This is a genomic window from Actinocorallia sp. A-T 12471 (assembly GCF_033875155.1).
Classification (GTDB): Bacteria; Actinomycetota; Actinomycetes; order Streptosporangiales; family Streptosporangiaceae; genus Actinocorallia.
This window is the reverse complement of sequence record NZ_JAWZTE010000004.1, coordinates 57,672-113,141: the sequence shown is the minus strand read 5'-3', so window position 1 is coordinate 113,141 and position 55,470 is coordinate 57,672. Positions and strand designations below refer to the sequence as shown.

General features: G+C 71.8%; 54 protein-coding genes (2 of these 54 running past the window's edge). 30 read left to right on the top strand and 24 right to left on the bottom strand.

What is annotated here, in order from left to right; genetic code table 11:
* On the bottom strand, nt 1-497 hold the start of the coding sequence (locus R9X44_RS12860) for a helix-turn-helix transcriptional regulator (RefSeq protein WP_319814330.1). The gene continues 628 nt to the left of window position 1, outside the view; only the first 497 of its 1,125 coding nucleotides appear in the window; it begins with the start codon at nt 495-497; its stop codon lies off the left edge, out of view.
* Between the two features lie 142 nt (nt 498-639).
* On the opposite strand from R9X44_RS12860, the gene R9X44_RS35750 reads away from it, so the two are divergent.
* From R9X44_RS35750 to R9X44_RS12830, 6 genes are all read left to right on the top strand, one after another.
* Nucleotides 640-1,149 carry an ATP-binding protein gene (locus tag R9X44_RS35750; RefSeq protein ID WP_413774942.1) on the top strand — a complete coding sequence of 170 codons (510 nt, stop codon included), beginning with the start codon at nt 640-642 and terminating at the stop codon, nt 1,147-1,149.
* A gap of 32 nt (nt 1,150-1,181) precedes the next feature.
* On the top strand, nt 1,182-1,646 hold the full coding sequence (locus tag R9X44_RS12850; protein ID WP_319814328.1) for a hypothetical protein: 465 nt from the start codon (nt 1,182-1,184) through the stop codon (nt 1,644-1,646).
* 30 nt (nt 1,647-1,676) lie between these two features.
* The gene (locus R9X44_RS12845; protein WP_319814327.1) at nt 1,677-2,309 is read left to right on the top strand and encodes a hypothetical protein; all 633 of its coding nucleotides are present in this window, start codon (nt 1,677-1,679) and stop codon (nt 2,307-2,309) included.
* 126 nt (nt 2,310-2,435) lie between these two features.
* Nucleotides 2,436-3,575 (top strand): hypothetical protein, encoded by a 1,140-nt coding sequence (locus R9X44_RS12840; RefSeq protein WP_319814326.1) that lies wholly within the window; start codon nt 2,436-2,438, stop codon nt 3,573-3,575.
* A gap of 47 nt (nt 3,576-3,622) precedes the next feature.
* Nucleotides 3,623-4,405: an MBL fold metallo-hydrolase gene (locus tag R9X44_RS12835; RefSeq protein WP_319814325.1), complete on the top strand. Its 783-nt coding sequence runs from the start codon at nt 3,623-3,625 to the stop codon at nt 4,403-4,405.
* A gap of 64 nt (nt 4,406-4,469) precedes the next feature.
* Nucleotides 4,470-5,477 (top strand): cation diffusion facilitator family transporter, encoded by a 1,008-nt coding sequence (locus R9X44_RS12830; protein WP_319814324.1) that lies wholly within the window; start codon nt 4,470-4,472, stop codon nt 5,475-5,477.
* Nucleotides 5,478-5,488: 11 nt separating this feature from the next.
* On the opposite strand, the gene R9X44_RS12825 is transcribed toward R9X44_RS12830, so the two are convergent.
* From R9X44_RS12825 to R9X44_RS12810, 4 genes are read right to left on the bottom strand one after another with little or no spacing between them, the layout of a single operon-like run.
* Complete coding sequence (locus R9X44_RS12825; RefSeq protein ID WP_319814323.1) at nt 5,489-6,319, bottom strand: PHB depolymerase family esterase; 831 nt, start codon at nt 6,317-6,319, stop codon at nt 5,489-5,491.
* Complete coding sequence (locus tag R9X44_RS12820; protein WP_319814322.1) at nt 6,316-6,636, bottom strand: DUF4387 domain-containing protein; 321 nt, start codon at nt 6,634-6,636, stop codon at nt 6,316-6,318. The genes R9X44_RS12825 and R9X44_RS12820 overlap by 4 nt, the downstream gene beginning before the upstream one ends.
* Nucleotides 6,637-6,646: 10 nt before the next feature.
* Nucleotides 6,647-8,008: an acyclic terpene utilization AtuA family protein gene (locus R9X44_RS12815; RefSeq protein ID WP_319814321.1), complete on the bottom strand. Its 1,362-nt coding sequence runs from the start codon at nt 8,006-8,008 to the stop codon at nt 6,647-6,649.
* Nucleotides 8,008-9,294 (bottom strand): MFS transporter, encoded by a 1,287-nt coding sequence (locus R9X44_RS12810; RefSeq protein ID WP_319814320.1) that lies wholly within the window; start codon nt 9,292-9,294, stop codon nt 8,008-8,010. Before R9X44_RS12810 ends, R9X44_RS12815 begins: the two co-directional genes overlap by 1 nt.
* A gap of 114 nt (nt 9,295-9,408) precedes the next feature.
* On the opposite strand from R9X44_RS12810, the gene R9X44_RS12805 reads away from it, so the two are divergent.
* Entirely contained in the window at nt 9,409-10,122 is a 714-nt protein-coding gene (locus R9X44_RS12805) for a GntR family transcriptional regulator (protein ID WP_319814319.1), read from the top strand.
* Between the two features lie 215 nt (nt 10,123-10,337).
* On the opposite strand, the gene R9X44_RS12800 is transcribed toward R9X44_RS12805, so the two are convergent.
* From R9X44_RS12800 to R9X44_RS12790, 3 genes are read right to left on the bottom strand one after another with little or no spacing between them, the layout of a single operon-like run.
* Nucleotides 10,338-11,450 (bottom strand): sensor histidine kinase, encoded by a 1,113-nt coding sequence (locus tag R9X44_RS12800; RefSeq protein WP_319814318.1) that lies wholly within the window; start codon nt 11,448-11,450, stop codon nt 10,338-10,340.
* 57 nt (nt 11,451-11,507) lie between these two features.
* Entirely contained in the window at nt 11,508-12,227 is a 720-nt protein-coding gene (locus R9X44_RS12795) for an ABC transporter permease (RefSeq protein WP_319814317.1), read from the bottom strand.
* A gap of 20 nt (nt 12,228-12,247) precedes the next feature.
* A complete protein-coding gene (locus tag R9X44_RS12790; protein WP_319814316.1) occupies nt 12,248-13,126 on the bottom strand; it encodes an ABC transporter ATP-binding protein in 879 nt (292 codons plus the stop codon).
* Nucleotides 13,127-13,281: 155 nt separating this feature from the next.
* Here R9X44_RS12790 and R9X44_RS12785 point away from each other — a divergent pair, with 155 nt between their 5' ends.
* Entirely contained in the window at nt 13,282-13,884 is a 603-nt protein-coding gene (locus R9X44_RS12785; protein ID WP_319814315.1) for a response regulator transcription factor, read from the top strand.
* 18 nt (nt 13,885-13,902) lie between these two features.
* Here R9X44_RS12785 and R9X44_RS12780 read toward each other — a convergent pair whose 3' ends face one another.
* Complete coding sequence (locus R9X44_RS12780; RefSeq protein ID WP_319814314.1) at nt 13,903-14,514, bottom strand: TetR/AcrR family transcriptional regulator; 612 nt, start codon at nt 14,512-14,514, stop codon at nt 13,903-13,905.
* Between the two features lie 111 nt (nt 14,515-14,625).
* Between R9X44_RS12780 and R9X44_RS12775 the strand changes: the two genes are divergently transcribed.
* The 6 genes from R9X44_RS12775 to R9X44_RS12750 are packed head-to-tail and all read left to right on the top strand — an operon-like array spanning nt 14,626 to nt 21,384.
* The gene (locus R9X44_RS12775) at nt 14,626-16,176 is read left to right on the top strand and encodes a bifunctional 3-(3-hydroxy-phenyl)propionate/3-hydroxycinnamic acid hydroxylase (protein WP_319814313.1); all 1,551 of its coding nucleotides are present in this window, start codon (nt 14,626-14,628) and stop codon (nt 16,174-16,176) included.
* Nucleotides 16,177-16,201: 25 nt separating this feature from the next.
* Entirely contained in the window at nt 16,202-17,098 is an 897-nt protein-coding gene (locus R9X44_RS12770) for a VOC family protein (protein WP_319814312.1), read from the top strand.
* Nucleotides 17,095-17,934: an alpha/beta fold hydrolase gene (locus R9X44_RS12765; protein WP_319814311.1), complete on the top strand. Its 840-nt coding sequence runs from the start codon at nt 17,095-17,097 to the stop codon at nt 17,932-17,934. Before R9X44_RS12770 ends, R9X44_RS12765 begins: the two co-directional genes overlap by 4 nt.
* Nucleotides 17,934-18,788 carry an alpha/beta hydrolase gene (locus R9X44_RS12760; protein ID WP_319814310.1) on the top strand — a complete coding sequence of 285 codons (855 nt, stop codon included), beginning with the start codon at nt 17,934-17,936 and terminating at the stop codon, nt 18,786-18,788. The genes R9X44_RS12765 and R9X44_RS12760 overlap by 1 nt, the downstream gene beginning before the upstream one ends.
* Nucleotides 18,788-20,446, top strand: a complete 1,659-nt coding sequence (locus R9X44_RS12755) for a bifunctional 3-(3-hydroxy-phenyl)propionate/3-hydroxycinnamic acid hydroxylase (protein ID WP_319814309.1) — start codon at nt 18,788-18,790, stop codon at nt 20,444-20,446. Before R9X44_RS12760 ends, R9X44_RS12755 begins: the two co-directional genes overlap by 1 nt.
* The gene (locus R9X44_RS12750) at nt 20,446-21,384 is read left to right on the top strand and encodes a 3-carboxyethylcatechol 2,3-dioxygenase (protein WP_319814308.1); all 939 of its coding nucleotides are present in this window, start codon (nt 20,446-20,448) and stop codon (nt 21,382-21,384) included. Before R9X44_RS12755 ends, R9X44_RS12750 begins: the two co-directional genes overlap by 1 nt.
* A 22-nt stretch (nt 21,385-21,406) precedes the next feature.
* Here R9X44_RS12750 and R9X44_RS12745 read toward each other — a convergent pair whose 3' ends face one another.
* Both R9X44_RS12745 and R9X44_RS12740 read right to left on the bottom strand, forming a co-directional pair.
* On the bottom strand, nt 21,407-22,786 hold the full coding sequence (locus R9X44_RS12745; protein ID WP_319814307.1) for a uracil-xanthine permease family protein: 1,380 nt from the start codon (nt 22,784-22,786) through the stop codon (nt 21,407-21,409).
* A 62-nt stretch (nt 22,787-22,848) separates the two neighbouring features.
* Nucleotides 22,849-24,423, bottom strand: coding sequence for a Coagulation factor 5/8 type domain-containing protein (locus tag R9X44_RS12740; protein ID WP_319814306.1), 1,575 nt, complete (start codon nt 24,421-24,423; stop codon nt 22,849-22,851).
* 144 nt (nt 24,424-24,567) lie between these two features.
* Between R9X44_RS12740 and R9X44_RS12735 the strand changes: the two genes are divergently transcribed.
* The 3 genes from R9X44_RS12735 to R9X44_RS12725 all read left to right on the top strand — a co-directional run bounded on the left by R9X44_RS12735 (nt 24,568) and on the right by R9X44_RS12725 (nt 28,094).
* Nucleotides 24,568-26,499, top strand: a complete 1,932-nt coding sequence (locus R9X44_RS12735; protein ID WP_319814305.1) for an FUSC family protein — start codon at nt 24,568-24,570, stop codon at nt 26,497-26,499.
* 64 nt (nt 26,500-26,563) lie between these two features.
* Nucleotides 26,564-27,190, top strand: coding sequence for a helix-turn-helix domain-containing protein (locus R9X44_RS12730; protein ID WP_319814304.1), 627 nt, complete (start codon nt 26,564-26,566; stop codon nt 27,188-27,190).
* Nucleotides 27,180-28,094: a DAPG hydrolase family protein gene (locus R9X44_RS12725; RefSeq protein ID WP_319814303.1), complete on the top strand. Its 915-nt coding sequence runs from the start codon at nt 27,180-27,182 to the stop codon at nt 28,092-28,094. Before R9X44_RS12730 ends, R9X44_RS12725 begins: the two co-directional genes overlap by 11 nt.
* Nucleotides 28,095-28,155: 61 nt before the next feature.
* On the opposite strand, the gene R9X44_RS12720 is transcribed toward R9X44_RS12725, so the two are convergent.
* Both R9X44_RS12720 and R9X44_RS12715 read right to left on the bottom strand, forming a co-directional pair.
* A complete protein-coding gene (locus tag R9X44_RS12720) occupies nt 28,156-29,055 on the bottom strand; it encodes a DMT family transporter (protein WP_319814302.1) in 900 nt (299 codons plus the stop codon).
* Nucleotides 29,052-29,864 (bottom strand): SDR family oxidoreductase, encoded by an 813-nt coding sequence (locus R9X44_RS12715; protein WP_319814301.1) that lies wholly within the window; start codon nt 29,862-29,864, stop codon nt 29,052-29,054. The genes R9X44_RS12720 and R9X44_RS12715 overlap by 4 nt, the downstream gene beginning before the upstream one ends.
* A 143-nt stretch (nt 29,865-30,007) precedes the next feature.
* Between R9X44_RS12715 and R9X44_RS12710 the strand changes: the two genes are divergently transcribed.
* On the top strand, nt 30,008-30,580 hold the full coding sequence (locus tag R9X44_RS12710) for a helix-turn-helix domain-containing protein (RefSeq protein ID WP_319814300.1): 573 nt from the start codon (nt 30,008-30,010) through the stop codon (nt 30,578-30,580).
* A gap of 12 nt (nt 30,581-30,592) precedes the next feature.
* On the opposite strand, the gene R9X44_RS12705 is transcribed toward R9X44_RS12710, so the two are convergent.
* On the bottom strand, nt 30,593-32,245 hold the full coding sequence (locus R9X44_RS12705; RefSeq protein ID WP_319814299.1) for a CocE/NonD family hydrolase: 1,653 nt from the start codon (nt 32,243-32,245) through the stop codon (nt 30,593-30,595).
* Nucleotides 32,246-32,339: 94 nt separating this feature from the next.
* Between R9X44_RS12705 and R9X44_RS12700 the strand changes: the two genes are divergently transcribed.
* On the top strand, nt 32,340-32,930 hold the full coding sequence (locus R9X44_RS12700; protein WP_319814298.1) for a TetR/AcrR family transcriptional regulator: 591 nt from the start codon (nt 32,340-32,342) through the stop codon (nt 32,928-32,930).
* Here the strand turns inward: R9X44_RS12700 and R9X44_RS12695 are convergent.
* The 8 genes from R9X44_RS12695 to R9X44_RS12660 all read right to left on the bottom strand — a co-directional run bounded on the left by R9X44_RS12695 (nt 32,927) and on the right by R9X44_RS12660 (nt 41,356).
* Nucleotides 32,927-33,568 carry a TetR/AcrR family transcriptional regulator gene (locus R9X44_RS12695; protein ID WP_319814297.1) on the bottom strand — a complete coding sequence of 214 codons (642 nt, stop codon included), beginning with the start codon at nt 33,566-33,568 and terminating at the stop codon, nt 32,927-32,929. The genes R9X44_RS12700 and R9X44_RS12695 overlap by 4 nt on opposite strands.
* Before the next feature lie 43 nt (nt 33,569-33,611).
* Nucleotides 33,612-34,085 carry a nuclear transport factor 2 family protein gene (locus R9X44_RS12690; protein ID WP_319814296.1) on the bottom strand — a complete coding sequence of 158 codons (474 nt, stop codon included), beginning with the start codon at nt 34,083-34,085 and terminating at the stop codon, nt 33,612-33,614.
* Nucleotides 34,086-34,165: 80 nt separating this feature from the next.
* Nucleotides 34,166-35,056, bottom strand: coding sequence for a fumarylacetoacetate hydrolase family protein (locus R9X44_RS12685; RefSeq protein ID WP_319814295.1), 891 nt, complete (start codon nt 35,054-35,056; stop codon nt 34,166-34,168).
* A gap of 63 nt (nt 35,057-35,119) precedes the next feature.
* Nucleotides 35,120-36,907: a hydantoinase B/oxoprolinase family protein gene (locus tag R9X44_RS12680; RefSeq protein ID WP_319814294.1), complete on the bottom strand. Its 1,788-nt coding sequence runs from the start codon at nt 36,905-36,907 to the stop codon at nt 35,120-35,122.
* A complete protein-coding gene (locus R9X44_RS12675) occupies nt 36,904-38,946 on the bottom strand; it encodes a hydantoinase/oxoprolinase family protein (RefSeq protein WP_319814293.1) in 2,043 nt (680 codons plus the stop codon). Before R9X44_RS12675 ends, R9X44_RS12680 begins: the two co-directional genes overlap by 4 nt.
* A 47-nt stretch (nt 38,947-38,993) precedes the next feature.
* A complete protein-coding gene (locus R9X44_RS12670) occupies nt 38,994-39,308 on the bottom strand; it encodes a hypothetical protein (protein WP_319814292.1) in 315 nt (104 codons plus the stop codon).
* A 339-nt stretch (nt 39,309-39,647) separates the two neighbouring features.
* Entirely contained in the window at nt 39,648-40,583 is a 936-nt protein-coding gene (locus R9X44_RS12665) for a LysR family transcriptional regulator (RefSeq protein ID WP_319814291.1), read from the bottom strand.
* 8 nt (nt 40,584-40,591) lie between these two features.
* Entirely contained in the window at nt 40,592-41,356 is a 765-nt protein-coding gene (locus R9X44_RS12660; protein ID WP_319814290.1) for a FadR/GntR family transcriptional regulator, read from the bottom strand.
* 352 nt (nt 41,357-41,708) lie between these two features.
* On the opposite strand from R9X44_RS12660, the gene R9X44_RS12655 reads away from it, so the two are divergent.
* The 10 genes from R9X44_RS12655 (at nt 41,709) to R9X44_RS12610 (ending at nt 52,979) form a co-directional block, all read left to right on the top strand.
* Nucleotides 41,709-42,911, top strand: a complete 1,203-nt coding sequence (locus R9X44_RS12655) for a Gfo/Idh/MocA family oxidoreductase (protein WP_319814289.1) — start codon at nt 41,709-41,711, stop codon at nt 42,909-42,911.
* A 5-nt stretch (nt 42,912-42,916) separates the two neighbouring features.
* Complete coding sequence (locus R9X44_RS12650; protein WP_319814288.1) at nt 42,917-44,203, top strand: Rieske 2Fe-2S domain-containing protein; 1,287 nt, start codon at nt 42,917-42,919, stop codon at nt 44,201-44,203.
* Between the two features lie 54 nt (nt 44,204-44,257).
* Nucleotides 44,258-45,268 carry an isocitrate lyase/PEP mutase family protein gene (locus tag R9X44_RS12645; RefSeq protein ID WP_319814287.1) on the top strand — a complete coding sequence of 337 codons (1,011 nt, stop codon included), beginning with the start codon at nt 44,258-44,260 and terminating at the stop codon, nt 45,266-45,268.
* Nucleotides 45,269-45,307: 39 nt separating this feature from the next.
* Nucleotides 45,308-46,717: an aldehyde dehydrogenase family protein gene (locus tag R9X44_RS12640; protein ID WP_319814286.1), complete on the top strand. Its 1,410-nt coding sequence runs from the start codon at nt 45,308-45,310 to the stop codon at nt 46,715-46,717.
* A 105-nt stretch (nt 46,718-46,822) separates the two neighbouring features.
* Complete coding sequence (locus R9X44_RS12635; RefSeq protein ID WP_319814285.1) at nt 46,823-48,124, top strand: Rieske 2Fe-2S domain-containing protein; 1,302 nt, start codon at nt 46,823-46,825, stop codon at nt 48,122-48,124.
* A gap of 158 nt (nt 48,125-48,282) precedes the next feature.
* The gene (locus tag R9X44_RS12630) at nt 48,283-49,602 is read left to right on the top strand and encodes an aromatic ring-hydroxylating oxygenase subunit alpha (RefSeq protein WP_319814284.1); all 1,320 of its coding nucleotides are present in this window, start codon (nt 48,283-48,285) and stop codon (nt 49,600-49,602) included.
* Nucleotides 49,599-50,129 (top strand): aromatic-ring-hydroxylating dioxygenase subunit beta, encoded by a 531-nt coding sequence (locus tag R9X44_RS12625; RefSeq protein WP_319814283.1) that lies wholly within the window; start codon nt 49,599-49,601, stop codon nt 50,127-50,129. The genes R9X44_RS12630 and R9X44_RS12625 overlap by 4 nt, the downstream gene beginning before the upstream one ends.
* A 14-nt stretch (nt 50,130-50,143) precedes the next feature.
* Nucleotides 50,144-51,106 (top strand): PDR/VanB family oxidoreductase, encoded by a 963-nt coding sequence (locus tag R9X44_RS12620; protein WP_319814282.1) that lies wholly within the window; start codon nt 50,144-50,146, stop codon nt 51,104-51,106.
* Nucleotides 51,107-51,128: 22 nt separating this feature from the next.
* Nucleotides 51,129-52,133, top strand: coding sequence for a hypothetical protein (locus R9X44_RS12615; RefSeq protein ID WP_319814281.1), 1,005 nt, complete (start codon nt 51,129-51,131; stop codon nt 52,131-52,133).
* Between the two features lie 84 nt (nt 52,134-52,217).
* Entirely contained in the window at nt 52,218-52,979 is a 762-nt protein-coding gene (locus R9X44_RS12610) for an SDR family NAD(P)-dependent oxidoreductase (protein ID WP_319814280.1), read from the top strand.
* A gap of 97 nt (nt 52,980-53,076) precedes the next feature.
* Here the strand turns inward: R9X44_RS12610 and R9X44_RS12605 are convergent, their stop codons facing one another.
* Together R9X44_RS12605 and R9X44_RS12600 are read right to left on the bottom strand one after the other, a co-directional pair.
* Complete coding sequence (locus tag R9X44_RS12605; RefSeq protein ID WP_319814279.1) at nt 53,077-53,997, bottom strand: amidohydrolase family protein; 921 nt, start codon at nt 53,995-53,997, stop codon at nt 53,077-53,079.
* A gap of 43 nt (nt 53,998-54,040) precedes the next feature.
* The gene (locus tag R9X44_RS12600; protein WP_413774941.1) at nt 54,041-54,802 is read right to left on the bottom strand and encodes a helix-turn-helix domain-containing protein; all 762 of its coding nucleotides are present in this window, start codon (nt 54,800-54,802) and stop codon (nt 54,041-54,043) included.
* A gap of 646 nt (nt 54,803-55,448) precedes the next feature.
* On the opposite strand from R9X44_RS12600, the gene R9X44_RS12595 reads away from it, so the two are divergent.
* Nucleotides 55,449-55,470, top strand: partial view of a carbohydrate-binding protein gene (locus R9X44_RS12595; protein ID WP_319814277.1) — the 5' end (the start) only. The gene runs 2,816 nt beyond the window's last position; the window shows 22 of its 2,838 coding nt (coding positions 1-22); its start codon is at nt 55,449-55,451; its stop codon lies off the right edge, out of view.

Here is a 55,470-nt window from a genome sequence, read left to right as displayed (position 1 = left end):
AGTGGGAAATTCCGGGCATCATAATGAACAAGCGCGACCTCTCGGGCGAGTGACGATGCGGCCGTGAGAAGCCGGGTGTCTTTGCTGTCGGTAACGATGCTTTGCACACGGCGCAGATGTTTGGCCGCATCCTGGAGAGCAGTGATGCCGCCTGACCCGTGCAAGGACCCCCGGACTCTCTCGGAGAGTAGGCCCACGTATTCGGAGTCGCGGTAAGGATTGCCGTTCGCGCTGGGCACAAGAGTCACGCTCGCCATGCCGGCGAGGAATCCGCGTCGCTTCACCTCAGCCCCTTCCGTTTTGCGTCTTATGGCCACTTCGTAGCCCACCCGTCCCAAGAGCGCGATGGCATTGCCGACTGAAGTGTCGCGCTGCCCCTTGACCACTCTGGACACCCACGTGGTCAGCACTCCCATCTCTCTCGCTAGGCGCGCCTGGCTCCATCCTTCTTCCTTCATGATCATTTTGAGCGCGTCGGGAAGGGTCTGAGCTTCCATGAGGCGAGACTAACCCCGGAGGATGCCCGATGCCTAGCGCCTATTTCCTCAGAGGAGACGCGCAGTTCCGTCCCCCTTGGTCGGCCATCAGGATCAGTCTCGATCGCCGCGCATCCCTCCAGAGATCACCAAGGCGGGCCCAATGGCACCCAAATACGCCCAGAGAGTACAAGAGCCGCAAAGAGCCGCAACCGGTAGTTGCGGTCTTCCGCTTACCCGTTCCGAGTGCGAGGTCACCCTCACGACCCTTGCCGCGCCCGACGTAGCCGCGACCGTGCGGAGCCTGTTGCGCTTGCGCACACCCCGGTGGCGTCTCAGCGCGGCCGTGGCCGACGACGCCATGCTTTGCGCAGTCGAATTGGTCGCGAATGCCTGTGCGGCCACTCCGGACCGGCATATCACTTTCCGTGCCTTCTTCAACCCCGCCGAAGGCACGCTTTGGGTGGGGGTATGGGACGCCGACCCGCACATGCCGGTCGCACAACCCTCAGAATTTTCCCTGGCGGACATCGACGCGCTTCCGCAAGATCACGAGTTCGGCGGCTGGGGATTGCCGCTGGTGATGTCCCTCGCGATGGACCACGGCGTGGAAAAGACAAAAACCGGCAAATGGGTCTACGCGGTTTTCAAGGGATCATCCCACTCCCGCTAGGCACAAATCTGCCCCCTGCAGAAAGGATTCGGATGAAAGATGACGTCGGCCCGGATTGGATGGATGACGGCTTCTACTTCATTCGTCCCGCCGCAAAGACTTTGGGCGTCGGCGCGCAGAGTCTTCGCGATTGGTGTCATCACGGGCTGATCCGGCACCACAAGGGGAGCACCAACAGGATCGTTGTGTGCGCCGCCGATATCGACGCTATACGCGCCGAAGTGATCCAATCCAATCAGTTGGTGAAGATCGAGATCGTCCGGCGTCTTCACGCCATGGGAAGGATCGGCTTTTCCCGGGGAACGGCTAGGGATCTTTTCCCGGGGAACCTGATTCCGCGCGATGTTGCTTTTGGGCTGATTCAGGAGGCCATGCGGGAGGCGCTCATTGGGCGCGGAATGCTCAAGGGGTCGGTCGACGTCATCGTCGGAAATGCGGTGTCGAAGCTCGAATTCCTTCTCGATACCCATCTTTCGTCGGACGATAACGGTACCTGAGGTCAGATCGAATAAGGAAGGTGTGTGTGTATGTCTGTTTCTGTGGTGAATTTGGCTCGGTGGGGGGTTGTGCCGTACATCACGGTGTGGTCGTCGGAGGAGACCTTGCCGGTCGCGGTGGTGGTGCGTGGTAAGGGGATTGGTTATGTCGATGAGAGGGCGGGGGATCGTGATGCGGCGGGGGTGTTGTGGACGCGGGTGGGGTTCAGTCCGGGGGTGGGGGTGCCGCAGTTCGCGAACGTGCACTTTCTGCGGCAGCGGCGTGCGATGCGGGGGTTGCTGTGCCAGGTGTGCGGGAGGCGCTGTGGGAGAAGCGCGCTGTGGATGCTGTCGCGGAAGGAGTATGAGAGTGCTGAAGGGCCGTGGCCTGCGCCTGTCATGACGGCGCATCCGCCCGTGTGTCCGGGGTGTGTGGAGCGGTCGGCGCGGTTGTGTCCGCATCTGCGTGACGGTCATGTCGTGCTGCGGCCGCGCCGCGTCGCACCGGCCGCGTTCTCGGGGATGCTTTACCGGCCGACCCCCGCCGGTCTGGTGGCCAGTGCCACCAGCGTCGCCCACGACGACCCGCGCGTCCGCTGGCTGCGGGCGGCCCAGGTTCACGTGACGTTGGAGAAATACGACGTCATCGGACTCGGCAGCATGCTCATCACCACAGGTGCATAAGGATCAGGCGCCTATCCGGCTTCCCCGTCTTTCGGGTGAACGGGGTCTGGACGGGGTGGTCGGTGGCGGTGCCGATGTGTACGAGAATCGGAGGGATTTGCGGGGCGGGCGGACGGAGGAGGGCTTGTGCGGGTTGGTGCGGTTGTTGTGGTCCTGACGCTCTTGGGTGCTTCGGGGGCGGCGGCGACGCCGACGCCGACGCCGTCGGGGTGGCGGCTGGAGCGGACGTTCGGGGCGCGGACGTGGGACGGGGCGGACGCCGTGCTTGTGGTGGCGTCGGATGATGTGTGGGTGTTCCGGAGTTGGGCGCGGGATTTTGAGGTGCGGATACCGGTCGCCTACCACTGGGACGGGGTGAGGTGGACCAAGGTGCCCCTGCCGAAGGGCCTGAAAGGCGGGGTCAACCGCGCGGTGGCCCGGTCGTCGGACGACGTCTGGGCGACGGTCAGCGGGGATCAGGAGGTCAGGGGTGACGCCGCAGTCCTGCACTGGGACGGCGCACACTGGACGGTGGCGAAAAAGACCAAGGCGTTGGGTCTGGAAGATGTGACGTTGGTCGGCAAGCGCGGTCTCATGGCCGTCGAACGCGACTCGGGGGAGTCGTTCGTCTGGCGGTTCGACGGACGGAAGTGGGCGAGGACGCGGAACGAGAGGGTCTGGTGGCTCGGTGGGTCGTCGGCCAACGATGTGTGGTCGGTCGCGCTGGATGGAGGTGTCTACCGGTACGTCAAGGGCAGGTGGAAGCGGCAGAAGCTCGGCAAGGCGGTGCCCGCGCACACGAGTTGCGCGGGTGGGCGGTATCCGTGCGCCGACGTGTCCTGGGGAGGTGTCGTGCCGGCGTCGCGGACGCGCACGTGGGTGTTCGGGTACCTGAGCGCCGAGGCGAAGGAGAGTGAGACGGTCGAGACCGGTCTCCTGCTCCGTCGTGACGGCGATACCTGGAAGCGCCTGCCCGTCCCCCGTAACTGGATACCCCAGCGGGCCGCCACTGACGGCAAGGGCGGCCTTTGGCTGGCGGGTCGGCAGCTCGATCAACCCGTTGTGGAGAACGCCTCGTACAAGACGGTCACCTGGCATGTGACCGCGGACGGGGTATGGCAGGGACTTCCCGCGCTCACCGCGCCCGAAGGGCCCGGCTTCCTTTACGCGCTGGCGAGGATTCCCGGAACGCGGAGCATGATCGGGGTCGGGAGCATCCGGCTGTCCGACCCTCCCGATCCTGAGGAGAGCCCCGCCAAAGCGGCCATCTGGCGGCTCGATCCCTGACCGCGCCGCACGTCTGACTCGTATCGACCTTGACCGGAGGAATCGCTGTGAAAGTGCACCATCTGAACTGCGGGAGTATGCGGGTGCCCGGCTCGCCGTTGGTGTGTCATGTGATGGTCGTGGAGACCGATGCCGGGCTTGTGCTCGTGGACACGGGGTTCGGGCTGGCGGACATCGCGGATCCGAGGGGGCGGCTCGGGGCGTTCCGGCATGTGATCCGGCCGGTGCTGGCGGCCGAGGAGACCGCGGCGCGGCAGATCGAGCGGCTGGGGTTCGCGCGGTCGGACGTGCGGCACATCGTCGCCACGCATTTCGACCTCGACCACATCGGCGGGCTCGCGGACTTTCCCGAGGCGCTGGTGCATGTGACGGCGGCCGAGGCGCGCGGGGCCGTCCACGCGCCGTCCTTCCGGGAGCGGGTGCGCTACAACAGCCGCCAGTGGGCGCACGGGCCACGGCTCGTCGAGCACACGCCGGACGGTGAGGCGTGGCGCGGGTTCGCGGCGGCCAAGGAGCTCACCGAGATCTCGGCGGGCATCGCGCTCGTCGCCCTGCCGGGCCACACCCGCGGCCATGCCGCCGTGGCCGTCGACGCGGGGGACCGCTGGATTCTGCACGCCGGTGACGCCTTCTACCACCCGGGGACGCTGACCGGATCGCGCGTGCCCACGGTCCTGAAGGTCCAGGACCGCCTGGTGAACTTCGACTACGGCCTGCTGAAGACGAACCAGGCCCGCCTCGCCGAGCTGCACCGCAGGGGCGACCCGGATCTCCTCGTCGTCTGCGCCCACGACCCCGGTCTCCTCCAGGCCGCGCGGCAGGGGGGCTGACGGCGCGTCGCGCTTTCGGTATGGCCCCGGGACGTCGGGGCGGAAGGCGGGCATACTCGGGAGCATGGGCGGTGGAACTGAGCATGTTGGGTCGGAGGGGCGGCGGGAGGGGCAGCAGGAGTCGGTCGTCACGGTTCTGGTGGCGGTGGCCGCGAATCTGGGGATCGCGGTGGCCAAGGGCGTCGCGGGGGTCGTCAGCGGGTCGAGCGCGATGCTGTCGGAGGCCGCGCATTCGGTCGCGGACACGGTCACCGAACTGATGCTGTTGACGGCGTTGCGGCGGAGCGCGAAACCGGCGGACGAGGGGCATCCGCTCGGGTACGGGGCGGCCCGGTATGTGTGGGCGCTGCTCGCGTCGGTGGCGACGTTCGTGGGCGGCGCGGTCTTCGCGGTCTATGACGGGGTGCACACGCTGGCGGTGAGGGAGGAACTGGGCGATCCGACGCTTTCCTATGTGGTGTTGGCGGTCGCGTTCCTGTTGGAGGGGTTCAGCCTGCGGACCGGGGTCCGGCAGATGCGCGGGGAGGCGCGGAGGGCCCGGACGACGCTGCGGCACTACCTGCGGCACACGGCCGACACGACGGTGAAGGCAGTGGTGATGGAGGACTCGGCGGCGCTGGTCGGCCTCGTGCTCGCCGCCGTCGGCCTCGCCCTCTCCCATGTGACGGGTTCGCCGGTGTTCGACGGGGTCGCCTCGCTCCTCATCGGCGTGCTGCTCGTGTACGTCGCGTGGGTGCTCGGCAGGTCCAACGTCGAGCTCCTGATCGGACGCCCGCTGCCCGTCTCCGTGCGCGACGCCGTCCGGGCGGAGCTGCTCGCGGTCGAGGAGATCCAGGACGTCCTCGAGCTCACCACGCTGATGCAGGGCCCGGACGAGGCGCTGGCCGCCGCGAAGGTCGACTTCAGCGATGTGGCGACCGCCGCGCAGATCGAATGGGCGTGCGAGCGGGCCGAGGCCCGGCTGCGCGAGCGGTTCCCGCAGATCAGACGGGTCTATCTCGACCCGACGCCGGGGGCCGCCCAGCGCCGTCGCCGGGGCCTCGACCCCTGGGACGACGCGGGCGGCGCGTAAGCGAGCGCGGCTCAGCGCGGCAGGCCCGCAAGGAACGCCCGGACGGCGGGCAGCACCTTCAGCCCCTCGTGGGCGACGCCGGGGACGACGTCAACAAAGGGTTTCCCGCCGAGGTCGTCCAGCGCGCGGGCGAGGGCGTTGATGCGGTCGTGTCTTGTGCTGCCGTTACCGTCGGATTCAACGATGGCAAGCTCGGCCGATCCGTCGTCGTCGGAGCCGATGACGAGCTGGGTGGGCACCCGCGCGACGAGCTCGGGCGCCCAGTCGACGCCGAACCGGCCGGGCAGGTCGCCCACCCCACGCCACCACCCGACTGACGGGTCAGGCAGCGTGACCCGCCCCGGCGCCCCGATCGACACGGCCGAAAGCCGCGACGGATGCAGGAACAGGAACCGGTGCGCGAACTGCCCGCCACCGGAGAAACCGTGCAGCGCGAACCGTGCGACGTCGATGTTCCACCGCTCGGCGACGTCGTCGAGGATCGCGAACAGCACATGGTCGAACCGCGTCCCCGCGTAGTCGATGAACTTGTAGTTGTGCAGGTCGTCCGGGTCGCCGATGCCCGCGGGGAACAGCGGCGCGAGGACGGCCCAGCCGTTCTCCTCGGCGAAGCCGGTGAGGTGGTCGAGCGGCGCGTCGGTGCGCCGCCGGGTGCCGTGCATGAGGACGAGCAGCGGCATCGGCGGCCCGTCGTCGCGGTACCCGGACGGGATCTGCAGCGTGTACGAGAAGCGCTGGTCGGCGCGGCAGGCGAAGGACGGCGTCCGGCCGGTGACGAAGGCGCGTCCGGGATGGTCGAGCGGGATCGCCGACGCGGGCAGCAGGGGCGGCAGTGAGGTCATCGTTCCAGCTCCGGAAGGGTCAGCGCCATCAGCGGCCCGTACTGCTGCCCGGCGTATGTGTCGGAGTCCCCGCGCGCCCCCTGGACCACGGGACGCGGCAGCGACACCTTGATCGCCAACGCCGCGGGCACCGCCGTGACGGCGACGTCCCCTTCGGCCACATGGAACAGTGACGCGAACAGTCCGGGATGGAGCGCCCCCGTCGCGCACAGCGCGGCGAAGGTGAACTCGTCCTTGGCCATGAAGTCGAACGTCAGCGTGAACGGCCCGGCGTTCTTGGAGCGCACGAGCGCGCAGTAGTCGAGAAGGGTTGCCATGGTCTGCCTCTCAGACGTTCTCGACGGACGAACGGAACAGCTCGGTGGGCGTGATCCCGGTGGCGACGTGGTTCAGCGTGAACTCGTAGACGGGTCCCCGGTCGGTCTCCGGAGGGGAGAACGGGTAGGCGATCGTGGTGACGAGCCCGTCGTACTCCGGCATCGGCAGGTGCGAGGCGGCGTGCGCGACGAACGTGGCGACGGCGCGCGCGGTCTCCTGGGCGGGCGCGGTGACGGTGATCAGGACGCCGAGTTCGTCGGGGTCGAGCTTGTCGGGTTCGTGCGCGCCGAGGACCGCGCCCGCGCCGTAGAGCCGGAAGTCGATGTCGACGTCGGCGGGGTCGACCCGGCCGTCGAACACGTCGTGGATCTTGGCGGCGAAGTACCCCTGGGCCAGCTCGATCAGCTCGGGCAGCCGCCGGATGACGACCCTGTCGCGCACCCCGCCCACGATCACCGTCTGGTAGCCCGCGAGCCGCGCCCCCTCGAGCTTGACGGTGTACTCGGCCGCGCGCTCGAACCGAGCCCCCCGGACCCGGACGGTCTGCTCGTCCACCGACTCATACGACGCGTCGGTGGTGTCCAGCACCCCCGACGGCTCGATCACCCGGAACGGGTCGGCGTTCTCATAAAGCGTGTGCGCCGCGACGGAACGCGCGGTCAGCCGGGCCCCGGGGTGCAGGACAGTCACGTCGAAGTGGTCGTCGCGCACTGTCGCGAGCAGCCCGTTCGCCGACGGCGGCACCGCGCAGGCCGCGCCGCACTCGATCGTCTTGGCGGCGTGCCAGGTCAGCCCCGGGTCCGCGCCGCGCAGGTGGGGGAGCGCGGCGAACAGGGCGGTGTCGCTGGCGCGTCCGGCGACGATCACGTCGCAGCCGTCCTCGAGCAGTTCCCCGAGGGGCTCGACGCCCATCATCCCGACGACGTGGCTGCTGGAGAAGGTCTCCCGGGTGACGGCCGGGGCGTGCGGGAGCGCCCGGATGCGGCCTTCGTCCCACAGCCGGGTGAGCCGCTCGGCGGGCTGGTCGGCGTACGCGAGCCCGAGCCTGACGCGCTGCCCGTCGGCCCGGCACAGCTTGCGGACCAGCGCGGCGAGGTGGTCGACGGCGTCGTCGCGCCCGCTCGTCCCCGCCGAGCCGATCACCAGCGGGACGCCGAGCGCGGCGCGGGCGCGCAGCAGGTGCCGCAGGTCACGGATGACCGCGGCGTCGGAGAGCTTGGGGCGGCCCGAGCCGAGCGCGGACGGGCCGCTGTCGGTGGAGCCCGCGTCGCACGCGATCACGTGCGGGCGCAGGGCCTCCCCTCGGTCGAAGCCTGCCGTGTCGAATCCCGCGCCGAGTGCGCCGGTGGGCGCGAGGAGGCGGAGTTCCATCAGATTCCTTCCTTGAGGACGGGGGTGTGGCGGCGCTGGTGGGCGGTGAGGCCGAGCGCGGCCACGACGGCGAGCGAGGCGAGCAGCCCGACGTCGAGGAGCATGAGGTCCCAGCCGGTGACGTCGACCATCGCGCCGACGATCGCGGGGCCGAGGAACGCGCCGGCGCTCGCGCCGATCGTGTAGATCCCGGCGTAGGTGCCGACGAGCCCGTCGGACGGCGCGAGGCTCCACAGCAGGACGACCGCGTTGACGGCGAATCCGGCGTATCCGATCGCGCCGACGGACATCGCGACCATGGTCAGCGTCGCGTCGCCCGCGAAGGTGCCGACGACCATCGAGACGACGAACAGCGCCATCCCGCCGGTGATCACCCTGACGTGGCCGTGCCGTCTGGCCAGCAGCGCGACGGGGTAGGCGGCGGCGAGGAAGACGAGCCCGGCCGGCAGGGTGAGGCCGCCCGCCTCGCCGCGGGTCAGGCCGAGGGTCTCCATGCCGTAGGCGGTGATGTGCGCCCGCGAGGCGGCCCAGGCCCCGGCGAACAGGAAGATGATCACGATGAGCAGGACCCTGCTGCGGTCGCGGTCGGCGAAGATGTCGCGGACCGTCTCCACGACGGTCGGGTGCCGTTCGGTCTCGGCGCGTGCCGCGTCGGCGGCGAGGGCGGCCGTGTAGCCGGGCGACTCGCTGTCGCGGACGGTCAGGCCGAGCACGACGGTCGAGGCGAGCATCAGCGCCGCGGGGACGGCGAAGGCGAGCGCGGGGTGGTCGTCGACGATGAACACGCTGATGAGCGCCGAGACGATCACCGTCAGCCCGATGGCGATCTTGACGACGGCGCTCGCCTCGCTGCGCCGGCCGGGTGAGATGTAGTCGGGCATCAGCGCCTCGGCCACCGGCTTGAAGGTGTTGCCGACGAGCGCGAAGCAGAAGACCGCGGAGATCAGCAGCGGCAGCGTCGGCGCGTGCGGGATGAGCACGAACAGCAGGGCGGCGAGGGGCATCCCGACGAGCAGGAACGGCATCCGGCGGCCGCGCCGGGTGCGGGTGCGGTCGGACAGGTTGCCGATCCACGGCTGGATGAACAGGCCGAGGAAGTTGTCCATGCCCATGATCAGCCCGATCAGCGCGGCGCTGGCGATGTGCTCCTTGAGCAGGGGCGGGACCTGGGCGTCGAAGAAGTTCCAGGCCGATTCCTGGGCGAAGACGGCGAGCGCGACGAGGAACACGATCCGGGCGCCGTGCGGGCCGGTGCGCTCCTGTCCGTGCCGTTGCTCCTTCGGCATGTGGACTCCTGAGGGGTGTGGGGTGGGGTGAGCGGCATCACCGTACTTTGCTATAGCAAAATCGGCAAGGGTTGCAAAAACTCCTTCCGGTGGCATGTCGTAGGGTGAGATCTTGTGTCGACCACCCCAAGCGAGGCCCAGACCGCCTCGACCCTCGCCGAGCGGACCTACCACGCGGTGCGCGGGCTCATCGGCAGCGGTGAGCTCGCCCCCGGCGTCAAGGTCACCGAACGCGGGCTCGCCGAACTGATGGGCGTCAGCGCGACGCCGGTCAGGGAGGCTATCCGCAGGCTCGAACTGGACGGCCTGATCGAGCGGCTCGGCCCCCGGACCCTCGTCGTCGCGCGGCTCTACCCCGACTCGGTGCGTGAACTCGCCGAGGTGGAGGCCGCGTTGCGCGGCCTGGCCGCGCGGTTCGCCGCGCGGCACGCGACCGCCGCCGACCTCGACGCGCTCGACGCGCTCCTCGACGAGGCCGACGACCTGGTGATCCTCATCCAGCGGCGCAGACAGGAGGGCGAGCCCGTCACCCGGTATGTCGAGCGCATCCTTGACGTGCTCGCCCGCTTCAACGACGGGGTCAACGCCGCAGCCCGCAACCCCGTCCTGGTCCGGCTGCTCGCCCAGACCCGGTCGTTCAGCCCCGGCGAACAGCGCGAGCTGACCACCCGCGCCGCCGAGGCCGACCCCGACTTCGCCGCCGACCGCTACACCGGCCACCGCGCCCTGGTCCGCGCGCTGCGCGCGGGCGACGCCCCCGAAGCCGAACGCATCGCCACGGCCCACACCGCCCAAGCCCTCCTAGACCTCCGCCACCCCAACCCCTGACCCCACCCACTACCCGAAGCACCGCCGAGACCGGGCCGGGAGCAGCGCCGCGCCGTCGTGGCCGGGGTTGGGGAGCGCGCCGCGCCACGTCGCGCCGCCGAGGCGAGCGCTCCGCGCTGCCGCGCGATCATGCGGCATCGCCGGGCCAGGCCGGGAGGAACGCGTCGCGTCGCCGGGGCCGGGGTCGGGAGGAGCGCTCCGCGTTGTCGGGGCGGTCAGTGGGGGAAGGTGGCGGTGGTGGAGAAGACGCCGTTCTGCTGGGTTGTGGTGAGGGTGCCGCCCTGGGGGGTGAGGCGGTCGCGGAGGGTGGCGAGGCCGCTGAGGGCGGGTGTGTGGTCGGTGCGGACGCCGTCGTTGGTGACGGAGATGCCGGTTTCGGTGAGCGTGATCCAGACGTGGGTGGCGTCGGCGTGGCGGAGGATGTTGGTCGTCGTCTCGCGGAGGACCTGGCCGAGTGGTTCGCTCGCGCGGGGCGCGACCTCGCCCTCGCGGGTGACCTCGACGCGGATGCCCGCCGCCTCGAAGAGGTTCTTGGCGTTCTCCAGTTCGGCCGACAGGTTGAGCCGCCGCTGGGCGTGCGCGAGGTCCCTGGTCTGCGCGATGGTCGCGCCGACGAGCGCGTTGACCTCGTCGAGCTCGGCCTCGGCGCGGGCGACGTCGGCGCGCAGCAGCCGTCTGGCGAGGACGACCTTGAGCTTCACCACGTGCAGGGTGTGGCCCTGGATGTCGTGCAGGTCCCCGGCGAAGCGCACCCGCTCGCGCATGACGGCAACCTCGGCCTCGCGCTCCCGCGCCTTCTCCAGCTCCCCGACCAGGTCGTGGATCGCGTAGGCGAGCACCATGAGCACCACGCCACCCACCGCGACGCACAGGGAGACCACGACATACCGGACGAGGACCTCGATCGCGCTCTCGTCCGACACCATGAGCCGCACCGCGATCACCGCGCCGGTGAACGCCGCGATCCCCGCGACGAGGGCCTTCCGGTGGCCCTTCAGCTCGAAGTAGGCGATCGTCGCCATGATCGCGAAGCCATAGGTCGTGGTCGGGGTGCTCGCCGCGAGCACGCCGACCACCCACGCGGCCCCGGTGACGAGCAGGCCGACGAGGTCGAGCCGCGAGTAACGTCCCGCGTTCCACCGGTTGACGACGAGAAGCGTGACCACGAGGCTCCCGCCGAGCAGCAGCCCTTCGCGCCAGTCGTCGGCCTCGGACGCCGCGAGCAGCGCGCCGACCGCGGCGATCGAGCCGGACACGATGCCCCGGTTGAGCCGGCGCAGATCGCGCTGCGTCTCCTCGGTCCGCCCCTCGCCGTACTGGGATGTCATCTCCGCCCCCTCGGTTGAGCTCGTGTCCGTATTCGCGGCCGGTAATCCCCGCGCCGGTCAGCGCCGTGGCTCCCAGCGGAAGAGCCGGAACGCGAGCGTGACGGCGACCGCGATCCACCCGAGCGTCGGCGCGAGCAGGAGCAGCGCGTCCGGGAGCGCGGTCCCGCCGTTCCAGGCGCGGGCGGCCAGGTCGGCGGCGGCCCCGCCGGGCAGCAGCAGCTTGACGGCGGTGAGGTCATCGGTGCCGGTGATCCCCACCCAGATGGACACCGCGATCGTGCCGAGCACGACCGGCAATGTGGTGATCTGGGCGTGTTCGGGGGAGTTGGTGAGCCCGGCCGTCGCCAGACCGAGGCCGAGCATCATGCTGAGCACGCCGAGCACCGCTATCACGAGCAGCGGAAAAGAAGCCGGAACCGTTGCTACCACTGCTAGGACTGCGAGCAGCGCACTGATCTGGATCAGCGCTACCGCCGCGATCGGGAGCAGCAGACCTGTCAGGATTCCCGCGTCGCTCGCGGCCGTGGAGCGCAGCCGCTTCAGGAACAGGGTCTGCCTGCGGGACGCCAGGGTCGTCACGGCCGAGGAGTACAGGCCGAGCGCACCGACGGTGAACACGAGGACAGTCGCGATGTAGCCGAGGCCGCCGACGTCGGCGAACAGTTCGCGCTGACGGATGAGGAAGGCCGCCGACGCCGTCGGCAGCAGGAAGCCGGTGATCAGGACGAGCCGGTTGCGGAGGATCTGGGCGAACTCGCTCCGGGCGATGGTCAGCATGTTCCGTGCCTTTCCTGTGGCTAGCGGTCGGCGAGGGCGCGGAAGACGTCGTCGAGCCCTGTCGGGCCCGCCTCGAGGTCGCGCGGCTCGACGCCCGCGTCCCGCGCCCAGCTGAGCAGGGCGTAGAGGTCGTGCGGGAGGTCGAAGGTCTCGATGCGGAAGGAGCCGTCGCCGTCGGGGGTCGCGGGGGGAGGCGGGGCGGGGGAGGGGACGGGGAGGCGGAAGCGGATCTCGGCGGGCAGGGCCCGGGTCAGCTCGGCGACGGTGCCCTCCCGCTGGAGCGCGCCTTGGTGCATGAGGCCGATGCGGTCGGCGCGTTCCTGTGCCTCTTCGAGGTAGTGGGTGGTGAGGACGATCGTCGCGCCGTCCTCGCGGAGGCGGTCGACGGTCTGCCAGAGGGCGTCGCGGGAGCTGATGTCGAGGCCGGTCGTGGGCTCGTCGAGGATCAGCAGGTCGGGGGTGCCGTAGGCGGCGGTGGCGAAGTCGAGACGGCGCTTCTCGCCGCCGGACAGTTGGGCGACCCGCGTCCCGGCCTTGCGCGTGAGGCCGACGACGTCGATGACGCGCTCGGGGGCATCCGTCCGTCCGGAGAGGCGGCCGATGAGGTGGACTGTCTCCTTGACCGTCATATCCGGGGAGAAGCCGCTTTCCTGGAGCATGATCCCCATCCGGGGCCGGACCGCGCGCCGGTCGCGCGGGTCGCGTCCGAAGATCCGGACGGTCCCGGACGCGGGCGCGCGGTGGCCCTCGACCACCTCAAGGGCCGAGGTCTTGCCCGCCCCGTTCGTCCCGAGCAGCGCGTACAGCTCGCCGCGCCGCACCTGGAACGACAGGTCCCGGACGGCGTGGAAGCCGCCGTAGACGACGTTGAGGCCGTCGACTTCGATCACGTGTGCCATGCCGTCGATTCCACCCGCTGACGGCGTCGCCGGGCAGTGCCGTCACGTCATCGACACGGCATGACATATCCGCGGGCAACCCATGACACCACGTCACTGGCGGGCAGGGGGAACGCCGAGAATACTGGGGACGACCGGCGCGGGAGGGGGCCCGAATGACCACCGTGGTGCTCGCCGACGACGAGGCCCTGCTCCGCAAGGCGCTCGCCGCCCTCCTGCCCCTCGAAGGCGACGTCACGGTGCTCGCCGAGGCCGAGGACGGCGAAGCCGCGGTCCGGGAGACCCTCGCGCACCGCCCGGACGTGCTCGTGATCGACCTTGAGATGCCGGGCACCGACGGCCTCGCCGCCGTCGCGCGCATCCGCCGCGACCTCCCGGACCAGGTGATCCTCATGCTCACCAGGCACGCCCGCCCCGGCGTCCTGCGCAAGGCGCTGCGCCTCGGCGTCCAGGGCTTCGTCAGCAAATCCGCCGAACCCGCCCACATCACCGAGGTCATCCAGACCCTCCACGCGGGCCGCCGCTGGATCGACCCCGACGTCTCGGCCCTCGCCGTCATCGACGACAACCCCCTCACCGACCGCGAACTCGACGTCCTGCGCGCCACCCGCGACGGCTACTCCGTCGCCGAGACCGCCGCCCGCCTCCACCTCGCCGAAGGCACGGTCCGCAACTACCTGTCCAACGCCATGTCCAAGACCCAGACCCGCACCCGCCACGCCGCCGCCCGCTACGCCCGCGAACACGACTGGCTCTGACCCGCGCGGGACCCGGGGTCAGGCGACGTCGGCGGCGAGCGCGACGATCGAGCCCGCCATCTGGTCCATGAGGGCGTAGTGCGAGATGGTCGGGCTGTCCTGGGTGGCGAGGAACGCGCCGTCGAAGACGGCGAGGGCGTAATCGGCGAGGTGCTCGGCGATGCGCGCGGCCCGCGCCGCGCCCTCGGGCTGGAAGGCCGTCTCGATGATCGCGCGCAGGCTCGTGCGGCCGCGCGTGCGCACCCGCGCGACAGTCTCGCGTGACTCGTCGTCGCCGCTGAGCAGCAGCAGGATGAACAGCCGCAGGAACTCGCGGTGCTCGGGGAAGGTGTCGCTGACCTGCCGGAGCGCCGAACGCAGCGCCTCGGGCGGCGGGCCGGAGATCACGGCGGGCTGCGCGTCGGCGAAGAACCGTTCCGCGCCGCGTTCCATGACCGCGGCGAGGATGCCCGACTTCGACCCGAAATGCCAGTAGATCGAGCTGTTCGGCAGTCCTGATTCGCGCGCGATGTCGGCGATGGACGTCGCCGCGAAGCCGCGCTCGGCCATCAGCTTGGACGCCACGTCAAGGATCTCGCCGCGGGACCGCCTGCCCTGCGCGAGGCGTTTGTTCGTCCCGGCTCCACTCATGATCCCGAAGTTTACCGGGGTTGACTTCCGAGCGCGTTCGAGTAGCCTGCATCACACACTTCTGTCTGGAGTGTTCAGTACAGAACTTGGCGTCTGCGAAGGAACCACCCCATGAACACCTATGACGTCGCCGTCGTCGGCTACGGCCCCTCCGGAGTGACCGCCGCCAACTTCCTCGGCCAGTACGGCATCCGCACGGTGATCCTCGAACGTGATCACGACGTCTTCCCCCGGGCCCGCGCGGTCACTGTCGACGACTTCACGCTCCGCCTGTTCCAGACCGTCGGCCTCGACGCGGAACTGCGGGCGAACATGGACCCCAAGGCGGTGCTGCGCTGGAAGACCTACGCGGGCCGTGAGCTGCTGCGCACCTGCGACACCGGCGACGGCAGATACGGCCAGCCCGCCTCCTCGATGATCTTCCAGCCCGCGCTGGAGAAGACGTTGCGCGCGGGCGCCGACCGCTTCGGCGACGTCGTGGACATCCGCTTCGGCCAGGAGTTCCGTTCCCTGGAACAGGACGCGGACGGCGTCACGCTCACCGCCGCCGACGTCGAGACCGGCGCGACGAGCACGGTCCGCGCGAAGTACGTCATCGCGTGCGACGGCGGCGCGAGCGGCGTCCGCGAGCGGCTCGGCATCCCCCTCGAGGGCAGCACCGACCCGCAGCAGTGGGTCATCATCGACGCCAAGGTCAAGCGCTGGTGGCCGGAACGCGACCTGCTGACGTTCTGGTCGGACCCGGCGCGGCCCGCCGTCGACATCCCCCTCGCCCTCGACCACCACAGGTGGGAGCTGCCGATCCGGGCCGACGAGCCGCGCGAGAAGTTCGCCGACCCCGCCCACCTGTGGGAGCTGCTGCGCCCCTACGGGGTGACCCCCGACCATGTCGAGATCCTGCACCACGCGTTCTACCTGCACCACACCCGCCGGGCCGCGCGCTGGCGCGAGGGGCGTGTGCTGCTCGCGGGCGACGCCGCGCACATGATGCCGCCGTGGGCCGGCCAGGGCATGCAGTCGGGCATCCGCGACGCGCACAATCTCGCGTGGAAGCTCGCGCACGTCGTGCGCGGCACGCTGCCGGAGTCGGTGCTCGACACCTACGAGGTGGAGCGCGGCCCGCACGTCGCGGAGATGACCAAGCTCGCGCTCGGGATGGGCGTGATGATCGAGTCGCGCAAACCCGCGGTGATCGCCCTGCGCAACACCCTGCTGCCGCTGGTGAAGTACGTCCCCGGCCTCAACAAGTTCGTCGGCGAGTTCAAGTTCAAGCCGCTGCCGTCGGTGAAGCGGGGCTTCCTCACCGGCGCGGGCCGCCGCGGGCTCGTCGGGAAGATGATCCCCCAGCCGCGGGTCGCCCTGGCCACCGGAAGCAGGGTCCCGCTCGACGACGCGCTCGGCGACGGGTTCGCCGTCCTCGGGCTCGACGCCGATCCGCGCGCCGTCATGTCCGCCGCCGACCAGACGGCCTGGGCGGCGCTCGGCGCGCGGTTCCTGACCCTGCGCTCCCTCGGCGCGCCGCCCCGCGACGACGCCGACGTCATCGACCACCTCGGGGTCCTCGCCCCCTGGATGCGGGCCGCCCGCACCCGCGTCGTGGTGCTGCGGCCCGACCGGTTCGTGGTCGCGGCCGACCCGACCGGCCTGTCCGTCCCCGCCTGAAACACCACTCGAAAGGACACACGCGATGTTGAACTCGCTGAACTACATCGGCTTCACCTCCCCCCGCGCCGCCGACTGGACGACGTTCGGCCCCGAGGTCCTCGGGCTCCAGCTCGCGGGCGTGGCCGAGGACGGCACGGTACGGCTGCGGATGGACGACGCCGACTACCGGATCGCGATCCACCCCGGCGCGACGAACGAGGCGGCCTACCTGGGCTGGGGCGTCTCCTCCCCGGCCGACCTCGCGGTGCTCACCGAGCGTCTCGCCGCCGTCGGCATCAAGACGCACGCCGGAGACCCGGCCGAACGCGCGGTGGCCGAGCTGATCTGGTTCACCGACCCGTTCGGCCAGCGGCACGAGCTGACGTGGGGCCAGCTGACCCGTCCGGCGAGCTTCCACCCGGGCCGCGCCCACGCCGGGTTCGTCACCGGCGACCAGGGACTCGGCCACGCCGTCCTCATCGTGCCGGACCTCGCGGCGGCCGACGCCTTCTACCGCGACGTGCTCGGCTTCCGCCTGTCCGACCAGATCAACGCGCACGGCATGCGGATCCGCTTCTACCACTGCAACGGCCGCCACCACTCCCTCGCGCTCGCCGAGGCGCCGGGCGCGGTCGGCTTCCACCACCTGATGCTGGAGACCCGCTCGATCGACGACGTCGGCACGGCCCTTGACCTCGTGGACCCCGCCGACGTGACGATGGGCTTCGGCAGGCACGTCAACGACCAGATGCTCTCCTTCTACCTGCGCACGCCGTCGGAGTTCGAGATCGAGTACGGCTTCGGCGGGCTCGTCCTTGACACCGACACCGCCCATGACCCGCGCCAGTACGACTCCTTCAGCATCTGGGGCCACCGCTTCACCACCGGCGCGCCCACCCCGCCCGCCATCGTCCGGCCGTTCGAGGGGAGCGAGGCGTGATCAGCTCACTCGACGTCACCGCGGGCGGCCACCGGCTCCGCGTCCACACCACCGGGCGCCCCGACGCCCCCGCGATCGTCTGGCTGCACGGCTCGGGCCCCGGCGCGGACGGCCTCACCAACTGGGAAGGCGTCCTGCCGCGCTTCGCCGGCAGCCACTACAGCCTCGCGCCCGACCTGCTCGGGTTCGGCGACTCCGACCACCCCGACCCCGCCCCGCACGGTATGGCCGCCTTCACCGAGGCGCGCGCCAGGTCGGTCATCGCCCTCCTTGACGAGCTCGGCGTCAGCCGGGCGCATTTCGTCGGCAACTCGATGGGCGGCATGATCACGCTGACCGTCGCGTCGCTCGCGCCGGAGCGGGTGGGCCGGATGGTCCTCATGGGCAGCGGCGGCGCGCCGAACAGCCCGTCGCCCGACCTGATGAAGCTCATCACCTTCTACGCGGACCCGACCCCCGCCGCCATGGAGGACCTGCTCAGCTCGATGGTCCATGACGACGGGCTGTTCGCCGGACGCCTCGGCGAGATCGCGGCGGCGCGGCTCGCGCGGGCGGTCAGGCCCGAGGTCAGGCGCTCGCACCTCGCGACGTTCGCGCCGGGCATGCCGCCCGTCTCGTTCACGCCGGAACAGCTCGCGGCGCTGCCGCACGAGACGCTGGTGGTCCACGGCCGCGAGGACCGGATGCTGCCGTTCTCCGGCGGCCTCTACCTCGCAGAAAACCTCCCGAACGCGCGGCTTCACCTGCTGCCGCACGCCGGGCACTGGGTGCAGATCGAGCAGGCCGACGCCTTCGCCGCGCTCGCCGCCCTGTTCCTGACCGAAGGAGACCGGTGATGACGAGCGTGTGGGCCGACCTCAACCAGGTCGAGTTCAGCCAGGGATTCCTGCAGGCGGGGCCGTACCGCACCCGCTATCTGCGCGCGGGCACGCCGGGCAAGCCGGTGCTGCTCCTGCTGCACGGGGTCACCGGGCACGCCGAGGCGTACGTGCGGAACCTGCGCGCGCACGGCGAGCACTTCGACACGTGGGCGATCGACCTCATCGGCCACGGGTACTCCGCCAAGCCCGCGCATCCGCTGGAGATCCCGCACTACCTCGACCAGGTGCGGGCGTTCCTCGACACGATCGGCGCGGAGAAGGCGTACCTATCAGGCGAGTCGCTCGGCGGCTGGGTGACCGCGCGCTTCGCCCAGCTCAACCCCGACCGGGTCGAGCGGATCGCGCTCAACACCATGGGCGGCACGATGGCGAACCCCGTCGTCATGGAACGGCTGTACACGCTGTCGACGCAGGCGGCGGAGGACCCGAGCTGGGCGCGGGTCAGGGCGCGGCTCGAGTGGCTCATGGCCGACCCCGCCCTGGTCACCGACGACCTCGTCCGCACCCGTCAGATGATCTTCCAGCAGCCGGACTGGAAGATGGCGTGCGAGATGAACATGGCGCTCCAGCAGCCCGACGTCCGCCGCCGCAACATGCTCTCCGACGACGACCTGCGCGCCATCTCCTGCCCCGCGCTGGTCATCTGGACGACCAAGGACCCGTCGGGGCCGGTGGACGAGGGCCGCAGGATCGCCGGGCTGATCCCCGACGGCCGCCTCGCGGTCATCGAGAACGCCGGCCACTGGCCGCAGTACGAGCAGACCGCCGAGTTCGACAGGGTCCACCTCGACTTCCTGCTGGGGCGCTGATGGAGCCGGTGGACGTCCTCATCGCGGGGGCGGGTCCCGTCGGGCTCGCCCTGGCCAACCTCCTGGGCGGGTACGGCAGGTCGGTCGTGGTCGTGGAGGCGCGCGACGAGCTGATCGACTACCCGCGCGGCGTCGGCCTTGACGACGAGTCCTTCCGCACGGTCCAGGCGATGGGACTCGTCTCGGAGGTCTCCCGGCACACCGTCCCGCACCACATCGTCCGGCTGGTCAACGGGCGCGGGCGGGTGCTCGTCACCAACGACCCGGCGGGCGAGCCGCTCGGCTGGCCGCGCAAGCACGGCTTCATCCAGCCGCTGGTCGACCGGGAACTGCTCGGCGGCCTCGCCAGGTTCGACCACGTCGACGTGCTGTTCGGGCACGAGCTGACCGGCCTCGCCGATGACGGCGGCCTCGTCACCGCGACGGTGCGAACGGAGGCGGGGACGCGGGAGATCACCGCCCGCTACGTCGTCGGCTGCGAGGGCGGCAGGTCGTTCGCCCGTGGCTGGATGGGCGTGGAGTTCGAGGGACGCTCGCCGTCGACGCGGTGGCTCGTCGTGGACGTCGACCACGACCCGCTCGGCACCCCGAACGTGTACCTGGGGGCCGACCCGCGCAGGCCGTACGTGTCGATCGGGCTGCCGCACGGCATCCGCAGGTGGGAGTTCATGCTCAGGGACGACGAGCCCACCGAGCGCGTCACCGACCCGGCGTTCCTCGCGCGGCTGCTGAGGGACCACGTGCCCGACCCGTCGGCGCTCGACGTCATCGGGCACCGGGTCTTCACCCACCACGGACGGATCGCGAGCGCCTTCCGCAAGGGGCGGGTGCTGCTCGCGGGCGACGCGGCGCACCTCATGCCGGTCTGGCTCGGGCAGGGCTGGAACTCCGGCATCCGCGACGCGGCGAACCTCGCGTGGAAGCTCGCCGCGGTGCTGCGCGGCCTGTCGGACGACGCCCTGCTCGACACCTACGACAGCGAACGGCGCGCGCACGCCAAGGCGATGATCGACCTCAACATGACGGCCGGGTCGATCATGAAGTGCGGGCGGGCCGCGGGCGCAGTCCGCGACGTCGTGGCCGGGGCGCTGAACGCGGTGCCGTCGGTGAAGGGCTACTTCACCGACATGCGGTTCAAGCCGGTGCCGCGCTACCGCAGCGGGGTCGTGGTGGACCAGAGCAGCCGCACGCCGGGCACCGCCGCCGCCAAGGTCCTGCGCGGGCTCGCGCCGATGGTCGACGCGCCGGACAGGTCGTCGCCGGTCGGCCTCCAGTTCCCGCAGCCGTGGGTGCGCACCGCAGATCTCGGCGACGTCAGGCTCGACGACGTGCTCGGCGACTGGTGGGCGCTCGCCGCGTGGGGCAACGACCCCGCGCGGTGGCTCGGCGAGGAGGAGCGGGCCATGGCCGCCGCCTTCGGGATGCGGCTCGTCTGCTTCACCTCCGAGACCCAGCGCGCCTGGACGGAGCTCGCCTACCCCGGCGTGACCGTCGTCGGCGACGTGCGGGGCGAGCTCAAACGCTGGTTCGACGCGCGCGCCACCGGTGCGGTGTTCCTGCGGCCCGACCGGTTCGTCGCCGCCGCGTGCCTGACCCAGGAGGCGGGGCCGACGCTGCGCGCCGTCCTCGCCGCCGCGCGTTTCCGGAGGGCGGGCTGATGCCGACCGCGCTGGTGTGCCTGTCGCACAGTCCGCTGCTCGGGTCGGCGACGCTGCCGGAGGAGACCGAAGCCGCCCTGGCCGCGGCGCTCGCGCGGGCCGGGGAGTTCGTCGCGGAGTTCGATCCGACGCTCGTCGTGGTCTTCGCGCCCGACCACTACAACGGGTTCTTCCATGAGCTGATGCCGCAGTACTGCGTCGGGCTCGCCGCGTCGTCGGTGGGGGACTACGGGTCGGCGGCCGGGCCGCTCGACGTGCCAGCGCCCGTCGCCGAGGCCCTTGTGGCACACGTGCTCGACGACGGGGTGGACGTCGCGTTCTCGCGCCGGATGCTCCTCGACCACGGGGCCGCGCAGCCGCTGGAACTGCTGCTCGGCGGGCTCACCGCGCGGCCCGTCATCCCGGTGTTCGTCAACGGGGTCGCGCCGCCGTTCGCGCCGATGCGGCGGGTCAGGCTGCTCGGCGCGTCGATCGGCCGGTTCCTCGGCGGGCTCGGCGAACGCGTCCTCGTGGTCGGGTCGGGCGGGCTGTCGCATGACCCGCCGGTCCCGCGCTGGGCCGGGGCGACCCCCGAGCAGGCGGCGCTGCTGCTCGCCGGGCGCGACCCGACGCCGGAGGCGCGCGCGGCACGGGAGGGGCGCGTGCGCGACACCGCGCGGGCGTTCGCCGCGGGGACCGCGCCGATCCGCGACCTCAATCCCTCATGGGACGAGCGGTTCCTCGATCTGTGCGCCGCAGGCGCGCTCGCCGAGGCCGACGGCTGGTCCCCGGAGGCGATGACGGCGGAGGCCGGGGCGTCGAGCCACGAGGTGCGCACCTGGCTCGCGGCCTTCGCGGCGCTCGACGCGGCGGGCCCGTACGCCGTCCGCGACAGGTTCTACCGGCCGATTCCGGAGCTCATCGCGGGCTTCGGCGTCCTCACCGCGCGCACCCGCTGAGACCGCGCCCCCGCCGCCGGCGTCAGGGTTTGAGGCCGCGGTCGTAGCCGGGGTTGGTCGGGTCGGTGAGCGGGGGTTCGGTGCGCAGGTGAGTGGGGGCCAGGGTGCGTAGGGCGTGGTAGCCGACCACGACGATCAGGGTGCCGAGGGCGATGCCGCTGAGTTCGAAGGAGTCGGTGAAGGTGAGGCTGACGTTGCCGATGCCGATGATGAGGCCCGCGGCGACGGGGACGAGGTGGAGCGGGTTGGTGAGGTCGACCCGGGCGCGGATCCAGATCTGCGCGCCGAGCAGGCCGATCATGCCGTAGAGGATGACGGTGATGCCGCCGAGCACCCCGCCGGGGATGGCGGCGACGACCGCGCCGAACTTGGGGCAGAGGCCGAAGAGGATCGCGAAGGCGGCCGCGCACCAGTAGGCGGCCGTCGAGTAGACGCGGGTGGCGGCCATGACGCCGATGTTCTCGGCGTAGGTCGTCGTCGCGGGGCCGCCCACGGACGTCGACAGGACGGTCGCCGCGCCGTCGGCCATGATCGCGGTGCCGAGCTTGTCGTCGAGCGGGTCGCCGGTCATCTCGCCGACGGCCTTGACGTGCCCGGTGTTCTCGGCGACGAGCGCGACCACCACGGGCAGCGCGACGAGGGCGGCCGACAGGGAGAACTGCGGGGCGTGGAAGGGCGGAAGGCCGATCCAGTCGGCCCGCTCCACGCCCGACAGGTCGAGCCGCCAGTGGTCGACCGCCTCGTCGCCGCCGACGGGTGAGTGGATCATGCCGAAGGCAGCGTCGGAGATCCAGGAGAGCAGGTAGCCGAACGCGAGGCCGAGGAAGATCGCGATGCGCGACCAGAAGCCGCGCAGCACCACGAGGGCGAAGCCGGTGAAGAGCATGGTGAGCATGGCTGTCCACTGGTCCTGCGGCCAGTAGGTGCCCGCGGTGACGGGGGCGAGGTTGAAGCCGATGAGCATGACGACCGCGCCGGTCACCACGGGCGGCAGGACCGCGTGGATGACGCGCGCGCCGAGCGCCTGGACGATCGCGCCGAACACCAGCAGCACCGCGCCGACGACGAGCAGCGCGCCGGTGAGGGTCGCCGCGTCGCCGCCCTGGGACGCGATGACGCCCGCGACGCCCACGAACGACAGGCTGCTGCCGAGGTAGCTGGGGATGGCGCCCCGGGTGATGAGCAGGAACACGATGGTCGCCACGCCGGACGCCATCACCGCGAGGTTGGCGTCGAGGCCCATCAGGATCGGCGCGACGAAGCACGCGCCGATCATGGAGACCACGTGCTGCGCGCCGAGGCCCGCGGTGCGCCCCCACGTCAGCCGCTCGTCGGGTCTGACGACCTCGCCCGGCGCGAGGTGCTTGCCGTCGCCGTGCAGTTTCCAGCCGAAGCCCGCCATGCCCCCATCCTTGTGGGAACCGGGGCCGACGGCGCTCATCACGGGCCCGACGGCGCGTCAGCTCAGCCGGAGGCGTGGGCGCGGGCCCGCTCCCACATGCGGAGATATGCCTCGGGCCCGTTGGCGAGGTCCTCGATCATCGCGGGAGGCGCGGTCCTGCGCAGGTCCTCGAGCCAGTCGGGCATGAGGCCGTAGTTGGCGACGCCCTCGGTGTTGTAGTCCCAGGTGCGGACGCCGGTCGTCAGCCGGTCGAAGGTGACGTCCGGGTCGAAGACCGAGGTGAACGGGTAGGTGACGGCGGAGCCGGGGCGCGGTCCCGGGAGGCTGGCGAAGCCGTTGGCGTCGAGGCCGACGCCGTAGCCGAACAGGTGGTCCGGGTCGGACGCGGCCTTCAGCGTCCGCCAGTAGTTGACGGCGCTGTCGGGGCGCGGCTGGATCTGCGTCGCCATGCCGCCGAGCCGGTAGACACGCGGCAGGAAGGAGGGGTCCGTCCAGTTGTGTGAGGAGATGACGCCGCCGTAGCCGATCTTCTCCAGCAGGGTGAGCGTCTGGTTCGCGGCCTTGGCACTCATATGGTCGATCTCCACGATCATGCCGCGTTTCGCCATGCCGCGCAGCGTGTACTCGCCGAGCGCGGTGAGGCCGTTCTTGTTGCAGTGCGGGCCGTCGGGGTAGTTGGGCAGGCCCTTCAGCGGGACGTCGAGCCAGGTGCCGAGCGGGGCGGGCAGCGAGCGCGCGGACATGAGGGTGTTGTCGGGCGGGCCGGTACAGGGCTCGACCTGCCAGAACCGTCCGGTGCTGAGCAGATTGCCGCCGTTGACGAGCAGGCCCGCGGTGCCGCCGTCGAAGCGGACGCCGCACAGCGCGTTGTCGAACTTGTGGCACAGGAACATGCTGGAGACGCCCATCGCCTTGACCTCGTCGAGGCCGCGGTCGATCTTGGCCTTGGTGCACTTGGGGACGCCGAGGAACACACCGCAGCCGAACGGCTCGGACACCTCCATCCCGGTGACGACCGCGAGCTTGCCCTGGGCGATGACCTGCCGCGCCTGCTGGGGTGAGGTGACGAGCCGGAACCAGCCCTTGCCCGGGCCGCCGTTGAGGCCGTCGATGTAGGTCTGCATCTCGCGGGCGCGGCGCATCTCGAGACGGACGGTGTCCATCTCGTCGCAGGGGTTGAGCTTGAGCGGGTACACCCCGCACAGGATGCGGTTGGCGACGAGCTGGTCGACCAGGACGCGCAGGCCGCCGCGCCAGGCCCGTTCCAGCCACGTGTGGTACATCATCTGGTGCGTCTGGGAGTCGTGCGCCGGCCAGTAGGTGAAGGTCGGGTAGCCGTCGGTGGCGTGCTCGCCGGTGACCGTGCCGTGCATGAAGAAGTTCTCGATGACGGCGTACTGGCCGTTCGGCCCGTGGTCGGGACAGTCGCGCAACGCCTCCTCGATCCCGTCGGGATGGAACGGTTTGCCGCAGATGATCCGTCCGCCCATGTTCTCGTGGCCCTCGACGTGCGTGTGCGCGTCGAGGATTCCGCGCACCGGCGCTTGGCTCCCTTCGGCGTGCGCGGGCACGGCGACCAGCGCCGACACCATGACCAGGACCGCAAGACCCGCCAGAACCCGCCACATCCTCCGCATAACGTGAGAGTAGTTCGCCTTCTTGGTTCCGAGAGGGCCCAATGGGTGGCCGGGTTTGTCCGGTGCTCGACCCTCTCGCGTCCGGGTCTTAGGTATTAAGATAATATCTTTTGGGTTCTGTTCGGGTGGTGCGAGGAGGGTGTCATGAGCGCGTCTGGCGGGGGGTCGGGGGCGCTGCCGCCGCCGTCACACGGGTTCGGGTGGCGGCGGGTGGTCGGCTTCGGGCCGGGGCCGTGGGCTCCGGGGCAGGCTCTCGCCGTGATGGCGGTTGCGCTGGCGACGTTCGGGTCCGTCTATCTGTGGCAGGGCGTGGTGGCGGGGGTCGCGGCCTTCATCGGCAGCTGGAACTTCCTGCTCGAGCGGTACACGCCGCACGCGCACCGGAGGTTCGCGACAGGGGTGATCGGCGTGGTGCTCGTCGCCGTCACGCTGCTCGGTTTCACCCTGTCGGTGCTCGGGGCGGCCTGGTGGGTGTTCGTCCTCGTCATGACGGGGTTGGCGTTCTGCGCCTACCTCGTGTGCGGGGCGCTCCAGGCGGGTCCGCCCGGCGGGTTCATGTACCTGCTCGCGCTCTCCCTTACGGCGGTGATCCCGGCTGAGGTCGGTGACTTGCTCCCGGTGGGGCTCTGCGGGCTCGGTGGCGCGGCGGTGGGCTGGCTCGCGGTGTGCGCATCGACCCGTTTCGGGAAGTTCCACGCGGAACGGGTGGCCGTCGCGCAGCTGTACGGCGCGTTGGCGGCGCTGCTGCGGGCGGAGTCCGCGCCGGAACTCGTCGCGGCGAGGCACCAGGCGGCGAGCGCGCTGGACGCCGCGCGCAAGGCGGTCCGGCGCTCGGTGACGGGTTCGCCAGCGCGTGCCGAGGCGGAGTTGCGGTTGCGTGAGCTCGTGCACCTAGCAGCGCTCGCGATCGCAGCCGCTGGTTCCCTGCCGCCCGGCTTGCGCGGGCTGCGCGCGCCTTACGCGGAGCGCGCCGAGCTGACGGGCGCCGGCGTCGCCCGTGGCGTGTACCCCGCGAACGGCGCGCCGGAGCTTCCGCCACTTCCGGACGACCCCGGCCTGCGTGCCCTGCCTAGCGCGCTTCCCGCGCAGGACGACCCCAGCTTGCGTGCCCTGGATAGCGCGCTTCGTGAGATCGGTGAGGTGGCGGTTCGCAAGGTGCCGCGTCGGGTCGGGGGTGAGCGGCGTTATCCGCCGCTGTTGCCGACGCTGCGGGCTGCGCTGTCGCCGGGGAGTCCCGCGCTGCGGCACGCGGGGCGGGTCGCCGTCGCGGTGCTGGTGACCGGGCTCGTCAACGAGGCGTTGGGGCTCGGGCACCCGATGTGGTCGATGACGGCCGCCGCGTCGGTGCTCCAGGCGACTCCCACCCATGTCACGCTCACCCGGGGCGTTCAGCGGTGCGTCGGCACGCTGCTCGGGCTCGTCCCGACGGCGTTGCTGCTCGACGCCGGGCCGAGCACCGGCACCGTCGTCGTGCTGTCGTCCATCGCGGTGGGGCTGGCGCAGCCGCTGCTGATCAAGCACGGCGCGCTGGCGATGGTCGTGCTCACCCCGGCTGTCGTCCCCCTGGCACACGGGGACGGGCTCGTCGCCGACAGGTTCTGGGACACCGTGCTGGGGGCGGGTGTGGCCCTGGTCTGCACGCTCGTCCTGTGGCGCACGCCGAGCGGCGCGCACCTGCGCGACGCGGTCGCGGCGGCGATCCGCGCGATGGGCGAGGCCGCGACGCGGCCCGCGCCCGCCGCCGACGATCCGCACCGGGTCCGTCAGGTGCTCGCCCCGGTGCTCGCCTCGGCGCAGGTGCTGCACGGCGCGCTCGCCGACCTCGGCCCCCGCCGCGAGGCGCACGCCCTGTGGCCCGCCCAGCTCGCCCTCTACCGCCTCGGATACGCGCTGCTCGCGGGCCCCGCCGCCGAGCGGCACGCGGGCGAGCTGCGCGGCGTCTTCGCCCACCTCGAGGACGCCGCACGCCACGGCAGGGCCCCGCACCCCACGGAACCGCCCCCGGGCTGGGGCACGCCCGAGACCAGGGACGGCATGCGCGACCTGGCCCACGCCCTCACCGCCGCCGCCCGCTGACGAGATTTGCACACAACGAGCAAATTTGCGCGTAGAGTGCAATCATCGGCGAGTGGGGAGTGGGATGACGGACAAGCGGGCGCTCGGGGTCAGGGAGCGCAACCGGCTGTCGATTCTGAACGCGGCGCGCGAGGTGCTCGAGGCCGACCCCGAGGCGAGCATGGACGACATCGCCGCCGTGGCCGGGATGGTGCGCCGCACCCTGTACGGGCATTTCCCGACCCGGCAGGACCTGGTCGGCGAGCTGGTCAGGGCGGGCGCGCGTGAGTTCGTCGCGGACCTCGGCGAGGTCGACGTGACGGCCCGCGACCCCGCAGAAGAGATGGCCGCGCTCGTCCTGCGCACCTGGGGGGCCGCGGACCGCTTCGCCAAGGTGATCGCGCTGGCCAGGCGCGGCGCGGACGGCACGCTCCTTGCGGAGATGGAGCCGTTCAACGCTGTCGTCGCGCGGCTGATCGCGCACGGGCAGCGGCACGGGGTCTTCACCAACGACCTCGCCCCCCACATGCTCGCGCGGGTGCTGGAGAGCGGCGCGCTGGCGTTCCTGGCGGCCAGGTCGGACGGGAGCTGGGACGGCGACGCCGCCGACGTGGCCCGCACCCATCTGCTGCTGCTCGGCGTCCCCGTCGCCCAGGCCCGTGCCGCCGTCCGCACCGCGACCGCCCGTGAACGGAGTTCCGATGAGATATGAGGTCAGCGCCGCCGACCGGGCCCCGATGCCCGTCAGCTACGCGGGCGAGCCGCGCTACCTGGGCTACCGCGCGGCCGAACGGTCCCTGCCGTACGCCGGGTTCTTCCAGGCCGCCACCCGGCCGATCCAGGAACACGTCGTGCACGCGCTGGTGGGCGGGAGGGCCCCGGCGGAGTTCGGCTACGGGGTGGACGAGGTGGCCGACCGGCTCGCCCGTCCGGGGTACGAGCGGCTGGAGACCGGCTGGACCCGGCTGCCCGGCGGGGTGGTGATGGTCGCGGTCCACACCCCGATGCCCGACGTCACCGCGGCCATGTGGGACTGGTGGTTCGGCTGGCACGGCCGCGAGACCGCCCGCTACAAGCTCTGGCATCCCGACGCCCATCAGTACACCGGCCTCGGCGAGGACCGCTCCGCCGACCGGACGCTGACCGACCGCCAACGCTACGTCGGCAACGTCTCCTACGTTGACGAGTACGTCGGAGGCCGTCTCCAGCGGCTCGCCATCCGCTTCGTGGACCCGGAGAAGATGGGTATCGCCCCCGCCCCCGCCACGACCCACATCTGCGCCCGCGTCACGCTCAGCGCCCACCCCGTGGCGATCGGCTGGCTCGTCCACCAGGTGCGGCCCACCGGGGAGGGCAGCGAGATGCGCTCGCGGTTCTTCCTCGGCGACGCCGCCACGCTGCGCCTGCCCGGACGTGCCCTGCCGCCAGGACCCGCCGCGCGGCTGCTCACCTCACCGGCCGGCCGGGCCGTGGGCGGCGCGCTCGTGCCGAAGGCGGCCCCGCGCCTCATGCCCGCTGACACGGGCGGCGCGATGATCCACCACTGCGCCGCCGAGATGAACCACCTCGCCGGTTTCCTCCCGCGGCTGTACGAGAGGTTCTGGGACACTCCCTGAAAACGCCGCGGAGTGGGGAGGAGTACGAGACCCCTGCCCACTCCGTCGCTGTCCGGCGGGTTCAGGCGGCCGCGCCCGCCGGGACGCGTTCGTCGCCTCGTCGGGCGGGCTGCCTGAGGCCGAGGGCGACGCCCGCTGCGACGAGTACGACGCCGGTGACGTCGGCGGGACCGGCCGAGCCGAGGCCGAGCACGACGGTTGTCAGAAGCGCGCCCACCGGGACGAGTCCGGCGAACAGGCCCGCGCGGTCCGCGCCGAGGCGGCGCAGCGCGTCATACCAGAGGAAGAAGGCGGCCGCGGTGACTATCGCGCCGAGGTAGACGAAGGCCGCCGCTTCGTTCGGCGTGGGCAGCCGCAGGACGCCCGTGCCCTCCAGCGCGAGGCTCGCGACGAGCAGCATCGGCACCGACAGGGCCGCGGGATACGCGGCGACCCGCAGCGGACCGAGTTTCGGCAGGAGCGGGACGGCGAGCAGGGAGAAGGCGACCTCCCCGGCGAGCGCGCCGAGCGCGAGCAGCAGGCCCGTCAGGCTGCCCGAGCCGAGCCCCGCCGCGACGGCGGTGCCCACCGCGACAACGAGCGCGGCGGCGACGGTGCGCGGGGCGGGCCGTCGGCGTTCCAGCAGCGGCCCGACGAGGGCGAGGACGAGGGGGACCGCCCCGACCACCGCGCCGATCATGGCAGGTCCGGCGTGCCGGGTCGCCTCGACGAGGAAGAAGTTGAACCCGGCGAGACCGGTGGCGGCGAGGGCGACGAGGAGCAGGACGTCTCGCGGCGTCAGGCGGACGCGCGGCAGCCGCTGATGTTGGACGACGACGAGCAGGATCACCGCCGCGAGCCCGTAACGCAGGGCCTGTCCGGCGAAGACCGGGTAGTCGGCGATCGTCGCGGAGACCGCCGTCGACGTGCCGACGAGCAGCATCGCCGAGGCAGCGCCGACGGGAGCGGGAAGCGACCTCATACCGGCAGCTCCTGCGGGGAGGCGGCCGGAGCGGCGAGGACCTTGCGGGTGATGCGCTCTGAGATCGCGGCGACGAGCGCGCGGGGTCGGCGCGGCGTCAGGTGCGCGGTGAGCGCGTTGCCCGGGCCGGGCGCGAGGTAGGCGCGGTCGCGGTCCAGCGCGCGCAGCGCGGCGCGCACGACGGGCTCGGCGGTCGTCATCGACCCGACGACGGCCGCGCGCCGGGTGCCGATCACGTCGAAGAAGCCCGTCTCCACGGGTCCGGGGCACAGCGTCAGCACACGGATACCGCGCTTCCGGTACTCCTGGCGCAGCGCGAGGCCGAAGTTCAACACGAACGCCTTGGCCGCGCCGTACACGGCGAAGTAAGGCGACGGCTGGAACGCCGCGTTCGACGCGACGTTGACGACCGCGCCGCGCCCGCGCTCCAGCATGCCGGGCAGCAGCGCGTGCGTGAGGTCGACCAGCGCGACGACGTTCACCATCAGCTGGTCGTGGTCGCGTTCCCCGGGGATCTCCTCGAACCTGCCGCAGGTGCCGAAGCCCGCGTTGTTGACCAGCAGATCGACCTGCAGGCCGAGGTCCGCGAGCCGGTCGGCGACGCGGCGCGCCGCGTCGGGTTCGGCGAGGTCCTGGACGACGACGTCGGCGCGGACGCCGTGTACGGCGGTCAGCCGCTCGGCGACGGCGGCGAGCCGGTCGGCGGACCGCGCCACGAGGACGAGGTCGTGTCCTCGGGCGGCGAGCTGCGCGGCGAACTCCGCGCCGAGGCCGGACGACGCGCCGGTGATCAGAGCTGTGGTGTGCACGGGGATTCCTCCTCGCTAGGGGGTAACTGAGATGAGACAGTACCCGTTCTCGGAGAAAACGCAACAGCAATGATGCAGATAGGCGGAAGTTCGACTCAGGGGTGTATCGTTTCCTCAGGTAGATGGTCGAGTGGGGAGGCACAATGGGCGACACAGCGGCACGACCCCTGCGGGCGGACGCGGAACGCAGTGTGCGCGCGGTCCTCGAGGCCGCCGAACGCGTGCTCGCCGAGGACCCCGGCGCGTCGATGGAGCAGATCGCGGCGGCCGCCGGCGTCGCCCGCACGACGATCCACCGGCGGTTCGCGAGCCGTCAGGCGCTGATGGAGGCGCTGGCCACGTCGGCGGCGCGCCAGCTCGCCCAGGCGGTGGACGACGGCAGGCCGGACACCGCGCCGCCGCTGGTGGCGATGCACCGGATCACCGCGAACGTGCTCCAGGTCAAGGGCGCGTGGGCGTTCGCGCTCGGCCTGCCGTCCGACCCCGGCAGCGAGGCCGCGATCCTCCAGCGGGACATCAACGACCGCTGCGTCGCCGTGCTCGAGCGGGCCAAGGCCGCGCACCTCATCGCCGACACCGCCGACCTCGACTGGGTGCGCCGCGTCTACTACGCCCTCATCAGCGAGTCCCTGCGCAGCGAGCCCGACACCGACCCCGACACCCTGGCCGCCCGCATCATCGACACCCTCCTGTACGGCGCGGGCCCCCGCCCCTGAGCGGGCCTGCGATCAGGCGGGGGAGACCGGCAGCAGGAGCCGGGAGCGGCCCGCGTGGTGCAGGGTGTGGCGGCAGGGGCGCAGTTCGGCGCTGACGCCGGGGAGCGCGCCGGTGCCCTCGTTGCGCATGTAGCGCGGGTGCGCGCCGCCCGCGACGAGCAGGCGCAGCCGGTGGCCTGGCGCGAGCCGGTGCGCGCAGCCGTCGAGCCGCAGCCGCACGACGGTGTCCGTCTCGGCGGGGTCGAGGCGCAGGAACCCTTCGGAGAAGTTGTGGGAGCGGCCTTCGGCGTCCACGTCGCAGAGCCTGACGTACAGGTCGGCGTGCGGGTTGCTCCGGCTGTGGTCGAGTTCGACGACGGGGACGCCGATGACCTCGAGCGCCTCGGTCAGCGGCGGGCCGGTGAAGGCGAGCACGTCGGGCCGCGCCTCGAGGTCGCGGTTGTCGACCACGCCCGCGGAGTTGTCGATCAGCGGGCCGCCGCGCGACGGCGTCGGGTCGGCCGGGTCGTAGGTGAAGGACGACTCCCCGGGTGTGGTGTGCCGCTCGTCAAGGCGTCCGCCCGGCTGGAGGTGGGTGACGAGTTCCTTGCCCGGCGGCGGCCACTCCGGGTACTCCCGCCACTCGCCCGCGCCGGTGACGTGGATCTTGACCGGTGCGCGCTTGAGCGGCGGCGGGTCTCCGGCGAGGTGTTCGGCGAGCCAGGCGAGATTGTCCTCGGCGAGCGCCCCGGCGACGCCGCGCGCGATCTCCTGGTGCGTCCACGGCCCGAGCGTCAGCGACACCTCGACGCCGCGCTCGTGCAGGGCCGCGTACTGGCGCAGGACCTGCGGGAGCATCAGGTCCTGCCAGCCGCAGACAAGGCAGACGGGCGTCGTCGTCTTCTCCAGTGACGCGCTCGCGTCGCGGTCCGCCCAGAACGGGTCGGTGACGTCGGGGTGGGCGAGCGCGTCGCGGAACCAGGGCGCGCCGCCGCCGAGCACCTTCTCTGCGGCGGGCAGGAGCGGGACCGCCGCGACGACCGGCGCGTTCAGCTTCGCGGCCCTCGCGAAGATCCACATCCCTCGGAGCAGCCCGGTCCGCTTCTCCTGGTGCAGGGAGATCCGCGACCAGGTGAAGATGTCGTTCAGCAGCAGGGCCCCGTCGCGCAGGATGAACCGGCTCGCGTTGTGCGGGGCCGAGATGATGATCGACGCGCGCAGCTCGGGCGGCGGCTCCACGAGCATCGCCCACTGCGTCGCGCCGACGTAGGAGGTGCCGTAGGTCGCGAGCCGTCCGTCGAACCAGGGGCGTTCACGCAGCCAGGCGACGGTGTCGGCGGCGTCGTCGGTGTCGGTGGCGGTGACCATCGGCGACAGCTCGCCGGACGAGCCGAACGTGCCGCGCGTGCTCTGCACCACGACGTGGTAGCCGAGGCTCGCGAACAGCCGCGCCTCGGAGCCGATCGGCATGCCCCTGCCGTACGGGGTGCGCACGAGGATCGTCCCCCGGTTCCGCTCCTCGACGGGGAGGTAGTGGTCGGTGATGAGCCGTGCGCCGTCCCGCGTGACGACGACATGCCCTTTCTCGACCCGCACGTCGGATCTGTCCTTCGGCAGCTTCCACTGCTGGGCGAGCCCCCGGTCCATCAGCCGGGCGAGCGTCCCCGGCTTCTTCGCGATCACCATCGGTGTGCCTCCGTCGTCAAGCTGATTGATGGGGTCCTAAACTAGGCATCGTCTAGAAAATAGTCAATGCCTAGTTCCGGGTAGGATCGGCGACGTGTCCAGGCCCTTCCACCACGGCAACCTCCGCGCGGTCCTCCTTGACGAGGCGACCGCGGTGCTGCGGGAGCATGGCGCGGACGCCCTGTCGCTGCGGGACCTCGCGCGCCGCGCGGGCGTCAGCCACGGCGCGCCGCGCAGCCACTTCGTGGACCGCCGCGCCCTGCTCGACGCGCTGGCCGAGCGCGGCTTCCTGCGGCTCGCCGAGACGATCCGCAAGGCGGCGGAAAGCACCCCCGACGACTTCGCGCGCTCCCTGCACGCGGCGGGCTCGGCCTACGTGGCGTTCGCGGCGGCCGAACCCGCGCTGCTCGACTTGATGTTCGCGGCAAAGGTCGACTCGCCCTCGGAGACGGTCCACGCCGCCGCCGCCCAACTGTTCCTCGTAATGAGCGACATCATGGCGACGGGCGTCGCCGCGGGCGTGGTCGCCGCCCACGAGGCCGACCGCCTGGCGCTCCTGCTCTCGGCGACCGTCCAGGGCATAGCCGGACTCGTCACCTCACGCCGCATCACCGTCGCCCAGAGCGAGCCCCTGATCGCCGACGCGATCGCCCTCTTCCTCTTCCACAAACTCCCCGAACCCTAGCCCGGGGGCGCGGACAGGGAGGTGAGGATGAGGGTTTGGGCTGCTTGGGTTGTTTCGGGGAGGGTGGGGGTGGAGCGGCCGACGCGTTCGGCGGCGGCGCGCATCGCGCCGGCGAGGAGTTCTACGGTGAGGGGGATGTTGTCTACCGGGCGGAACTCGCCGTGGGCGATGCCGTCGCGGACGAGGTTCTCGACCTCGGTCACGATGGTGTGGAAGGGCTGGTCGGGGCAGGTGGCGGCCGGGGAGACCGGCAGGCCGGGACGGACGCCCGCGCGCCCGGGATCGGGGCCGCCCGGCCAGAACATCGGCCGCAGGGCCGGGTCGGTGGCCGCCTCGAGGACCGCGGCGATGATCGCGCGCATCCGCTCGGCGGCCGGGACGCCGGGCCGCGCGGCGATCGCGGTGACGCGCCCGACCAGGGGACGGCTCACCCGCTCGGTCAGCGCGAAGGCGAGGGCGTCCATGTCCCGCGCGTAGTTGTACAGGGTGTTGCGGGCGAGCCCGGCGCGGGCGGCGACGTGGCCCATGGTGATGGCGCCGTAGTCGCGCTCAAGGAGAAGCTGCCGCATCGCCTCGGCCAGGTCGGCCCACACCATCTCGTGGTGCTCCTCGATGCTGGATCCCCGTATGCGCGGCATCCGGCCCCCTTCCTCTCACCCGGGCCCGCCTTCGGCCCGCCCGCTATTCTGCCCGCCCCCGCGCCGGGCCGCCGCCCGACAGGTGCGGGTTCTCCTGGTGTACGGCGGTGAGCTTCACCCGGCTGAGCCGCCACCCGTCGGGGGTGCGGACCGCCTCGTTGTCGTAGAACCCCACGACGAGCCAGCGGTCCGGACCGTCTCCGGCGACCTCCTTCGCCACCCAGTGCTCGGCGCGGACGTGCGCGTGGATCGTCGCCCGGTCCCCGTCGACCTCGATGACGTGGCCGGTGATGGTGTGGTGGGTCGCGACGAAGGGCGCGAACGAGGCGCGCAGGACCTCGACGTAGTCGCCGAGCGGCACCGTCGTCGCGGGCAGCCCGACGACCGACGTGAAGTCGAGCGTCACCGGGTCGGCGTAGACGAGCCCGGGCAGCTCGGTGAACTCCTTCAGGTCGACCACGTCGGCGTACCTGCCGAGCAGTTCGATGAGGTCGGCGCGGTCGCTGAGCACGTTCATGAAGATCCTCTTCGCTGACCGGGCGGCGGGTCCGCCCCGTCAGCGAAGATTACGACACTCTGTCGTAAAAATAAACCGGGTCAGCCGATGACGGAGGTCAGCGAGCCGAGGCCGGTGATCGCCGCGGTGACGGTGTCGCCGGGGCGGAGGTAGGCGTCGCCGTGGGCGGCGGCGGTCCCGGCCGGGGTCCCGGTGATGACGAGGTCGCCGGGATGCAGGGTGACCAGGGAGCTGAGCGCGGCGATCTGGCTCGCGGTGTCCACGATCATCAGCGAGGTATCGGCGTCCTGGCGACGGACTCCGTTGACGTCGAGGCGCAGCCTCAGGCTCCCGGGATCACCGACAAAACGGGCGGGGACGACCGCGGGGCCGAGGGGGAGGAGGCCGTCGGCGTTCTTGGAGGACGTCCAGTCGATCCCGAAGAACGGGTGCCGCATGCGCTCGGGGTCGCGGACGGACATGTCGTTCGCGACGGTGTACCCGGCGACGTGGTCGAGCGCGCCGTCACGGCCGACGTGCCGTGCCGTCCGGCCGATGACGACGGCGAGCTCCGCCTCCCAGTCGAGCCGCTCGACGCCGCGCGGGGCCGTCACCTGCCGGCCGTGGCCGCTGAGGACGGTCGGCGGGGACAGGAAGTGGAAGGCACGGTCGGGCAGGGCTTCCGCGCCCATCTCGGCGACGTGGTCGTGGTAGTTGGCTCCGGCGCACCACACGGCGGGCCGGTCGACGGCGGGCGGCAGGAACGTGGCTGCGTCGGCCTTCAGGGGAGCGGCGACGGGGCGGGCGAGGGCGTCGGCGACGGCGTCGACAAGGGCGTCCCAGTCGGCCAGCGCCTCCTCGAATCCGGCGGGGGCGCGGTCGCCGAGCAGGGCGGGCAGCGGCGACAGCCCGCCGCCGCGCAGCGCCGCGAGCAGCGGGCGGCCCCGCAGCTCGATTCTGGCGATGCCGAACGCTTCAGGTGATGAGTCCATGGGGTGTCCTTCGTGAGGGCACGCCGGGGAAGGAGGGTCCCCCGGCGTGCGGGAGAAGCGGGGTCAGGCCCCGCGCAGCCGTTCGGTCTCGGCCTCGTCCAGGTGCCACGGGGTCTCCGCGTCGCTCCTGACGAACAGCGCCTCGCCCGCACCGGCCAGCGGTTCGGCGACCAGCGCGACGCCGTACGCCGCGCGCGCCTCCGCGACGGACACGTAACCGGCCCGCACGTCCGCGAGGACCCGGGCGACGGGACGGGTGCGCGGATCGCCGAAGCCACCTCCGCCGCCCGTCTCGATCACCACGCGTTCCCCCGCGGCGAGGGGACGGCTGTCGATCTTCCCGTTCGGGAACGACACGAGTTCGTCGTCCGGCGTGATCAGCGAGACGCGGTTGGGCAGCGCCGCGGCGCCGCCCGCGATCCCCCAGGGCGCGCTGTGCGTGCGCTCCACGAACGTGTTGAGCCGCGCCGGACCCTCGGTGCGCACGTCGTAGACGGTGCCGAGCCCGCCCCGGCGCTGCCCGGGGCCGCCGGAGTCGGCGCGCAGCGCGTAACGCTCCACGAGCAGCGACGGGTACTTGGCCTCGGTGACCTCGACGGGGGTGTTGTGGGTGTCGCCGTCGTTGACGCAGATCGTCGCGTCCTCGCCGTCCTTGTGCGCCCGCGCGCCCCAGCCGCCGCCCTGGGCCGCGCCGTTGAAGACGAAGAAGCGGCCGGACGCGGGATCGGTGCCGATGAGGTTCATGACCCCGATGTCGGCGTGGTGCCCGGCGATCGTCCCCTCGGGGACGGCCTGGGCCAGCGCCCGGAAGACGCAGTCGATGATCGTCATCGGGTAGGTCATCCACCAGCGCATCGCGGCGGGCTTTGTCGCGCTGACCACCCGGCCGGGCGGCAGCACGACGCGCACCGGCCGGAGCGCGCCCTCGTTGACCGGGTAGGCGTCCGGGGTGGTGAGGAACTTGAAGGCGACCTGCGCGGCGGAGATCCCGGCCGTCATCCCCGAGTTGAAGTAGCCGGTCACCTGCGGCGCGACGCCGCTCAGGTCGATGGTGAGGTCGCTGCCCTCGACGGTGACGCTGACCTCGATGGGGACGGGGACGCCGAGGTTGACGCCGTCGTCGTCCATGGTGGTGGCGGCCGTGTAGGTCCCGTCGGGGATCTGCTCGACCGCCTTGCGGGCCAGCGCCTCGCCCCGGGCGTAGAGGTCGTGGAACCCCTGGGTCAGCGTGCGCGTCCCGTAGCGTTCGACGAGCGCGCCCACCCGCCGCTCGCCCGTCCTGATCGCCGCGATCTGGGCGCGCAGGTCGCCCATGGCGAGTTCGGGGAAGCGGACGTTGGCGGCGATGAGGTCGAGCATCTCCTCGTTCAGCACACCGCGCCGGTAGATCTTCACCATCGGCACCTGGAGGCCCTCGGACCAGATGTCGGTGGTGGTGCCGCCGAGCACCCCGCCGACGTCCATCCAGTGCGCCATGGACGACGCGAACGCCACGATCTCGCCGTCCGCGAAGACCGGCAGCGTGAAGATCATGTGGTTGAGGTGGCTGCCCATGATGTCGGGGTCGTTGGTGAGCAGGATGTCGCCGGGCTCGATGCCGTCATGCCCGTAATGGGCGATCTTCGCCTTGACGGCGCGGGACAGCCCGCCGACGAACATCGGCAGGCCGAGCCCGACCGACACGGTGTCGCCGTCCCGGTCGAACAGGCCGACGGTGAAGTCCTGTGCCTCGTAGATGATCTGGTTGTAGGCCGTGCGGCGCAGGTTGCTCTTCATCTCGTCGGTGATGGCGACGAGGTTGGCGCGCAGGATCTCCGCGGTCACCGGGTCGAGCGGGTCAGTGAGGCTCATCGTGTACCGCCGATGGTCAGGTGGAGGTTGCCGTGGTCGTCGACGCGGCAGTGGTCGCCCTCGCGCAGCAGGGTCGTGGTGGTGCCCTCGGCGATCGCGGCGGGGCCGTGGATCTTGTTCCCGGCCAGCAGCGCCGAACGCGAGTACACGGGGCACGTCACCGGCGGGGCCGTCACGTCGAGGATGACCGAGCGGGTGCCGGTCAGCGCCGCGCGCGGCGGGAGCGGGTCGCCGTCGGCGAGCCGGACGGGGGCGGGCCTGGGGACCGGCTGGATCACCGAGACCCGCAGGTTCACCAGCTCGGCGGGCTCGTCGGGCGCGTCGTGGGCGAAGCGCTCGCGGTGCGCGGCGTCGAAGGCGCGCTTCAGCGGGTCGAGGCCGGTGTCCAGCGGCGGGACGTCGAGCGTGATGGTGTGCTCCTGGCCCACGTACCGCAGGTCGGCCTGGCGGACGACGCGCGCGGAGGCGGGCACCGCGCCTCCCGCGCACTCGGCGGCGAGCTCGGCGAAGGCGCGGTCGAGCGTCGCGGGGTCGAGGTCGTCGAGGCGGGCCGGGCTGGTGCGCGCGCTGTCGTGGCGGATGTCGGCCATCAGCATGCCGACGGCGGAGAACACGGCGGGCGCGGTCGGGATGACGACCCGGGTGATCCCCAGCTCGCGGGCGACGAGGGAGATGTGCAGCGGCCCGTTGCCCCCGTAGGCGAACAGCGGGAAGTCGCGCGGGTCGAGACCGCGCTCGGTGGTGACGGCGCGCACCGCGTTGGCCATCGAGGCGGCCGCGATCGCGAGGATGCCGCCCGCGGTCTCGGCGGTGGTGAGCCCGGTGCCCGCGGCGACCCGGCCGACGGCGGCCTCGGCCGCCGCGCCGTCGAGGCTGAGCCCGCCTGACAGCAGCGAGCCGGAAGGCAGCAGCCCGAGGACGACGGCGGCGTCGGTGACCGTCGCCTGCTCGCCGCCCTGGCCGTAGCAGGCGGGGCCCGGCTGCGCACCCGCGCTGCGCGGGCCGACGTGCAGGCCGCCCGCCTCGTCGCGCCACGCGATCGAGCCGCCGCCCGTGCCGACCTCAACGATGTCGAGACACGGGATCTGCACGGGCAGGCCGCTGCCGTGGCCGCCGACCTGGTACTCCGTGGCCTGCGGGAAGGTGAGGTCGCGGATGACCGACGCCTTCGCCGTGGTGCCGCCCATGTCGAACGCGATGGCGTCGCGCAGGCCGAGGGTCCGGCATGTCTCGATCGTCCCGACGACGCCGCCGGCTGGCCCCGACTCCATCATGTGCACCGGGGCGGCGCGGATCGTGTCGACGTCGGACAGGCCGCCGCTCGACTGCATGATGAACAGCCGCGCGTCCGGGGCGAGCTCGTCGGCGAGGCGCAGGCGCAGCCGGGTGAGGTAGTCGCTGACGAGCGGGCCGACGAAGGCGTTCGCGACGGTGGTCGAGGTGCGCTCGAACTCGCGGTACTCGCGGCTGAGCCGGTGCGACAGCGAGACGAACACGTCGGGGCACTCCTTGGCGAGGATGTCGCCGAGCAGCCGTTCGTGCGCCGGGTTCCGGTAGGCGTGCAGCAGGCAGACGGCCACGGCCGTGACGCCCGCGCGGCGGACGCGCGCGGCGACCAGGCGCGCGGCGTCCTCGTCAAGGGGGCGGTGGACCCTGCCGTCGGCGCGCATCCGCTCGGGCACCTCGAAGACGTGCTCGCGCCCGGTCAGCGGCCGGTGCCGGGTGAAGTCCATGGTGAACGCGTCAGGGCGGTTCACCCTGCCGATCTCGTAGACGTCGCCGAAGCCCTCGGTCGTGATGAGCGCGACTGACGCGCCCCGGCGCTCGGTCAGCGCGTTGATGACGACGGTCGACCCGTGCACGAGCGAGGCGGTCAGGCCGGTGGCGGCCCCGGTGCCGGTGAGGCCGGTGACGATGCCGTCGGTCAGGTCGGCCGGGGTGCTGAGCGTCTTGCCGATCTCGAGTCTTCCGGTCGCGTCGTCGAGGGTGACGACGTCGGTGAACGTTCCGCCGATGTCCACGGCGGCGCGAAGTGTCATGGAACTGTCTCCTGCGTGATTGCTTGGGGGAGCCGTGCTCGGCCGGTTCAGCCGCAGCTGTGGTGCGCCAGGAACTCGCGCACCGTCCGGCGCCACACGCGGTGCGCGCGGACGGCGGCGGTGGCGGCCGCCGCGTCGTCCTCGGTCAGGACGACGAGACGCGCGGCGTCGGCGAGGTGCGGATCGGGGGCGGGATAGGTGACGACCACGACCGTGCCCGCCGCCGCCAGCGCGGCGACGGCTCGATCGAGGTCGACGGCGTCGGCCGCGCCGCTGCGCGCGGCGAGCTCGGCGGCGAACAGGACCCCGCCGCTCGCCGCGCGCAACGCCGCGACGACGCGTTCCTGCGGTTCAGCGGACATGGCATCTCCTGTCGGGGACGCCGGGCGGCGCCGCCTCAGATGAAATACCTACCGCAACCATGCGTCAACTGAATGTCATGCATGACAGCCATAAACAGCATCTATATACAGAGCCTGACGCGGCTGAGGACGGGCGGCAACGGCTTCGCGGCCTTGGCGCGGTGGAGGGGCGGGGGCGGGTTCAGTGGCCTTGGCGCGGGTGGGGGACAGGTGGGAGCCGGGTTCAGCGTCCTCGCCGCGGCGGACAGGTGGGCGCGGGGTCAGCGGGCTTGGCGCGGCGGCGGGAGGGCGGGGGCGGGTTCGGCGGGCTGACGCGGCTGAGGGCGGGTGGGTGGGGGTTCAGGGGTTCTGGGGGCGGACGGCGGTGCGGAGGTGGGTGCGGAGCCAGACGCAGGCCGGGTCCTGGGCGGCGCGGGGGTTCCAGACCATGTCGATGCCGAGGGGGGCGACGGGGAAGGGGAGGGGGAAGGTGCGCAGCAGGTCCGCGCCGCCGAGGCGGGCGGTCAGGCGTTCCTGCACGACGGCGACGCAGTCCGTGCCGGGCAGCAGCAGGGGGATGGCGAGGAAGTCGTGTGAGGTCAGCAGCATTCTGGGGCGCAGGCCCTCGGCCGCCATCGCGACGTAGGGCGGGGTGACGAGGGCGGCTTCCTCGAAGGCGAGGTGCGGGTAGCGGGCGAGGTCCTCGACGGTGACGCCGTCGTCGGCCCGTGGATGCGTCGCGGCGACCACCGCGACCCAGCGGTCCTCGTACAGCCGCTCGCGCGGCAGCGTTGAGGGCAGCACGTCGGCGACGAGGGCGAGGTCGACGTCGGGGCGGTCGGCGAGGTCGTCGGTGCGCGGCGGGCTCGGCACCGTGTGCACCGAGACGCCAGGGGCCGCCGTCGCGAGTTCCCTGAGCAGCGGGGGCAGCACGGTCATGAGCGTCGCGGAGGTCGCCGCGAGGGTGAAGCGCCGCCGTGACGTCGCCGGGTCGAAGCCGGGACGGCCGAGGACGTCGCCCTCGACGGTCCGGAGCAGCCTGCCGAGCACCGGAACGAGCTCGCGCCCCCGGGCCGTGGGCACGAGCCCCTGTCCGCTTCCTGCCCGCACGAGCAGTTCGTCGCCGAGCAGTTTGCGGCAGCGCGCGAGGCTGTGGCTCATCGCGGGCTGGCTGAGCCCGACGCGCCCCGCCGCGCGCGTGACGCTCTGCTCCTCGAGCAGGGCGTAGAGGTGGACGAGCAGGTTGAGGTCCACGCCCTGCAGATGGGCGAGCCCCGACGGCTCGGCGTCGCGCACTGACGGGCTCAGGCCGCGGCGTCCGGGCGCGCCGGCGTCATGGCGGCGACGACCGCCCGGATGTCGCCGAGCCGCTCCTGGATGACGCCCTGGGCGGCGACGGCGTCGTGTTCGCTGAGCGCGGTGAGCACCTGCTCGTGCGAGGTGAGGACGCGGTGGACGGCCTGCCACACCTGCTCGTCCGGCTGCTTGGCGGCGATCTCCTGGTACGTCGGCTCAAGGAGGGTGGTCAGCGAGCTGAACAGCCCGATGAGGACACGGTTGCCGGAAGCCTCGATGAGCCCCTCGTGCAGCTTGAGCGCGGCCCCGGCGAAACGCGTGACGTCCTCGTCCTCGGCGGCCTGGGCCATCGTCGCGCGGAAGACCTCGAACTCGGTGCGCAGGCGCTCGATCGTCGCCTCGTCGGCGTTCTGGGCGGCGAGCCCGATCGCCGACAGCTCGATCGCGGTCTGCGCGTCGAGGAGTTCCTGTGACTCGACGCCGATCAGCGCGAGCTGCACGGCGAGGGATTCGGAGATGTGGGTGAAGTCGGCCTCGGAGACGAACACCCCGCCCTTGATCCCGACCTTCACGTCGACGACGCCGTGCGCCTGGAGCGTGCGCAGCGCGTCCCTGGCGGCCATCCGGCTGACGCCGAACTCCTCGGCGATCGTCTTCTCGGTGCCGAGCCGCTGGCCGGGGGTCAGCTTGCGGGAGAAGACCGCCTGCTTGAGCTGCTGGGCGATGCGCCACGAGAAGGTCTTCCCCGACAGATCACCTTGGTCTCCGGACATCTCACTCTTCTTCCGTGGAGCGTCGGAGCTCCGGTTTCTCCAGGCCGTGTCGGCCGCCCGCCGTGTGCGTGTCCCATCGTAGGCGGCCGGGTGATCCCCCCACGTTCGGTCCCGGTCCGATTCTTCCGCGTTCATGTATCGACAGCGTTAAGCTCATACAATAATATCTTTAACGCGTCGGGGTGCCGGCGACTCTCCCCGGCTTCCGACGCCGTTCCACCTCACCGGCGTGCCGTCCCCGTCGACGCACGCCCCCTTTTCACAATCCACCCCGTTTCGACAGCCGGTACGCGAGCCGGAGACGCCTCTCCCTGGCCTCTTCGACGCTCGCCGCCGACGGGCAGGAAATCCCATGACGCTCAGCCCGGACGACGCCGCCGACCCGCGCGCACCCATGCGCGTCGGGGTGATCGGACTCGGCGTCGCCTTCAACTTCATCGCCGCGCGCACGGCGGACTGGCCGCACGTCCGCTTCACCGCGGCCTGCGACCTGCGCCCCGAGGCGCTCGACGCCTTCGCCGCCGAGTACGGCGGCTTCGTCACCACCGACGTCGCGGAGCTGTGCGCGCGGCCCGACGTCGACGTCGTCTGCGTGGTGACCCCGAACGCCTTCCACCGCGACCAGGTGATCACCGCGGCCGAGCACGGCAAGCACGTCATCGTGGACAAGCCCATGGCCACCACGGTCGAGGACTGCCGGGCGATGAACGAGGCGGCCGAGCAGGCCGGGGTGATCCTCATGTGCGGGCACACGCACAGCTACGGACCGGCCGTGCGGGCCATGCGGCGGATCGTGGCGAGCGGCGAGCTCGGCCGCCTGCGGATGATCAACACCTGGCACTTCAACGACTGGATGTACCGGCCTAGGGCCGCGTGGGAGCTGGCCAGGGACGGCGGCGGCAGCCTCGTGTTCAACCAGGGCGCGCACCAGGTCGACATCGTGCGGGTGCTCGGCGGCGGGCTCGTCCGGAGCGTCCGGGCGACCACCGGGATCTGGGACGCCGAGCGCCCCACCGAGGGCGCGTACAGCGCCTACCTCGACTTCTCGGACGGCGCCGTCGCGACGCTCATCTACAACTCCTACGCGCACTTCGACACCGCAGAGCTCACCGGCTGGCGCGGCGAGGGCCCCCGCGAGGCCGCCGTCAACGAGGGCGCGCGAGCGAGGCTAGCCGCGCTAGCGCTGGACAACGACGAGAGCACCGCGAAGAACACCTGGCGCTACGGCAGCGCCTCGCGCCCCGCGCTTTGGGAGAACCGGCTGTCCCTGTTCGGCCTGACCGTGGTGAGCTGCGAGCGCGGCGACATCCGGCAGACCGCCGACGGCCTGATCGTGCACGGCGACCACGGCCGCCGCGAGATCGCCGTCCCGGCCGACACCGACGCGAGCAGCGGCGCGATCCAGAACATGTACGACGTGCTGTACCGGGGCGCGCCCGTGCTGCGCGGCGGGCGCTGGGGCCAGGCGACCACCGAGGTCCTCACCGCGATCGTCTCCTCGGCGGCGGAGCGGCGCGAGGTGCCGCTCAGGCACCAGATCGCGGGAACGGAGTGACGGCCGTGCCGCGCCCGCTGCCGCTGAGCCGCGAGGACGCCGCGCTCCTCGCCCGCACCGGGCCCGGGACCCCCGCGGGGAACCTCCTGCGCGGCTACTGGCAGCCCGTCGCGCTGAGCGAGGACGTCGAGCCGGGCGGCCCGCCGTACCCGCTGACGGTCCTCGGCGAGGACCTCGTCATGTTCCGCGACGCCGTCGGCGCGCCGTCGCTGATCGGCCGCTACTGCCCGCACCGGGGCGTCGACCTGAGCTACGCCCGCGCCGAGCCCGGCGGCCTGCGCTGCCTGTACCACGGCTGGCTCTTCGACGGCCGGGGCCGCTGCCTTGAGCAGCCGGGCGAGCGGCCGGAAGCGCGCTTCACCGAGCAGGTACGCCACCCCGCCTACCCGTGCGTGGAGGCCGCAGGATGCGTCTTCGCCTACCTCGGCCCCGGTGATCCGCCTCCGCTGCCGTCCTTCGAGGCGCTCACGGCCCCGACGTCACATGTGCGCGCGACGAGGTTCCTCTACGAGAGCAACTACACGCTCGGCCTCGACCACAGCCTCGACCCCGGCCACGTGTCGTTCCTGCACCTTCAGTTCCCGCACAGCGAGCGCGCGGGCGTCGACGGCCCACGGCCCGCCCTCGGCATCACCGGCACCGACCTGTCGGCCAACGCGCTCTACGGACGTGACCGCGCCCCCGCGCTGGAGACCGAGCAGACCCCGTACGGCCTGCGGGTCGCCGCGCTGCGCCGGGCCGACGAAGGCCACATGTTCCTCCGCGTCCTCGACTACCTGCACCCCAACGTGGTCACCGCGCCCGTCGTCGCCGACGGCTACGTGCTCCAGTTCCACGTCCCGCGCGACGAGGGCGCGCACTGGCGCTTCGACGTGACCTTCGACCGCACCGGGTCCCTCGCCGACCAGCCGGGGCCGCCGCCGCACTGGCGCGCGGGCGGCCACGCCCCGGGGCCGGTGCGCGACCGCGCCCACCGCTACCTCCAGGACCGGACGAGCATGGGCGACTGGTTCGCGGGCATGGGCGTCTTCCCGCCCGACCATGACGGCTGCGTCCTCGAGGAGACCTGGCCCGTCGCGGAAAGGCACCGCGAACAGCTGGGGGAGCAGGACCGCCCGCTCACCGAGGTCCGCGCCCGCCTGCTGCGCGCCATCGCCGACCATCGCGACCACGGCGTCCTGCCGCCCGCCGCGCCGGACGGCCCCCTCGTCGCGTTCTCCGCGGTGGTGCCCGAGGACTCCGGCGACTGGCGGCACCACCTGCGGCTGCGCCTCGACCGCGCGCCCCGCTGACCCGACCCGCCGCCCGCACGCGGCGGCCCAAGACCGCACGAAAGGCACAATCCCATGTCCCAACCCTCAGAGTCCCGACCCCCGGAGTCCCAACCCTCCGACGAGGCCAACGCCAAGCGGCGGCGGTTCCGTGAGCTGCTGCATCGGGACGAGATCCTCGTGATGCCCGGCGGGTTCAGCCCGGTGCTCGCCAAGATGGCGCAGGACGTCGGCTTCGAGGCGTACTTCCTCGCCGGGTCCCAGCTCTCGGCGTTCCTGTACGGCTACCCGGACGTCGGCGTCCTCGGTCTGCGCGACGTCGTCGACCACGCGCGGCACATGGCGGCGCGGACCGACATCCCCGTGCTGATGGACTTCGACACCGGCTACGGCAACGCCGTCAGCACCTGGTACGCCGTGCAGGAGGGCGTGCGCAGCGGCGCGGCCGGACTGCAGATCGAGGACCAGGAGGCGCCCAAGAAGTCGGGCACGACGTCCGGCCGCAAGTGCATCTCGCGCGCCGAAGCAGTCGGCAAGTACCGGGCCGCCGTCGCCGCGCGGGACGAGATCGACGGCGACTTCGTCATCACCGCGCGGTGTGACGCGCTCGGCGCGCAGGACGAGACCTTCGAGACCGCGCTCGACCGCTGTGTCGCCTACGCCGAGGAGGGCGGCGCGGACCTCGTCTGGCTCAACTCCGTGCAGACCCGCGAACAGCTGGAGCGGGCGTGCGCCCGCGTTCCCGTCCCCGTGCTGACGATCTGGGGCGGCGAGGGCCCGTCGCCGACCCCGCAGGAGTTCCATGACCTCGGCGTCAAGGTCGCGCTCTACCCGACGATCGCCGCCTCCGCCGCGCTGGACGGCGCGTGGTACCTGCTCAACGACTTCAAGGACCGTGGCGCGCCGGCCCTCGCCGACTGGGCGTCCCGGATGGCCGGGTCCCCGCACGGCGGCGCGGATTTCCGGACCCTTTCCGCCTTCGGCAGGGTCCGTGAGCTCGAGGAACGGTTCCTGCCGCCCGAGGCGCAGCGCGACTACGCCTCGACCTGGGGCCACCGCGAGACCCTCACCGCAAAGCAGCCCTGACCACCCCCGAACAGGCATTCCGCCCCTGAGGAGCACACCATGAACGAACCGAGAATGCTGATCAACGGCGAACTCGTCGCGGGCAGCCGCGCGCTGCCGGTCGTCAACCCGGCGACCGAGGAGGTCTTCCTCCATGTCGCCGGGGCCGACGCCGCGCAGGTGGGCGCGGCGGTGGACGCCGCCGCCGACGCCTTCCCCGCGTGGGCCGCGCTGCCCGTCCACGAGCGCCGCAAGGCCCTCGCCGCGATCTCCGAGCGGGCCATGCGGCACGCGGAGGAGCTCGCCGAGCTGCTGGTGAAGGAGCAGGGCAAGCCCCTGGCCATCGCCCGCATCGAGGTGGCGATGCTCGCCGGGTTCTTCCGCTTCTACGCCGAGATGGAGATCCCCGAGCGCGTCGTGGCCGAGGCCGACGGGCAACGCGTGGTGACGCGCCGCAGGCCGCTCGGCGTGGTCGCCGCGATCGTGCCGTGGAACATGCCGGTCGCCATGCTCGGCGGCAAGCTCCCCGCCGCCCTGCTCGTCGGGAACACCGTCGTGGTGAAGCCCGCGGGCACCACCCCCGCGGCGACGCTGCGGTTCGGCGAGCTCGTGCGCGACCTGCTGCCGCCCGGCGTGCTCAACATCGTGGCCGACGCCAACGACCTCGGCGACGTGCTCACCACCCACCCCCGGGTGCGCAAGGTCTCCTTCACCGGCTCGACCGCCACCGGACGCCGGGTGATGGCCGCCGTCGCCGACGACCTGAAGCGCCTCACCCTCGAGCTGGGCGGAAACGACGCGGGCATCGTCCTTGACGACGTCGACGTCGCCGCGGCGGCCCCCGGCATCTTCGGCGGCGCGTTCTTCAACAGCGGCCAGATCTGCGTGGCGCTCAAGCGCCTCTACGTGCACGAGAGCGTCTACGAGCCGATGGTCGAGGCGCTCGCCGCGATCGCGCGTGAGGCGGTCGTGGGGGACGGCTTCGCCGACGGCGTCACCGTCGGGCCGATCCAGAACCGCGCCCAGTACGAGCGGGTCCTCGACTACCTCGCCGTGGCCCGCGCCGACGGGCGCGTGGTGGCGGGCGGTGAGCCGGAGCCGGGCCCCGGCTGGTTCGTCAGGCCGACGGTGGTCGCCGACGTCACCGACGGCAGCAGGCTCGTGGACGAGGAGCAGTTCGGCCCGATCCTGCCCGTCGTGAAGTACCGGGACCTCGACGAGGTGATCCCCCGGATCAACCGGTCGGACTTCGGCCTCGGCGGATCGGTCTGGTCGGCCGACCCGCGCCGCGCGGCCGACGTGGCGGCCCGTCTCGAGTGCGGCACCGTGTGGATCAACCAGCACGGCATGCTCGCCCCGCACGTCCCGTTCGGGGGCGCGAAGCACTCGGGCGTCGGCACCGAGTTCGCCGCGGAGGGGCTCGAGGAGATGAGCCAGCTCCAGGTGATCAACGCGGTCCCCGTCCGCTAGCCAGATTGACCGGTGGACCAGCGGGAACACCCCTGGCTCCGCTAAAGATAATATAGTATGTTGTTTGATGGGTCCGCGTGACCCATCCGACAGTGAGGCGACACGATGCCCGCAACCAACGCTCCCCTCTCCACCCCGCATCCGCAGGACCGCTGGGACGTGCTCACCCGCACCGGCTCCGGCACCCCGGCCGGCGACCTGCTCCGCAGGTACTGGCAGCCGATCATGCTCAGCAAGGACTTCGGCCAGGACGCGCCCCCCGAGCCGATCGGCGTCCTGGGGGAGAAGCTCGTCCTGTTCCGCGACGACAAGGGCGCGCTCGGCCTCCTCGACCAGCGCTGCCCGCACCGCAACGCCGACCTCAGCTACGGACGCGTCGAGGACGGCGGCCTGCGCTGCCCGTACCACGGCTGGCTCTTCGACGGCTCGGGGGCCTGCCTCGAGCAGCCCAACGTCCCGGCCGCGCAGCGCACCGAGGTGCAGTGGCGCACCCCGGCCTACCCGGTGTGCGAGCGCGGCGGCCTGATCTGGGCCTACCTCGGCCCGGGCGAGCCGCCCGTCATGCCGCGCTACCCGTTCCTCGACGCGCCCGAAGGGCATGTGTTCACCAACCGGTGGCTGTCGGAGTGCAACTACCAGCAGGCCAACGAGGGCAACATCGACCCCAGCCACACCTCGTTCGTGCACCGCATGGAGGTGCCGGGCGCGGACGAGACGATGTCCGGGTTCAAGGCCGACACCGCGCCCCGGCTGCGCGTCGTTGACACGTCCTACGGGTTCCGGCTGCTCGCCGAGCGCGACGACGCCGCGCGCGCCCAGACCTTCCTGCGCTGCTCCAACTTCATCCTGCCCAACGCCGCGTCGGCCAACGGCTTCGAGGCGGGCCTGGGCATCGGCGGCGCGTCGATGCTCTGGCACGTGCCCGTGGACGACAACACCCACTACAGGTACGAGGTCACCTTCCACGCCACCACCCCGCTGCCGGTGGGGCCGCTCGAGGACTCGGTCGCCGAGGAGATGGACGGCGGACGCCGCAGGCGCACCCTCGCCAACCGCTTCCTGCAGGACCGCGAGGAGATGAAGGAGCGCACCTTCGCCGGGGTCGGCACCGCCTTCCCGGTGCACGACCTCCTGGTCACCGAGTCGATGGGCCCGATCACCGACCGGCGCAACGAGCACCTCACCCCGTCCGACCTCGGCATCATGCGCGCGCGGCGGCTGATGCTGCGGGCCGTCGAGGACGTCGCGGCCGGCAAGGAGCCGCAGGGCGTGTGCCACACCGAGCAGGAGGCCGCGTTCGAGGAGTTCGTCACCTTCTCCGACTGGCTCACCCCCGGCGCGGACGCCGCCGAGCACGCCGCCGAGATGGCCGCCCGAGGGATCTACCGCATCCCGTCGGCGCAGTGAGACCCGTCCCGTCGTCCCCTGACCGAGGACGACGGGACCGCGACGGCCACGGAGCCGCCCTCCCCGGACCAGGGACCCGAGGGCGCCGGGCGGGCCACCACGCACGCCCGGAACTCCGTGGCCACCCACGCCACCCACCACCCCAGTAAGGGCCCGCCATGACGCAATCCAGCCACGCCCCCTGCCCACCCCAGCCCTGGATAGACGACAAGACCGGCACAGTCAGCCGACGCATCTTCGACGACGAGGGCATCTTCGCCCTCGAGAAGGCGCGGATCTTCCGCCGCAGCTGGCTCTACCTCGCGCACGAGAGCGAGATCGCCGCGCCGGGCGACGTCGTCACCCGGCGGCTCGCGGGCGATCCCGTCATCGTCGCCCGGCGCGACGACGGCGGCATCGGGGTCTACCTCAACAGCTGCCGGCACCGCGGCGTCCGCCTGTGCCGCGTCGACTCGGGCTCGATGCGCCGGTTCGTCTGCCCGTACCACGGCTGGACGTTCGGCAACGACGGCGCGCTGCTCAGCACCACGGTCGACAACCTCTTCCCCGAAGGCACCGACTTCACCAAGCTCGGCCTCATCCCCGTGCCCCGGGTGGCGACCTACAAGGGCCTGATCTTCGGCTCGTGGAACACCGAGGTCGGGCCGCTCGAAGACCACCTCGGCGACTTCCGCTGGTACCTCGACCTGTTCTTCGCCCGCACCCCCGGCGGCGCGACGGTCCTCGGCCCGCCGCAGCGCTTCGTCGTCAACGCCGACTGGAAGACCGCGGCGATCAACTTCGGCACCGACAACACGCACATCATCACGACGCACATCGGGCCGCTCACCCTCAGCAAGACCGCCTTCGACCGCAAGCAGATCATGGGCGCGCTGCGGGACGCGGTGCAGGTCAGCACGCCGGGCGGGCACAGCGTCTCGCTCGTCACCGTGCCCGGCCGGCCGTACGCGCACTACCCCGAGGAGCTGCACCCGCTGTACGAGCGGACGCTTGACGAATCCCAGCGCGTGATCCTGCGCGACCTCGCGATCGGCGTCTCGACGGTGTTCCCGAACCTGTCCTTCATCGAGAACATCGCCCAGGAGGTCGCGCCCGGCGTCCACGTCAAGGGGCTGCTCATGCGCCAGTGGCAGCCGGTGGGTCCGGGCAAGATCGAGGTGCTGAGCTGGTGCTTCGCCGAGCGCGAGGCGAGCGCCGAGTACCGCGAGGCCGCGCTGGTGCGGGGCGTCAACGACTTCGGCGTCGGCGGGGTCTTCGAGCAGGAGGACGTCGAGCTGTGGTCGTCCATCGGCGACCTCAGCCGCAGCCCGGCCGGGGACGGCCACCCGTTCGTCTTCGCCACCGCGCTCCCGCACCTCGACGACCCCGTCGCCGACCACCCGGGCCCCGGCCGCGCCTACCGGCCGTTCGCCTCGGAGATCACCCAGTTCAAGTTCCTCCAGCACTGGAACCAGCTCATGACCGAGGAGCCCGCGTGACCGCCTCCCCGCATCCGACGACCGCCGCGCCCGTCACCGACGCCGAATACCGCGCGGTGTGCGAGTTCCTGTACGACGAGGCGGCCCTGCTCGACCAGGACGCCTACGCCGCCTGGCTCGGCCTGCTGACCGCCGACGTCCGCTACCGGCTGCGGGCGCGCACCCTGCGCGCGCTCGACCAGGCGGCGTCCACCTACCGGGTGGTCGACAACAACGCCGAGGAACTGCGCATCCGCGTCGGGCAGATCTCCGACCCCCGGCTGACGTTCGCCGAGAACCCGCCGTCGATCACCCGCCGCCACCTGCACAACATCCGGGTGCGCGCCGCCGCCGAGCCCGGTGAGCTGCACGTCACCGTCAACGTCCTGCTGCACCGCAGCCGCGGCGTCGAGGGCGAGGAGCACTGCTACTCCGCCCAGCGCCACGACGTGCTGCGCCGCACCGACGACGGCTACCTCCTCGCCGCGCGCGAGGTGGTGCTCGACTCGACGGTGATCAAGAGCATGAACGTCAGCGTCCTGTTCTGAACCGAGGAAACACCATGCCGGACACACCGACCACCCAGCTCGTCCGGGTGGCCCGACGGGTGGCCGAGGCCGACGGCGTCGTCTCCCTCGACCTCGTCGCGGCCGACACGAGGCGGCTCGCCCCCTTCACGGCGGGCGCGCACGTCGACGTCACCCTCCCGGGCGGGATCACCCGCCAGTACTCCCTGTGCAACGACCCGGCCGAACGCGATCGGTACCGGCTCGGCGTCCTGCTGTCGAAGGAGTCGCGCGGCGGCTCCCTCGGCATCCACGAGCTGACCGAGGGCGACGTCGTCACCGTCTCGGTCCCGCGCGACAACTTCCCGCTTGACGAGACCGCCGCGCATTCGCTGCTCGTCGCGGGCGGGATCGGCATCACGCCGATGATGAGCATGGCGCACCGCCTCGCCGCCCTCGGCGGGTCGTTCGCCTTGCACTACTGCGCGCGCTCCTACCGGCGTGCCGCGTTCGTCCAGGAGCTGTGCCAGGAGGGTTTCGGGCACCGGGTGTGGACCCACTTCGACGACGACCGCGCCGACCTGCGCTTCCTGCCCGACCGCTATCTCGCCGAGCCAGGCCCGGACACCCACCTGTACGTGTGCGGGCCCACGGGGTTCATGGACTTCGTCCTCGCGGCGGCGCGGGAGCGCGGGTGGCGCGAGGACCGCGTCCACCGGGAGTACTTCACCGCCGAGGTCGACACCGGCGGGTCCTCCTTCACCGTGCGGACCCGCCGCTCCGGGCTGACCCTCACCGTCCCCGAGGACCGCAGCATCGCCGACGTCCTCGCCGACCACGGCGTCACCGTGCCGCTCTCGTGCGAACAGGGCGTCTGCGGCACCTGCCTCACCCCGGTCCTGGAGGGGGAGCCCGACCACCGCGACCTCTACCTGTCGGACGCCGAGAAGCAGACGAACAAGGAGATGACCGTCTGCTGCTCGCGCTCGCACAGCCCAGAACTGCTGCTGGACATCTGAGACCTCTAGGAAAGGAACGGCGATGGCCGAAATCGTCCTTGGCCTGGGCAGCTCCCACGGCCCCATGCTGTCCACCCCGCCCGAGCAGTGGGGCGTGCGCGTCGCCGCCGACCGGGCCAACCCCGAGCTCTGGTACCGGGGCGCGCCGCACACCTTCGACGAGCTCGCGGGCCTGCGCGCCGCCGAGCGGTACGCCGACCAGGCGACCCCCGCCGTCTGGCGGGACAAGCACGCGGCGTGCCGTGCCGCGCTCGACGAACTGGCCGACGTGTTCGCCGAGGCGCGGGTCGACGTCGCCGTCATCTTCGGCAACGACCAGGCTGAGATCTTCGGCGATGACCTGGTGCCCGCCCTGTCGGTCTACCGGGGCGCGCAGATCCCCAACCTCTTCCCCGACGAGGACGCGCTGAAGGCCCTGCCCGTCGGCATCGAGGTGTCGGTTCCCGGGCACGTCCCGCCGCAGGGCGCGGTCAACCCCGGCCACCCCGACCTCGCGACGCACATCGTTGAGCGCGCGGTCGCCGACGAGTTCGACGTGACCGTGCTGAACGAACTGCCCAAGCGCAGCAGCCACATCCCGCACGCGTTCGGGTTCATCTACCGCCAGATCATGAAGGACGCGGCGATCCCGTCGGTTCCCGTGCTGTTCAACACCTTCTACCCGCCCAACCAGCCGACCCTGCGCCGGTGCCACGAGTTCGGCAGGTCGGTCGTCCGTGCCGTCGAGTCATGGGAGAGCGACGCCCGCGTGGCCCTGATCGCCTCCGGGGGGCTCTCCCACTACGTCATCGACGAGGACCTCGACCGCACGTTCCTCGACGCGGTCACCGACCAGTCGTTCGCGCCGCTGGAGAAGCTCGGCGAGGAGTTCTTCACCTCAGGCACCTCCGAGCTGAAGAACTGGGTCCCCGTCGCCGGGGCGATGGCCGACCTCGGCTTCACCCCGACCGTCGTGGACTACGTGCCCTGCTACCGGTCCGAGGCGGGCACCGGCATCTCCATGGGCTTCGTGCACTGGCGTCCCTGACCTTCCCCACCCACCCCGCGACGCGCGGCCTCGCGCGTCCTTCGCGCCTCCCCAGCGGAAGCGCACACCACCAAGGAGAAAACCATGATCCTCGACGGCAAAGTCGTCATCGTCACCGGCGGGGCGCGCGGCCTCGGCCAGGCCATCGCGGTGGCCGTCGCCGAAGCCGGGGCCCGCGTCGCGGTCCTCGACGTCATCGACACCGCGGAGACCCTCGCGCTGCTGAAGGACCTCGGCCCCGGGCAGCACCTCGGGGTACACGGCGACGTCACCGACTTCGAAGGGCTGCGCGCGGCCGTCCAGCAGGTCGCCGACGCGTGCGGGGCGGTCCACGGGCTCATCAACAACGCGGGCCTCTACAAGGGCGTCCACGACATGCCCTTCGAGGAGATCACCGAGGAGCAGTGGGACAGGATGATGGCCATCAACGTCAAGGGGGTGTGGAACGTGACGCGCGCGGTGACCCCGCTCATGCGCGAGCAGGGCTACGGCAAGATCGTCAACGTCTCGTCCACGACGGTCCTCGTCGGCGCGGCGGGGATGTCGCACTACGTCGCGTCCAAGGGCGCGGTGTTCGCGCTCACCCGCTCGCTCTCGCGCGAGCTCGGCCCGGCCGGCGTCCGCGTCAACACCGTTATGCCGGGCCTCACCATGAGCCAGGCGTCCATGGACAACCTCGGCCCCGCCCTCGGCGCGGTCGAGCAGATGGTCAACGCCACCACCGCGCTCGGCCGCCCCCAGCAGCCCGCCGACCTCCCCGGCACCATGATCTACCTGCTGTCCGAACTGAGCGACGCCGTCACCGGCCAGGCCATCGTCGTGGACGGCGGCCAAAGCCACTGGTGACCACCCACTGAGGGCCCGCGCCCCGGCAGGGCGCGGGCCCACATCTTCACCCCGCGAGCCGGGCCCGCACCCCCGTGGGGGTGGGGGCCCGGCGCCGTCAGACCGGTAGGGCGAGGCGCGGCGCGATCGCGGGGAAGACCGCCGCGGCCCGTTGCGCGAAGCCTCCCTCCGGGAGGAGGGCGAGCTGTTCGTCGATCACCGCGATCCCGGCCGCCGGGTAGTCGGTGCCGAACAGGAGGTGCTCGGCCCCGACCATCGCGGCCGCCGCCCCCAGCGGGCCGGGGCCTCCCGCGATCGCGGTGTCCACGTACAGCCGCGCGAGCTGCGCGCGGATGCCGTCGCGGGTCAGTGTGGCGGGGTGCGGAACCCAGGGCAGCGTCCCGAGGGCGAGCAGCCGGTCGAACAGCGCGGGCAGCACGCCGCCCGCGTGCGCGAGCACCATCCGGAGCCCGGGGAACCGCTGGAACACCCCGGCGTAGAGGGCGTCGACCACCGTGCGCGCCGTGTCCATGGGGAACTCGATCAGCGGCCCCGGCCGGCCACAGGACGTCAGGTCGAAACCGGCGGGATTGGTGGGATGCACGAACACCCCGGCCCCACGCCGGTCGAGCTCACTCCAGATCGGGTCGAAGAAGGCATCGCCGAAGTAGCGCCCCTCGACGTTGGTCGGCAGCGCGAACCCGTCCGCGCCGAGCTCGTCGCCCGCCCGCCCGATCTCCCGCAATGCCTCGTCCGCCGACGCCAACGGCACGCTGGCGAGCATCCCGAACCGCCCGGGATGCTCCCGCACAAGCGATGCCATGTGGTCATTGAGACGACGTGCCTCATCGGCCGTGTCGATTTCGGTGAACGACAGCAGCTGCATGTCGATGCCGCGCGCGTCCATGAAATCGAGCGCGACACGCGGCGACCACTCGCCCATCACTTTGCGGGTGAGCGCGTCGGTGTGCCCGGGCAGCAGAAAATGCGCGTGCACATCGACGAGACCGCGCTTTGCCGGTTTCTGAACATCGGCCATGATCGCTCCATTTTTCTCTCACGCGGGCATGGCTGAGCCGCGCTCATTCGAGCGCGGTGAGATCCCGCAGCACCTTCTCGTCCCGGCTTCCGGGCGCGGCGGTGTAAACCACGAGGGCCTGCGACCGGTCGTCGGTGAAAAGAACCTCATAACGCAGGGTGAGAAGTCCGGCGGCCGGATGAACGAACCGCCGCACATCGTCCTCGGCGCGCAGCCCGATCTCGTGCGCGTCCCACAGCACGGCGAACTCCTCGCTCCGGTCGAGCAGGTCGCTGACGATCAGCCCCGCCCGCGACCGCGACCCCTCCCGCGTGTAGACCTCACGAAGCTCCGACACGAACGCCCGGCTCTGCTTGCGCCGATCCTCGGCCGGACACCGTTCGCGCACGTCGGGGAGCGCGAACCACCGGTGCACCGCGCTGCGGCTGAGCCCGGAATACGCCGTGGTGTCGCCCAGCAGCACGACCGCCGCCGGCGTCTGCGCCAACGTTTCCGCGACCGAGCTGAAAACCACACACGGTGTATCCCGAAGCCGTTCCAGAATGCGCCGCACCCCGTCGGAGACGACCTCCGCCCGCGAGGCCCGCTCCGGCGGCAGCCGCCCGGCCAACCGGAAAAGATGATCCCGCTCCTCAGCCCCCAACAACAGCGCACGCGCGAGCGCGCCGAGTACTTTTCCGGAAGGCACGGCCCCCCGCCCCTGTTCGATCCGCGCATAGTAGTCAGCCGAAACGTCCGCCAGCGCGGCGACCTCCTCGCGCCGCAATCCCCGCGCCCTTCTCCGGCCGCTTCCGGGCAATCCCACATCCCCGGGCCGCAGGACCCCCCGCCGACTCCGCAAGAACCCTCCGAGTTCCCCCCGATCCACAATCCCTCCCGAAGAACAGGCAAGTCGACCGCCCCATCGTGCGCCGAAATCTCCAGCCGATGAAGGACCGACATAGCCCCGGACAAAAAGTCCCTGTTCTCGCGCTCGGGGCCTGGTGAACCGTGCGGTGGGAGGCCGCCGTCCGGTGTTCCCGTCCCGGATGGCACTCGTCAGGCGGGTCCGTCTCGGCGTGACGGGCTCCCGCGCGACGACCGGAGGTCGACCGGACGGCGGCTGTCCTCAGGACTTCCCGCTGGGCCGGTGTCGAGGAAGTCCCGGCTCGTGGTGGAGTGCTCGTTCTCCCGTGACGTTAAAGGCGACTTATGCCGAGAGTCAAGCAAAAGAGAATCGTGTGATCAACCGAAGTCTCCTGATGATCATTGGAACTCGGTCTTGACGGCGTCCGAACTGCATGGGATCGTGACGGCGGTCTCAGCTGGACGGCGATGGCACGCCGATGAGACCGGCAGATCCGACGACGCGATCGGCGAACGCGCCCCGACCCCCACCACCCCCCGGCCGGGGCCGTCGCGGGTTCCACCGCGAGGTGTCCTGGCATGCGTCAGGAAGGGGCATCGTCCCGATGTCGTTCTTGGATCCCCTGC

Bases quoted from the DNA above. Each gene is read 5' to 3' on its own strand.
- R9X44_RS35750 (WP_413774942.1), top strand. From the start codon at position 640: ATGGCACCCAAATACGCCCAGAGAGTACAAGAGCCGCAAAGAGCCGCA.
- R9X44_RS12850 (WP_319814328.1), top strand. From the start codon at position 1,182: ATGAAAGATGACGTCGGCCCGGATTGGATGGATGACGGCTTCTACTTC.
- R9X44_RS12845 (WP_319814327.1), top strand. From the start codon at position 1,677: ATGTCTGTTTCTGTGGTGAATTTGGCTCGGTGGGGGGTTGTGCCGTAC.
- R9X44_RS12830 (WP_319814324.1), top strand. From the start codon at position 4,470: ATGGGCGGTGGAACTGAGCATGTTGGGTCGGAGGGGCGGCGGGAGGGG.
- R9X44_RS12825 (WP_319814323.1), bottom strand. From the start codon at position 6,319: ATGACCTCACTGCCGCCCCTGCTGCCCGCGTCGGCGATCCCGCTCGAC.
- R9X44_RS12820 (WP_319814322.1), bottom strand. From the start codon at position 6,636: ATGGCAACCCTTCTCGACTACTGCGCGCTCGTGCGCTCCAAGAACGCC.
- R9X44_RS12815 (WP_319814321.1), bottom strand. From the start codon at position 8,008: ATGGAACTCCGCCTCCTCGCGCCCACCGGCGCACTCGGCGCGGGATTC.
- R9X44_RS12810 (WP_319814320.1), bottom strand. From the start codon at position 9,294: ATGCCGAAGGAGCAACGGCACGGACAGGAGCGCACCGGCCCGCACGGC.
- R9X44_RS12800 (WP_319814318.1), bottom strand. From the start codon at position 11,450: ATGACATCCCAGTACGGCGAGGGGCGGACCGAGGAGACGCAGCGCGAT.
- R9X44_RS12795 (WP_319814317.1), bottom strand. From the start codon at position 12,227: ATGCTGACCATCGCCCGGAGCGAGTTCGCCCAGATCCTCCGCAACCGG.
- R9X44_RS12790 (WP_319814316.1), bottom strand. From the start codon at position 13,126: ATGGCACACGTGATCGAAGTCGACGGCCTCAACGTCGTCTACGGCGGC.
- R9X44_RS12785 (WP_319814315.1), top strand. From the start codon at position 13,282: ATGACCACCGTGGTGCTCGCCGACGACGAGGCCCTGCTCCGCAAGGCG.
- R9X44_RS12780 (WP_319814314.1), bottom strand. From the start codon at position 14,514: ATGAGTGGAGCCGGGACGAACAAACGCCTCGCGCAGGGCAGGCGGTCC.
- R9X44_RS12775 (WP_319814313.1), top strand. From the start codon at position 14,626: ATGAACACCTATGACGTCGCCGTCGTCGGCTACGGCCCCTCCGGAGTG.
- R9X44_RS12770 (WP_319814312.1), top strand. From the start codon at position 16,202: ATGTTGAACTCGCTGAACTACATCGGCTTCACCTCCCCCCGCGCCGCC.
- R9X44_RS12760 (WP_319814310.1), top strand. From the start codon at position 17,934: ATGACGAGCGTGTGGGCCGACCTCAACCAGGTCGAGTTCAGCCAGGGA.
- R9X44_RS12755 (WP_319814309.1), top strand. From the start codon at position 18,788: ATGGAGCCGGTGGACGTCCTCATCGCGGGGGCGGGTCCCGTCGGGCTC.
- R9X44_RS12750 (WP_319814308.1), top strand. From the start codon at position 20,446: ATGCCGACCGCGCTGGTGTGCCTGTCGCACAGTCCGCTGCTCGGGTCG.
- R9X44_RS12745 (WP_319814307.1), bottom strand. From the start codon at position 22,786: ATGGCGGGCTTCGGCTGGAAACTGCACGGCGACGGCAAGCACCTCGCG.
- R9X44_RS12740 (WP_319814306.1), bottom strand. From the start codon at position 24,423: ATGCGGAGGATGTGGCGGGTTCTGGCGGGTCTTGCGGTCCTGGTCATG.
- R9X44_RS12735 (WP_319814305.1), top strand. From the start codon at position 24,568: ATGAGCGCGTCTGGCGGGGGGTCGGGGGCGCTGCCGCCGCCGTCACAC.
- R9X44_RS12730 (WP_319814304.1), top strand. From the start codon at position 26,564: ATGACGGACAAGCGGGCGCTCGGGGTCAGGGAGCGCAACCGGCTGTCG.
- R9X44_RS12725 (WP_319814303.1), top strand. From the start codon at position 27,180: ATGAGATATGAGGTCAGCGCCGCCGACCGGGCCCCGATGCCCGTCAGC.
- R9X44_RS12720 (WP_319814302.1), bottom strand. From the start codon at position 29,055: ATGAGGTCGCTTCCCGCTCCCGTCGGCGCTGCCTCGGCGATGCTGCTC.
- R9X44_RS12710 (WP_319814300.1), top strand. From the start codon at position 30,008: ATGGGCGACACAGCGGCACGACCCCTGCGGGCGGACGCGGAACGCAGT.
- R9X44_RS12705 (WP_319814299.1), bottom strand. From the start codon at position 32,245: ATGGTGATCGCGAAGAAGCCGGGGACGCTCGCCCGGCTGATGGACCGG.
- R9X44_RS12695 (WP_319814297.1), bottom strand. From the start codon at position 33,568: ATGCCGCGCATACGGGGATCCAGCATCGAGGAGCACCACGAGATGGTG.
- R9X44_RS12690 (WP_319814296.1), bottom strand. From the start codon at position 34,085: ATGAACGTGCTCAGCGACCGCGCCGACCTCATCGAACTGCTCGGCAGG.
- R9X44_RS12685 (WP_319814295.1), bottom strand. From the start codon at position 35,056: ATGGACTCATCACCTGAAGCGTTCGGCATCGCCAGAATCGAGCTGCGG.
- R9X44_RS12680 (WP_319814294.1), bottom strand. From the start codon at position 36,907: ATGAGCCTCACTGACCCGCTCGACCCGGTGACCGCGGAGATCCTGCGC.
- R9X44_RS12675 (WP_319814293.1), bottom strand. From the start codon at position 38,946: ATGACACTTCGCGCCGCCGTGGACATCGGCGGAACGTTCACCGACGTC.
- R9X44_RS12670 (WP_319814292.1), bottom strand. From the start codon at position 39,308: ATGTCCGCTGAACCGCAGGAACGCGTCGTCGCGGCGTTGCGCGCGGCG.
- R9X44_RS12660 (WP_319814290.1), bottom strand. From the start codon at position 41,356: ATGTCCGGAGACCAAGGTGATCTGTCGGGGAAGACCTTCTCGTGGCGC.
- R9X44_RS12655 (WP_319814289.1), top strand. From the start codon at position 41,709: ATGACGCTCAGCCCGGACGACGCCGCCGACCCGCGCGCACCCATGCGC.
- R9X44_RS12645 (WP_319814287.1), top strand. From the start codon at position 44,258: ATGTCCCAACCCTCAGAGTCCCGACCCCCGGAGTCCCAACCCTCCGAC.
- R9X44_RS12640 (WP_319814286.1), top strand. From the start codon at position 45,308: ATGAACGAACCGAGAATGCTGATCAACGGCGAACTCGTCGCGGGCAGC.
- R9X44_RS12635 (WP_319814285.1), top strand. From the start codon at position 46,823: ATGCCCGCAACCAACGCTCCCCTCTCCACCCCGCATCCGCAGGACCGC.
- R9X44_RS12630 (WP_319814284.1), top strand. From the start codon at position 48,283: ATGACGCAATCCAGCCACGCCCCCTGCCCACCCCAGCCCTGGATAGAC.
- R9X44_RS12620 (WP_319814282.1), top strand. From the start codon at position 50,144: ATGCCGGACACACCGACCACCCAGCTCGTCCGGGTGGCCCGACGGGTG.
- R9X44_RS12615 (WP_319814281.1), top strand. From the start codon at position 51,129: ATGGCCGAAATCGTCCTTGGCCTGGGCAGCTCCCACGGCCCCATGCTG.
- R9X44_RS12610 (WP_319814280.1), top strand. From the start codon at position 52,218: ATGATCCTCGACGGCAAAGTCGTCATCGTCACCGGCGGGGCGCGCGGC.
- R9X44_RS12605 (WP_319814279.1), bottom strand. From the start codon at position 53,997: ATGGCCGATGTTCAGAAACCGGCAAAGCGCGGTCTCGTCGATGTGCAC.